Consider the following 57,353-nt stretch of genomic DNA (forward strand, 5'->3'; position numbering starts at 1 on the left):
TGCCCGCCGCGAAATCAATGTAGCGGTTGCCGTCGGTATCCCAGATTTCGGCATTTTGCGCCCGCTCTGCGTAGAAGCTGCAAGTAATGCCAATGCCATTCGGAATAGCGTTGCGCTGGCGTTGCGGCCAGTTGTGCTGAGTCATGTCTCACTCCTAAGAGGATTTGTATCTTTTTATGTATGGCCAAACTATAGAGTTTCTGTGGTCTACAATAAAGGTCCATTTATTAAAATTTAATAGGGCCAATTTTTGAATCCGCGTGCATTGAGCGAGTGGTTGCAGCAATGGTTCCGCAGGAAATCAGGCGAACCTGCTTACCGGCAGCTTTATCGTCTGTTGCGTCAAGGTATTCTGGAAGGTCATGTGCGGGCAGGAACCCGTTTGCCTGCGAGTCGGGAATTAGCGGGGGATCTCGCCATTTCCCGTAATACGGTTCTGCAAGCCTACGAACAATTAGCAGAAGAAGGCTATGTCTCGGCCGCCGTTGGCCGCGGAACTTTCGTCGAAGATATCAGCCACGACTTACCCGTTGAGGCGGCGCCTGTGGGTGCGGGCTCCGAGGTCGATCCCACCGTGGGCGAGAGCCGCAACCTATCCAAGCGCGGAGAACGGTTGATGGCGTCTCTGGGCTATTCCGAGCGCCAGCATGGCGCCTTTATGGCGGGCGTACCCGATGTGACAGAATTCCCGGTGCAGCAGTGGTTGCGTATTCATAACCGGCATTGGCGTAAGCTGCGGCCCGAACTTCTTAGCTATGCGCCTTCAGGGGGTTATCCGCCCCTACGGCAAGCACTCAGCGATTACTTGCGTGCGTCCCGGTCAGTCAATGGGGATGCCGGTCAGGTTCTGGTGACCTCCGGTATTCATCAGGCTTTGGATATCGTGACACGGCTGCTGTGCGACCCCGGCGACAGGGTCTGGGTGGAAGATCCGGCCTACTGGGGGATACGCAATATTCTGCTTTCCCATGGCCTGGATGTGGTCGGCATTCCAGTGGATTCTGAAGGAATGAATCCGACCAATGAGCAGATGCGCCAGCCCCCGCGCCTGATTGTGGTGACACCGTCGCACCAGTACCCGCTGGGCGTGGTAATGAGCTTGGCGCGGCGGCGGCGAATTCTCGAATATGCCCGTCAACACAATTGTTGGGTTCTTGAGGACGATTACGACAGCGATTTCCGGTACGGGGCGCGGCCTTTGCCATCCTTGCAAGGCTTGGATGAAGCGGCTCTCGTCATTTACGCGGGCAGCTTCAGCAAAACGCTCTATCCAGGTTTGCGCCTGGGCTATGCGGTTGCGCCGACGTCAGTGGCCCAAGCCCTGGCTTCCGGCTTGGCTGACCTATTTCGGGAAGGGCAGTTGATGACGCAGGCCGTGATGGCTGAATTCCTGCGAGAAGGGTTTGTCAGCTCGCATATGCGGCGTATGCGTTCGCTCTATGCGGCCCGGCGCGACCGTTTAATTGTCGCCGTGCAGGCGCACTACGGGTCACGATTCAAAGTTGTGGGCGATAAAGCCGGGCTGCACCTGGTTTTGGCGCTTCCCGACCACGTGGACGATGTCCGTATTTGCCGCGAAGCTTATTTGCGCGGCCTGATGGCTCGCCCGCTTAGCATGTACTACTTGCAGCCAGAGCGGGCGAAGAAGGGGCTGGTTCTAGGCTATGCCTGTGTACGTGAAGAGGAAATCGGCCCCGCCTTTGCTTTGCTGGCGGGGGTCATCGACACCGAACTTAACGCTTGAGTTTGGCAAAGGCCGCAGCCATGGCGCCGGAGGGTTCCGGACGGGCCTCGCGCCCGCCGTTGCGCCCCGCGCCCCGGCGCTCGCCCGCCTGGGACCGGCCGCCTCGTGACGGCCGCGCAGTGTCGCTATCTCCGCCTCGCCTTACCGGTGCAGAATCATCGTTCAAACGCATGGTCAGGCCAATGCGCTTACGCGCCACATCCACTTCCTGCACTTTCACCTTTACGGTTTGCCCCACGCGCACAACGTCGCGCGGATCTTTCACAAAGGAGTCAGACAAGGCTGAAATATGCACCAACCCGTCCTGATGCACGCCTACATCAACAAACGCGCCGAAGTTGGCGACGTTAGTCACCACGCCTTCCAGAATCATGCCGGGCGTAAGGTCTTGAATGGTGTTGACGCCTTCCATGAATTGCGCTGTCTTGAACTCGGGCCGCGGGTCGCGCCCGGGTTTCTCAAGTTCAGAGAATATGTCCTTGACGGTGGGCAGGCCAAAGCGTTCGTCTGTGAAATCTGATGGTGACAAACCCTTCAGTGCGCCGGCCTTGCCCATGATGCTGCGTGCGTCGGCCTGGATGCGTGACAGAATACGTTCCACCACGGGATAGGCTTCCGGGTGAACGGCAGAAGCATCCAGAGGGTTGTCGCCATCGGGAATACGCAGAAAACCGGCAGCTTGTTCAAAGGCTTTTTCGCCAAAACGCGGCACCTTCATCAAGGCCTTACGGTTGGGGAAGGCGCCGCTTTCATTTCGGTAAGCCACGATGTTGCGGGCCAGCCCGGCGTTTAAGCCCGACACCTGAGCCAGCAGCGGGGCAGATGCCGTATTGACGTTGACTCCGACCGCGTTCACGCAATCTTCAATAACAGCGTCCAATGAGCGGGCCAGTTCACGTTGATTGACATCGTGTTGATATTGGCCCACGCCAATCGCTTTGGGTTCGATCTTGACCAGTTCCGCCAGGGGGTCTTGCAGGCGGCGGGCAATCGACACCGCGCCACGCAGGCTGACATCCAGGTCAGGAAATTCCAGGGCGGCCAGCTCGGACGCCGAATACACCGATGCACCGGACTCAGACACCACAATGCGGGTCAGCCCCAGTTCGGGGTGAGCCTGCTGCAAGTCGGCGACCAGTTTTTCTGTTTCGCGCGACGCAGTGCCGTTGCCGATGGCAACCAGCTCAATATTGTGTCGTTTAGCCAGGGTGGCTAGTGTGCGCAGGCTCCCCTCGCGGTCGCGACGCGGTTCAAAGGGAAAGATGGTGGCGGTATCCAGCAGTTTTCCTGTTGGGTCGATGGCGCAGACTTTCACGCCGGTGCGAATGCCTGGGTCCAGCCCTAACACCGCTTTGGGGCCGGCCGGCGCAGCCAGCAGCAGGTCTTTTAGGTTGGCCGCAAACACGCGAATGGCTTCTTCTTCTGCTGATTCGCGCAGGCGGGTAATGAATTCCGTTTCGAAAGAGGTCAATAGCTTGACTCGCCATGTCCAGCGACACACTTCGCCCAGCCAGCGCTCGCGTGCGGGCGCCTGGAGGTCGAAACGGGCGTCCAGCTTGAGGTGTTCGGCAATCCGGCTAATGCAAGGATGCGGCGCCTGCTCTTCAAGCTCGGCTTCCAAGCCGATGCGCAGGTCAAGCACGCCTTGCTGGCGGCCACGCAGCAGGGCCAGTACACGATGAGAGGGCAGGCTGCGCAAACGCTCGCTGAACTCAAACCAGTCGCGGAAATTCGCGCCTTCTTCTTCCTTGCCTTCCACAACCTTGGAATATAGCAAGCCGGTGTTCCAAAGGTAGTCGCGCAGGTTGGCCAGCAGGTCTGCGTCTTCTGCGTAACGTTCAGCCAGAATGTCGCGAGCGCCATCCAATGCCGCCTTGGCATCGGTGATCTTGGCTTCGGGGTTCAGATAGCCTTCGGCCAGTTCGGCTGGGTCGCAGCCTGGTTGCGCCAGGATGGCGTCGGCCAAGGGTTCCAGCCCGGCTTCACGGGCGATCTGGGCGCGCGTGCGACGCTTGGGCTTGTAAGGGGCGTAAAGGTCTTCCAGCCGCTGCTTGGCGTCGGCTGCTTCGATTTCCACCTGCAACTGAGGCGTCAGCTTGCCCTGGCTATGAATGGACTCAAGAATGGCGGTGCGGCGAGCCTCAAGTTCTCGCACATAAATCAACCGTACTTCCAGATTCCGCAACACCGTGTCATCCAGCCCGCCGGTCACTTCTTTACGGTAGCGGGCGATAAATGGAACGGTGGCCCCTTCGTCAAGCAATTGCACCGTGGCGGCAATCTGTGCCGGACGCACGGCCAGTTCATCAGCAAGCTGCTCAATGATGCGGGCGGGGTCAGAGGAGAAATCCGGTGTCGCTTCAGGCGTTTCAGGGTGATTCATGTTTCTTTTATTCAAAGCAGAGAACGGAGCATTTTGCCATAAGGCGGATTTATGCATCTCGCATTTCGCGCCGGATTTTCTTGGCGGCGTTATCATTCCGCCATGTTCGCTCTAGATCTCGACCACATATTTTCTCCACAAGGCCCCTTGGCGGCGGCCGACCCTGGTTATCGCCCGCGCGAAGCGCAGCTGGAAATGGCGCGTGCCATAGAAGAAGCCATTCGTGACCGGGCGACGCTGGTGGCCGAGGCAGGCACGGGTACGGGTAAAACTTGGGCTTATCTGGTGCCCGCCTTCCTGAGCGGCGTAAAAGTCTTGGTATCGACGGGCACGCGTACCTTGCAGGACCAATTGTTCCGACGCGACCTGCCACGCTTGCGTAAGGCGCTGGAGTTGCCCATCACGGTTGCTCTGCTGAAAGGTCGGGGCAATTATGTGTGCCACTACCACTTGGAACGCCTGCAGCAGGACGATCGCGCTTTGCGTTCCCGCAGCGAGATCTCGCAGCTGCGCGCCATTACGGTGTTTGCCGGGCGTAGCCGCACGGGTGACCGTAGTGATTTGGCCGAGGTTCCGGAAGATGCAGACATCTGGAGCCGCGTCACTTCCACTCGCGAAAACTGCCTGGGGCAGGACTGCCCCCATGTCAAAGACTGCTTTGTTCTGAAAGCGCGGCGTCAGGCGCAAGAAGCCGACCTGGTGGTAGTGAATCATGCGCTATTCATGGCTGACCTGGCTTTACGGGAAGAAGGGATCACTGATCTCCTGCCCAGTGTGGATGTCGTCGTGTTTGATGAAGCCCATCAATTGCCGGATGTTGCAACGCGCTTTCTTGGTACGAGTGTGTCAGCGCATCAGTTATTGGATCTTTGCCGCGCCATACAGGCTGCCGGGCTGGCCTATGCTCGAGAGTCCACCAACTGGGCGCAGGCAGCCGGTACGGTAGAAACGGCAGTGCGTGAATTACGGCTGGCTTCGGCAGCCGTGGCGAGCATGCCGGGACAGAAGGCCACTTTTTACGCCATACCTGATCCAGAGCCGTTTGATCAGGCACTGGACGATTTGTTGCAGGCTCTGGATCGCGTCATCGCCCTACTGGGGGTGGTGGCGGAAAAGCATCCCGACCTGATGGCAGCTTCGCGCACGGCGCTCGAATTGCGAGCGCGTTTGTTCCAATGGAGCCAGCCAGATCGCGACGGTAACGATGCTTTGGCTGACAGCCGCAGCGAAGCAGGCGAAGCCGTGCGCTGGCTCGAACAGGGCACACACCACATGCGCATGCATAGTGCGCCGCTTTCCGTAGCCAAAATTTTCTCGCGCTACCGCTCTAAAGGGCAGGCGTGGGTGATGACGTCCGCCACACTTTCAGTTCATGGCGATTTCGGCCATTTCACGCGCCAATTAGGGTTGTGGGAAGCACGTACCGCACGATGGGAGTCGCCTTTCGACTATCAGACTCAAGGGCTGTTGTGCGTGCCTGCCGGTTTGCCGGAAGCGCATTCGCGTGAGTTCAATCCGCGTTTTGCCGATTTGTTATTGCCGCTGATTCAGGCCTGCCCAGGCGGTGTGTTGGTTTTATGCACGACACTGCGTTCGGTAGACCATCTTGCTGATCTGCTGCAAGAACATTTTGAAGACCATGATATCGACCGGCCATTGTTGCGTCAGGGTCAGATGTCGCGTCGCATGTTGCTGGAACGCTTCGCTCAGGCGCGTAATGCGGTCTTGGTGGGCAGCGCCAGTTTCTGGGAAGGTATTGATGTGCCGGGTGATGCCCTGACGCTGGTGGCCATCGACAAACTGCCGTTTGCGCCGCCCGACGATCCAGTACTGGAAGCCCGCTTACGGGCCTGCCGGGAGCGCGGCGGCAACCCCTTTATGGAATATCAGCTTCCCGAGGCCGCAATTGCATTGAAGCAAGGGGCAGGGCGTTTGATTCGTACCGAGCGTGATTGGGGTGTGTTGCTAGTTGCCGACGCCCGCATGGTGGAAAAGCGCTACGGGCGGTTGCTATGGCGTGGCTTGCCGCCGTTTGCCCGGACCCGTGACACGGCCCAGGCGCAAGCTTTTTTGGAGCGTGGAGCCAAGCAGGCCCAACCGGGCCCAACCGGGCCTGAATGACGAAGCTGCTTCAAAAGGTGCGGCCGCCCTAGCGGGGGCTAAGGCCTAGGCCGACCAGACACTAGAACCAGTTGACTGGGTTCCAGTAGTTAGTGGGTTCGTCCAGCCCCTGGGTGTAATAGATGCTGTCGGGGAAGTTCAGGTCGAGCACGCGCTTGGCGTCGTCGCGCAGTTCTGCAAGGCCGAGAGCATCGTACGATAAGTACATGATGTACAGCGCTTTTTCGGCAATCGGCACGCCTTCGAAGTCGGTGATGACGGTTTGGGCACGGTTGGCGGCAGCCACATAGGCGCCGCGTCGGTAATAGTATTCCGCCACATACACTTCGTTGCGAGCAATGGTATCCACCAACCAGGTGAGCCGTTTGCGAGCGTCGGCTGCATAGCGGCTGTCAGGGTAGCGTGCTATCAGCTGGTTAAAAGAATCATACGATTCTCGCAGGCCCTTGGGGTCGCGCTCTGCCGGATCTTGTTTGGTGAGATGACTGAAGGCGGCGCTGGGGGGGGTGAAAGTGATCAGCCCCTTCAGGTACAGCATGTAGTCACTGCCCGGATGGTTAGGATATTGCTGCTCAAAACGGTCGATGGCAGCCAGAGCCTGTTCCGGCTCGTCGTCTTTCCAGTTGATATACGCTTGGTCGATCAGGGCCTGCTGGGCATAGGTGCCAAAGGGGTAGCGTGCCTCAATGGCTTCCAGTCGCGTACGCGCAGTTTTCCAACTGCCTGAGCTCATGGCTTCGCGCGCATCGCGATACAAGCGCTCAGCGGTCCAGCCTGCAGTGGGATCCAGTTCGGGTTTGGTTGTGCCGCAGCCAGCGATGAGCGCCGCCATGAAAAACATGAGGGTTGCATGGCGCAACCGGCGTAGGATGGCGGAAAGAGTCGATGTCACGTGAGGATCCTCGGTGTTAGCATAGCGGGCTAATTATATGATCGAACATCATGCGTGACCACGAATCTGAAAGCGACTCCTATATGCCGTCAAATCTTTCTCCTGTCGCTGGGGAAACAACAGGCGAACACCAGCTGGCTGAGCCCCTGGTTTTCCGGCTTGGCGTCACGGCAGCGACTGAGCGGCTGGACAAAACGCTTGCCCAGTTGTTGCCCCAGCACAGTCGTAGTCGCCTGCAGGGCTGGATAGAAAGCGGCCACGTTTTAATGAATGGTCAGCCTGCGAAAATCAGACAGCTTGTGGGGCCCGGCGATATCATCCATGTTCAGCCGCAACAAGCGCCTGAAGAGCTTGCTTTTACGGCTGAGCCGCTGGAATTCGGCGTGCTGGAAGAAAGCGAGCATTGGGTCATTGTTGATAAACCAGCAGGCATGGTGACCCATCCTGGGGCGGGGAACTGGAGCGGCACCTTGCTTAATGGCTTGTTGTACCGTTACCCCGAACTAGCGCGCGTACCGCGTGCCGGTATTGTGCATCGCCTCGATAAAGACACCTCCGGCATTTTGGTCGTAGCGCGTACCGAACTGGCCCAGACCAGTCTCGTAAGGCAGTTGCAGGCTCGCAGCATGCATCGCGAATATCTGGCGCTGGTGCATGGCCGCTTGCAGCAAGCCGGGCGGGTTGATCTTCCGATTGGCCGGGACCCTTCCGTGCCGGTGCGCATGTCTGCAGAACGGCCGATTGCCCCCAAGCCTGCCGTGACTCACTATATGCCTGTACTGACCGGGGCGGATGCCGAAGGGCATGTCGTGACCAAATTGGTTTGTCGGTTGGAAACGGGGCGCACCCATCAAATACGTGTGCACATGGCCAGCTTGCGTCATCCCTTATTGGGCGACACGTTGTACGGTGGAACGATGATTAGCGGCGCGGCGCGGCAGATGCTGCATGCGCGCGCCCTGGCCTTTGAAGACCCTGCAGATGGCCGTCTGGTATCCTTTGAGGCAGAGCTTCCTGAAGATTTCTGCAAGGTCGAGGAATATATCGAATGGGAGGAATGACCTCCGAAACCCCCATGTTGCCGGTTAGTGGCGCACCCTGGAAAGGGGTGAGCTACGGTTGCACCACCCGTTCAGGGGGGGTGAGCGTCGGGCCGTGGGAATCATTGAACCTCGCCTTGCATGTCGGTGATGACCCGCAGGCGGTTGAAGAAAACCGACGCCGTCTGGCCGCGCATTTGCCGGCAGAACCCTTCTGGCTGGACCAAGTTCATGGCAAGGGAGTGGTCGAAGTGGTCGCTCCGTTTACCGCTCGGCCTGTTACCGGCGGGGTGGCGTCCCCGTACGGGGCTTACGAAAGTGCGCCACCGCAAGCGGATGCAGCCATCACCACCCGGCCCGGTGTGGTACTGGCCGTCCTGACAGCGGATTGCATTCCTGTCGTGATTGCCGATGCGGACGGTCGTGCGCTGGGGGTGGCCCACGCCGGCTGGCGAGGGTTGGCGGCGGGTGTACTGGAAGCCACGTTGGAGGCGTTGCGGGCACGTTTGCCTGACGCTTCTGTGTGGCGAGCCTGGATTGGGCCTTGCATCGGCCAAGCCCGCTTCGAGGTAGGCGACGAAGTGCGGCTGGCGTTCACCGAACAAGATCCCGTCACGCAGCAGTATTTTTCGGCGGGGGGGCGGGCCGGAAAGTGGCAGGCAGACATCGCCGCTCTGGCTCGTCATCGTTTACTAACATTAGGGTTGTATGATGTAGAAGTTTCTGGTTTGTGTACGTATCAGCAAGCCGGTCTTTTTTACTCTTATCGACGCTCATCGGTCAGCGGAAGAATGGCAACGTTGGCTTGGCTGCATGGTCCCGAATTACCCTGATTGACACACCTAAAATTGCATTCCACCATAGAGACGCTATAACAGGCTGCACATCATATGTATCGAAACGTGAATAATCTTTTCCCTTCGTCATGGCCTTCGCCGATCCGTGTGGCCCCCGAGGCACTCGCAGAAATACAGGCCGAGTTTTCTAACGCCTATGCCGAGGTCCTTGAACAGGCTCGCACGGGCCGGCTTGGTTTGCCTTCGGATAGGCGATTTCGTGCCGAGGCCTGGAAAGCAAATCCCCTCGCATTGTTGAATGCGCATCTGTGGGAACTCTCCGCGAACGCGATGAGTCGTATGGTTGATGCCGCCCAGGTGGATGAGTCCCTGCGCAACCGCCTGCGTTTCTCCGTGATGCAATGGCTTGAAGCGACAGCGCCAACGAACTTCGTTTTCACTAACCCAGAAGTGCAGCAGCTCATGCTGGAAACTGGCGGGCAGTCCTTGGCGCGTGGCATCCAGAACTTGCTGGAGGATATCGGCAAGGGGCGTATGAGCCAGACGGATGAATCAAAATTTCAGTTAGGTGAGAATATTGCCGTTACGCCGGGCTCGGTGGTTTATCAAAACCCCCTGATGCAGGTGATCCAATACGCGCCACTCACGGAAACCGTACACGAGCGCCCATTGGTGATTGTGCCGCCGTGCATTAATAAGTACTACATCCTCGATCTTCAGCCCGAGAATTCCTTTGTGCGCCACGCGGTTGAGCAAGGTCACACGGTATTTTTGGTGTCCTGGCGCAACCCTCTGCCCGAAGATACGGACGGCACCGATAAAGCGAGTTGGGCTGATTACCTCGAGGATGGTGTGCTGCGAGCCCTGAAAGTCGCGTCTGATATTACACGTCAGCCCAAAGTCAACGCGCTGGGGTTTTGTGTCGGCGGCACCATGCTGGCGAGCGCAGTGGCGCTTGCACATGCTAAGGGCGAAGAGCCGCTGCAATCGCTCACGCTGCTCACCACTTTCCTCGACTTCTCTGATACTGGCGTTATTGATGTCTTTATCGACGAAACCCATGTTGGCATGCGCGAGCAACAAATGGGGCAGGGCGGGCTATTGAGCGCCCGTGAATTGGCCACGACTTTTTCCTTCCTGCGCCCCAGCGAGCTGGTTTGGAACTATGTCGTTAACAATTACTTGAAAGGCATCTCACCGCCTGCGTTTGATTTGCTGTTCTGGAATGCCGATGGCACCAACTTGCCAGGTCCGTTCTTTACTTGGTATTTGCGTAACACCTATCTTGAAAATCGCTTGTGTAAGCCGGGCGGTGTCACGATTAACGGCCATGCCATTGATCTCAGCGCACTCGACATGCCTGCGTATATTTACGCATCACGTGACGATCACATCGTTCCATGGCAATCTGCTTACGCCTCTTGCAATCTGCTTTCTGGTCCGCGGCGTTTCGTCATGGGCGCATCGGGCCATATCGCTGGGGTTATCAACCCACCGGCCAAGAATCGGCGCAGTTATTGGGCGGTACCCGAAGATTTGGCTCCAGGTGAAAGCCCAGTGCCTGCCGAAGACTGGATTCAAGCCGCGCCCGAAACACCGGGCAGCTGGTGGCCTGATTGGTCTGCCTGGCTGGTGCAGCATGCAGGCTCGAAAAAGAAGGCGCCTGCCAAGCAGGGCAATGCGCAGTACAAAATTCTTGACTCAGCGCCGGGCGCTTATGTGAAAGCAAGGGCGGTGTAGCTGCTGAGGTGATTTATGCCAGGTTGCTGGCTCAATATGTAATACGGGAGATCGTGAAAATGACTGGAAAAATAGCTTATGTGACGGGCGGGATGGGTGGCATAGGCACTTCGATCTGCCAAGGCCTGGCTTCGAAGGGCTTTACCGTGGTGGCAGGGTGTGGCCCCAGCCGAGATTACCAGCGCTGGCTCGACGAGCAAGCTGCCAAGGGTTACACCTTTCACGCTTCGGTGGGTAATGTGTCCGATTGGCAGTCCACCGAAGATGCTTTCCGCAAGGTGGTCGAAGAAGTCGGCCCCATCGACGTATTGGTCAATAACGCGGGTATTACCCGCGACGGCCTGTTCCGAAAAATGACCCTCGACGACTGGCGTGCGGTAATCGACACCAACCTGAATAGCCTGTTTAACGTGACTAAACAGGTCATAGACGGCATGGTGGAAAGGCAATGGGGTCGCATTATCAACATCAGTTCGGTAAATGGCCAGAAAGGTCAGTTCGGCCAAACTAACTACTCTACTGCTAAGGCCGGCATCCATGGCTTCACCATGGCTCTTGCCCAGGAAGTAGCCAGCAAGGGTGTTACGGTGAATACAGTATCTCCAGGCTATATCGGCACCGACATGGTGCGCGCCATCCGGCCCGATGTTCTGGAAAAAATTGTCGCCACCATTCCGGTCAAACGCCTGGGTACACCCGAAGAAATCGCTTCCATCGTTTGCTGGTTGGCTTCCGATGAGGCCGGCTTCTCAACTGGAGCCGACTTCTCCCTTAACGGCGGTTTGCATATGGGCTGAGCGCGTATCGCGCCGACACGAGGCTCCGCGATACTGCGGAGCCGTTTTCCGCTAATGTTTCGGTTCCATTCATGACGCAAACCCAATCTACCTCCGCAACACGTCTCATAAAAAAGTATCCGAATCGCAGGTTGTACGACACGCAAACCAGCGCTTACATCACTTTGGTTGATGTAAAACAACTGGTGCTGGAGAACGAGGTCTTCCAGGTCGTTGATGCAAAGTCGGGTGAAGATCTCACTCGCAGTATTCTGCTGCAGATCATTCTTGAAGAAGAAACAGGCGGTATGCCGATGTTCTCGGCGACGGCTTTGTCGCAAATCATTCGATTCTATGGTCATGCCATGCAAGGCGTGATGGGCACCTTCCTCGAAAAGAACATCGTGGCTTTCATGGAAATCCAGGATCGCATGGCCGAACAGTCCAAGGGGATGTATGGGCAGAAACTTGGCCCTGAGGCCTGGGCTCAATTCATGAGTGGGCAGACGCCGATGCTGCAGAACATGATGAGCAACTATATTGATCAGAGCAAAAATCTGTTTGTGCAGATGCAAGATCAAATGCAGGGTCAGACCAAGAACATGTTCAATGTGTTCCCGTTCGGGAACCCTGCATCCGACCCCGATAAAAATCGCAAATAAAAGAAGCTTTATCGGCGTAGGTCAGTACAGAAAAGCAGACACACAGGATGCATTGCCCGGCTGCCCTTTGTTGGGAGCCGGGCGTTTTTCATGGTGTCCGGTATGGGCTGTGCTCCATCAGCTCGTCGAGGTACTGCTGCACGAATGGCGTTTCCTTTTCCAGGAAGTCTGCAATAGCGGGGCCGAAAACAGGGTCTTCTATCCAGTGGGCGGAAAGGGTTTGAACCGGTAGCATGCCACGCGCCAGCTTGTGTTCCCCTTGGGCGCCGCCTTCAAAAACACGTATGCCATGGGCAATGCAGTACTCCATGCCTTGCATATAGCAGGTTTCAAAATGCAGGCCGGGAAAATGCTCTGTGCAGCCCCAATAGCGGCCATATAGACGGCTACCATGGCGAATGTTGAGCGCAGCGGCAATGGGCACGCCGGCTCTTTCAGCCAGAATCACCACCATGGCGTCAGCAAGGCGGTCGTGAAGACGTTCGAAGAAGTCCAGGTTCAAGTAGGGGGCATTGCCATGCTGTAGATACGTCTGCATGTAGCACAGGTATAGAAAACGCAGGGTTGCGCCTGTGATTTGACGCCCAGTCAGCCACTTGAATTCAACACCCGCTTCCTTGAGACGGCGCCGTTCCTGACGCAGTTTTTTGCGTTTGGGTTGTTTCAAGGCCGCCAGAAAGGCATTCATATCGTGGTAGCCGGGGTTCTGCCAGTGGAACTGAATATTGCTGCGTAGCAGCAGGCCCGCTTGCTGCAGTATGGGAATCTCATCTTCCAGAGGGAACAAAACGTGTAGCGACGAATACCCTTGTTCTCGTGACAGTTGCTTGGCCGCTTCCAGTAGCAGGCGTTGGTCGTGGCGGTCGTGCGCCAGAAGTCGAGGGCCGGGTACTGGGGTAAAAGGAATGGCGCTGATTAGCTTCGGGTAGTAGCTCATGCCATAACGTGCGTACGCATTGGCCCAAGCGTGATCAAAAACGTACTCACCGCGTGAATGGCTTTTGGCGTATAGCGGCATGGCCGCCCTGAGAGTGCCGCCGCGCAGCAAAGCCAGGTGACGGGCCGCCCACCCTGTGCGGGGCACGGCGCAATGGGTGGCCTCCAGCGCCTCCAGGTAGCTGTGCGATAGCAAGGGGTTGCCCTGAGAAAGATCATCCCATTGGTGTGAGGGCACAGCCGAGATGCTTTCCAGGCAGACAATTTCACAGGTCACACGCAGTCAGAGCCTCCTGCGACTATTTGACCACGAGCCCACGCACAAGTCTCGCTATCCGCCATAAACAGGCCTGATGAAACTTGTCGCTCATGGGCAACTATCGAGCGGGAAGGGGCGTGTTGGATGGTGGAATCGCTTGCATTGCGACAGTGTGGATGATGTAATGCTGCAAAGGTCGCCGTACAAAATAAGTAAACGGCCAATCATTCAGTTTGTTCCCTGGCGTGCGGGCGCTGTATCTGGCGCAACTGCCTATAGCCGGGAACCTATATATCAATCCCACACGTCCGTTCACCTTACGCCATCATGGCTGGGCTGCGCCCAGATCCAGGTCTGCAGGCCGGCCTTGTGTGGGTGCCGCACATATCATTCGCAAAAAACATGGCGCACAAGCAACACAGGCAGAAAAAACAAAACGGGCCGTTCCTGTTAAGAACGGCCCGCTGGAATTCTGGTTGCGGGGGCAGGATTTGAACCTACGACCTTCGGGTTATGAGCCCGACGAGCTGCCAGACTGCTCCACCCCGCGTCTGAATGAAAAATCTTAACCCATGTGGGTGCTAAAAGCAAGCCACAAAGAAAAAAACGTAAATGACAGAAGGCGAGACGTTACGTATTCTTGAAACCGCGCTATTATGTGCGGATCAACCTATGTCCTTGTCCGAACTGCGTAAGCTTTTCGCAACAGAAGAAGTCGGGGCGGACGATCTGCGGCGCTTACTGGCGCTGCTTCAATTGGACTGGCAGGACAGAGGGCTGGAGCTCGTCAGCGTCGCGACAGGGTGGCGCTTCCAGAGTCGGCCCGAAATGCAGCGGTACCTGAGTCGTCTCGATCCCGCACGGCCCCCCAAGTATTCGCGAGCCGTTCTTGAAACCCTGGCCATCATTGCCTGGCGTCAGCCTGTCACGCGCGGCGATATCGAAGATATTCGCGGCGTGACGGTATCCACGCAGATTGTGCGCACCCTTGAGGAGCGTGGCTGGATCGAGGTCTTGGGGCATCGCGATGCCCCGGGCAGGCCCGCTTTGCTGGGCACGACCCATCAGTTTCTGGACGATCTTGGGCTGAAGTCCCTGGACGAACTTCCGGCCTTGGCTGAGGTCGATGCGGCGGAAGCGCTGGCCGCGCTCGCTTTTGACGCTGAGCCCGAAGGTGCCGCGCCGGAGGAATCCGCCGCACCCAAACAGAATTATCAAAATAGTAGTGGTGAAGAAGCTCCAGAGCACGCATCGGAGCCTTTCACTGAAAACCCTACGGAGTATCAGAAAGAAAATGACTAATGTGAAAGAGAAGGCAGCCGAAGCTGCCGACGCTTCCCATACGCAGAACGTTGCCGCCCCTATCGCGGGCGAGGGTGACGCGACGGCCAGGCCGAAAGGCTCGGGCCGCAAGTTGCGCACCCCGTTCCGCCGTCGCCGGGGCGATGCCGCTCAGCCACAGGCTGGCCAGGAAGCGTCCGAGGGAACGCCTGCCGCTACGGAAGGAGGTGCGGCAGAACAGGCCGGCCCTGCGAGCAAGCGATCCTCTGCGCCACGAGCGCGCAAGACGTCAGCGCGGGGCCGAAAAACTGCTGCTGTCACAAATTCTGGGCCGGCTGCCGCTGCTGAAGGGGCGCCTGCACAGGCGGGTGCTGATGCAGCTGCCAATCCGGCCAAGGGGCGCCGCCGTGGCCGCAAGACAGCTGCCGGGCCGGAAGCCGACCGCGAGGCCGATATGGCGCTAGCCTATCTGGAGCGTAGCGAACAGTTGCCGCAGCGTCTGGGCAAATACCTCAGCAGTGAGGTGCTAATGCCTAAGCTGCACAAGGTGCTGGCCGAAGCCGGGGTGGGTTCGCGCCGCGAAATGGAAGAGCTCATCATAGCGGGGCGCGTATCCGTGAATGGCGCGCCTGCGCATATTGGTCAGAGAGTCGGCGAAAATGATCAGGTCAGGGTGAATGGCAGGCTCATTGCCCGGCCTAATAAAAAGAAGCCGCCGCGCGTCATTCTGTATCACAAACCAGCGGGCGAAATCGTCAGCCATGACGACCCGGCCGGCCGTGCGAATGTTTTCTCCCGCCTTCCCAAGCTTAAAGTGGGCAAGTGGTTGTCGGTGGGGCGTCTCGACCTCAATACCGAGGGCTTGCTCATCCTTACCACTTCCGGCGAAATTGCTAACCGTCTTATGCACCCTCGTTATGGCGCTGAACGCGAATATGCGGTGCGCGTGTTGGGTGAGCTTGACGTCGAGCAGCAAAAGCGTCTGGTCGAAGGCATTCAGCTCGATGACGGAGAGGCCCGTTTCGGTGTGTTGGAATATCTGGGCGGCGAGGGCAGCAATCGCTGGTATCGCGTTACGCTCCATGAGGGTCGCAACCGTGAAGTTCGCCGCATGTTTGAAGCAGCGGGTGTGACGGTCAGTCGTTTGATCCGCACGCGGTTTGGCGAAATTGTGTTGCCGCGCAACCTGCGCCGAGGCCGCTGGGAAGAGATCGAGCCCACCATGGTTCAGGCCATCATGGTCCAGTTGGGCCTGATCAGGGAAGATGATGGCGATGCCCGGGGGTATGGCGAAAGGCAGCCCTTGTCGCACGACAGTGCTTTGCCGCCGGGTTTTGGCACGCTGGAGCGCAACGGCATGAACGGGGCGAAGGTCAGTCGTCGGGGCCGGGTCACTGGCGGGCGCGCGGCTACAGAATCTTATCCCTCCGACCCATTTGGCAGCGGTTTGCTGATTACCGGTGGCTATGCGAATGGTCACCCCACTAAAGGAGAGGCGGCTGCCGGGTCAGGCAGGCGTAAAGGGCCGGCGAAAGGCAAGAAGACTGCTGCTCAACAGCCTGCTGAAGCGCGTCGGCGTACTGCAGGCGGGCGTCCAGGCGCTCCCAAAGGGGCTCCCGCCAAGGGCGGCGGCAAGCCGTCGCGTGGCCGTTCCGCGGGCGGGCGTGGTGATGATTGGCAGCCGCGCAGCGCCACCGCCCATGAGTCACAACTGGGCAAGTTGGGTAAGTCACGGTGATTTCAGGAAATTTTCTATTTTCTATGTTAGAATTTAGAGCTTTCCGGCTATATTGTTAATAAGCTTGGCTATGGCTTTGCCTTTCTAGGCAACAATTTAGCGGCACATTTCTAAGGCGGACCGAATCGGCCTACTTGAGCACGACGTGCTTGGGTTCCACGGTTACGCGATAACAATGGGCTGGTTTGACAGCCCATTTTTTTTGGATTTTATGGCAGCAGAATTAATCGCTCTGACCCAGGAAGCCCTGGTTGGCATGGACGTCGAACTCGTCGATGTTGAGCGTGCGCCTGGCGGGTTGTTGCGAGTCACCATCGACCGCCCTGAGGGTGTACGCATTGAAGATTGCGAACGCGTCTCCAAGCATTTGTCCCGGGTGTTCGAGGTGGAAGACATCGATTATCTCCGGCTTGAGGTCGGGTCTCCGGGTGTAGACCGCCCGTTGAAGCGCCCGGAAGACTTTCTGCGTTTCGCAGGCGAGCGGGTGGAAATCCGCTTGCGTCAGGCCGTCGATAACCGCAAGGTCTTCACCGGGGTGCTGCAGGCTTCACAAGACGAGTCGGGTTCCGCTGCTTATAGTCTCAAGTACGAAACTCAATCCGGAGAGCTCCAGGTTCTCGGTTTCACGTTCGACGACGTTGAACGCGCAAAACTGGATCCCATTTTAGATTTCAAGGGAAAAAAGCGATGAGTCGCGAAATTCTTCTTCTGGTTGACGCCCTGGCGCGTGAAAAGAATGTCGAACGTGAAGTGGTGTTCGGCGCGCTAGAAGGTGCGCTGGCGTCGGCAATGAAAAAGCGCTTCAAGGAAGACGCTGATATCCGCGTCTCGATCGACCGCCAAACTGGCGAGCATGAAGGTTTTCGCCGCTGGTTGGTTGTGCCTGACGAAGCTGGGTTGCAAGAGCCGGATCGCCAGGAAATGTACAGCGATGCGCAAGATATCGTGCCCGGCATCGAGGTGGGCGAATATATCGAAGAGCCGCTTGAGCCCGAAGAATTTGGTCGCATTGGCGCTCAGGCTGCCAAGCAGGCCATTCTGCAGCGCATCCGCGATGCCGAGCGCGAGCAGGTTCTGAACGATTTCCTTGAGCGTGGTGAAACCATTATCTCTGGCAGCGTCAAGCGCATGGATAAAGGTGATGCCATTATCGACACAGGCAAAATTGAAGCCCGTTTGCCGCGCTCCGAAATGATTCCGCGCGAGAACATCCGCGTGGGCGACCGCATCCGTGCCTGGGTGTCCCGAATTGACCACGCCGCGCGTGGCCAGCAGGTCATTCTTTCGCGCACGGCCCCCGAATTTATCCGCGAACTCTTCGAGAACGAAGTGCCGGAAATCGAACAAGGCCTGCTCGAAATTAAGGCGGCCGCCCGCGACCCGGGCGTCCGGGCTAAAATCGCGGTTGTGGCTTACGACAAGCGCATTGATCCTATCGGCACATGCGTCGGCATGCGTGGTTCGCGTGTTACCGCAGTGCGCAACGAGCTGGGCGGTGAACAGGTCGATATCGTCCTGTGGGCCGACGATCCGGCTGAATTTGTTATCGGCGCATTGGCGCCCGCACACGTCGAATCCATCCTGGTTGACGAAGACAAGCGGGCAATGGATGTCGTGGTCGATGCCGAAAATCTGCCTAAGGCGATTGGCGCGCGTGGGCAGAACGTAAGACTGGCTTCTGAACTCACCGGCTGGCAAATCAACATCATGACGCCGGAAGAAAACCAGAATCGCCAGGAAGAAGAACGCGCAGAGTTGCGCCAGACCTTCATTGAGCGGTTGGATGTCGATGACGAAGTGGCCGACATCCTGATAGACGAAGGCTTTACCGGGTTGGAAGAAGTGGCCTATGTGCCAATGCAGGAACTGCTTGATATCGAAGCGTTTGACGAAGAAACCGTCAACGAACTTCGTACTCGCGCCCGTAATGCGCTCCTGACCGAAGCCATCGCCCAGGAAGAACGCATGACCGCAGCACAGGATCTCCTGGAAATCGAAGGGTTGACCCCAGAACTGGTAGCTAAGCTGGCCGAGAATGACATTCTCGACATCGATGCCCTGGCTGAACTGGCGACAGATGAACTGTCCGAGATCACCGGGTTGAGCGAAGAAGAAGCTAGCGATTTCATCATGAAGGCCAGGGCGCACTGGTTTGATGATGAAGCCTGACATTGCTCAGAAGAAAGCCGGGTCCATCCATATTGAAAAATAGTAGTAGCTAGCAAGAGAGAGTCGAATGCCGAGTAACACCGTCGCCCAGTTCGCCGTTGAACTGAAAATGCCTGCTAACGCGCTGCTGGAGCAGTTGCGTTCCGCTGGCGTTGACATCAAATCGGTCGACGACCCAGTCACCGACGCGGATAAGGCGAAGCTCCTCGAGTCGCTGCGTCGGGCGCATGGTGCGTCGGAGAACCAGAAAATCACGCTGACGCGTCGCGAAACTTCCGAAATCCGTCAAGCCGACGGTTCGGGCCGTTCGCGCACTATTCCAGTCGAGGTGCGGAAAAAGCGGGTGTTCGTAAAACGCGACCCACGCGAGCTGGCGGCGGAAGCTGCACGCGCTGCCGAGCAAGCCCAGGCTGAAGCTAAGGCTGAAGCCGCTAAGAAACAACAGACAGCTGAAGCGGCACAGCCCCAAGAGGCGCCTGCTACCGAAAAGCCGGCAGCCGCACCTCAGCAGCCAGCCGCTCAGCCGCCGAAGCCGGCTCAGGCAGAGGCGCCTGCAGTGGCCGAACAGCCTGCTGCGCCCGTAGCCAAGCCTGAAGAGCCCGTGGCTGCTACTTCAGAAGACAAAGCCGCTGCGGCGCCTGCCCAAGCAGATGCTGCAGCTAAGCCGGCTGACAAACAAGCGGCGCCAGAGGCCCGTCCGGCTGCTGAACAAGACAAGGCGCAAGCCAAGCCCGCGGCCCCTGAGCCAAAGCAGGCTGAGCCTGCCGCCGCAGCCGATGCGCCAACTAGCAAGGCTGTGCAAGATAAAGAGGCGCCTGCTGCGGCCTCAGCCCCAGCTAAAAAAGCGACGGCTGCTTCGGCGACTCGCAAGGGTGCGGAAGGCAAGCCTGCCGCTGCCCGTCCAGGCGCTGCTAAGGCTGCTCCCGCACGCACGGCTGCACCGGCATCTTCTACGGCTGCCGCAGCAAGCGGCGTGGATGAAGAGCGCGAGAAAGCGCGCAAGGCCGCAGAGGCCGAAGCCGCTGCGCTGCGTGCCATGCTTAGCCGTCCCCGTAAGGTATTGAAGGCGCCCGAACCCGAAGCAGGTTCCGGTACATTGCACAAGACTTTAGGCAAAGGCAAGAAAGACGCCAAGGCTGGCGCTACCGATGCCAAGGGCGCAGGGCGTACACAAGAAGCCGGTTGGAAAGACGACGGCGGTCGCAAGAAGCCGGCCGTTCGCGAAGCTGCAGCACCGGCAGCACCAGGCCGTGAAGGTTGGCGTGCAGGTGGCGGCAAAGGCAAGGGTGGTCGTGGTGGCCGCAACCGCAATGCCCAGCCAGAGCGTCGCGAACCACAAGTACAGGAATTTATCGCACGTGAAGTGCATGTGCCTGAAACCATCACTGTGGCCGATCTCGCCCACAAGATGGCTGTCAAGGCCGCAGAGGTCATTAAGCACCTCATGAAACTGGGTCAGATGGTCACGATCAACCAGGTGCTGGACCAAGAAACCGCCATGATTGTGGTGGAAGAAATGGGCCATACCGCCATTGCGGCAAAGCTCGACGATCCGGAAGCGTTCCTGGTCGAAGCCGAGGCTGTCGATGCCGAAGAGTTGCCCCGCGCACCGGTGGTCACCGTCATGGGTCACGTCGACCACGGCAAGACCTCGTTGCTCGACTACATTCGCCGCACCAAAATTGCATCCGGCGAAGCGGGTGGCATTACGCAGCATATCGGCGCTTACAGTGTGAAGACTGATCGTGGCATGGTCACCTTCCTCGACACCCCAGGTCACGAGGCCTTTACAGCCATGCGTGCCCGTGGCGCCAAGGCGACTGACATCGTTATTCTGGTTGTGGCTTCCGACGACGGCGTCATGCCTCAGACACGTGAAGCCATTCATCACGCGCTGGCTGCCGAAGTGCCGCTGGTGGTGGCGATTACCAAAATCGACAAGCCCGAAGGCAACCCCGAGCGAGTCAAGCAGGAGCTCGTGGCCGAACAGGTTGTGCCTGAAGAATACGGCGGCGACGTACCGTTTATCGGTGTGTCCGCTAAAACTGGCGAAGGTATCGACGATCTGCTCGAAAACGTTCTGCTGCAAGCTGAAATCCTGGAACTCACCGCTCCGGTGGAAGCACCGGCCAAGGGTCTGGTCATCGAAGCCCGCCTGGATAAGGGCCGGGGTTCAGTGGCAACCATTCTGGTGCAAAGCGGTACCCTCAAGCGCGGTGATTCCGTCTTGGTGGGTGCCAGCTTCGGCCGAGTGCGTGCCATGTTGAGCGACCAGGGCAAGAGCGTCAACGAAGCCGGGCCTTCCATCCCGGTTGAAATTCAAGGCCTTACCGAAGTGCCGCAGGCGGGCGATGAGCTCATCGCCATGGCTGATGAACGCAAGGCGCGCGAAATCGCGCTGTTCCGTCAAGGCAAATTCCGCGATGTGAAACTGGCGCGTCAGCAGGCAGCCAAGCTCGAGTCCATGTTCGAGAATCTGGGTGAAGGCCTGCAAACTCTGTCGCTCATTATCAAGACGGACGTACAAGGTACCCAGGAAGCATTGGTGCAGTCGCTGGTCAAATTGTCGACCGACGAAGTACGCGTTCAAGTGGTGCATGCGGCCGTGGGTGGCATTTCCGAAAGCGACGTCAACCTGGCCATCGCCTCGAATGCCGTCATCATCGGCTTTAACGTACGCGCCGAACAGAGTGCCAAGAAGCTGGCCGAAAACAACGGTATCGACCTTCGCTACTACAACATCATCTACGACGCCGTAGACGACGTTCGAAACGCCATGTCCGGCATGCTGGCGCCCGAAAAGCGCGAGGAAATCATCGGTATGGTCGAGATTCGCGAGGTCTACAGCATTTCGCGTATCGGCAAGGTGGCAGGGTGTATGGTCACCGACGGCTTGGTCAAGCGCGATTCGCAGATCCGTCTGCTGCGCGACAACGTTGTCATCTGGACGGGTGCGCTGGAATCCCTGCGCCGCTTCAAGGATGATGTCCGCGAAGTGCGTTCCGGCTTCGATTGCGGTATTACCCTGCGTGGCAATAACGATATCGAAGTGGGCGACCAGCTCGAAGTCTTTGAAATCCGCGAGATCGCCCGCACCCTTTAATCAAGCATTATGGCTCGACACAAGACTCGACAGAACGCAGGCCGGAACATCCGGCTGGCCGACCAGATCCAAAAGGATCTGGCCGGCATTATCCAGCGCGAGATCGACGTGTCGCGGGCGGGGCTGATCACGCTGTCCAGCGTTGATTTATCTCCCGACTACGCGCATGCGAAGGTCTATTTCACGGTTCTTGGTGCCGAGCCCGCTGTGGCGTCGGCGGCCCTGAACGAAAAGGCCGGCTGGTTCCATTCCCTGCTGTTCAAGCTTCTCCATATCCACACAGTGCCCACTTTGCGCTTCATCCACGATGAAGGCATTGAGCGTGGGCTGCATTTGTCCCGGCTCATTGATGAAGCCAATCGCCCCGGCAGCGAAGACGCGCTTCCTCCCCCGGACGACCCAGACGACCGCAACTGAATAACCTGGCGCCACTGCTCGTCGTGCGCCGTTGTGGCATTGGCCGCAGAATCGCCGACAGCCTTCGTGGTGCCCGTTCCGGCACATCTCTAACACCTTTGAAGACATTAAATAATCATGCGGGCCTCTAAACGACGCGGGCAACTGCTCGATGGCGTTCTACTCCTGGATAAGCCGGTTGGCCTTTCCAGCAACCACGCGCTGCAACGCGCCAAGCGCGCTGTGGACGCCCGCAAGGCCGGCCATACCGGTACGCTCGATCCGTTTGCGACGGGGTTGCTCGTTTGCTGCATGGGGCGTGCAACGAAAATTTGCGGGCCTATGCTGGAAGCCGACAAAACTTACGAGGCAACGCTGCAGTTTGGTGAAGAAACCGACAGTGGTGATCTCACTGGCAACGTGACCATGCAGGCGCCGGAAGGCTTTGCAGGCGTAGCGCGAGAGGACTTGCTTGCGGTGTTGCCGGAGTTCAGAGGTGAAATCCAGCAAATCCCGCCGATGTATTCCGCCTTGAAGCGCGACGGCAAACCGTTGTATGAATATGCGCGCCAGGGTATTGAGCTGGAGCGCCCGCCCCGGCAGGTTACGATCTACAAGTTGGAGGTGCTGGAATTTGACGGCATGACGGCGCGCTTGCTGATTGATTGCAGTAAAGGCACTTATATCCGCACTTTGGCACAGGATATCGGCCGCAAACTCGGTTGCGGCGCTCATCTGAGCGAACTGCGGCGTACTCGCGTCGGCCCCTTCGATATAAAAAATTCTGTTGGCCTGGAGGCGCTTCAGGCCATGGAGCAGCCCCAACAGGCGCTGCTTCCCATGCATGCTTTACCCGCGGGCTTGATGCCTGTGGTCTCCACACAAAAGGATGAAATATGAAACGCGCATTGCGTAATGTGGCTATCATCGCCCACGTTGACCACGGCAAGACCACGCTGGTAGACCAGCTGCTTCGCCAAGCGGGCACCTTCCGCGACAATCAGCAGATTGAGTCGCGGGTCATGGATTCCGGCGATATCGAAAAAGAACGCGGCATCACGATTCTCGCCAAGAATTGCGCGGTCGAGTACGAAGGCGTTCACATCAATATTATCGATACGCCCGGACACGCCGACTTCGGAGGCGAAGTCGAACGCGTGCTGTCCATGGTGGACGGCGTACTGCTACTGGTGGATGCAGTCGAAGGGCCCATGCCGCAGACCCGCTTTGTGACCCGCAAGGCGCTGGCACTGGGGCTGAAGCCCATTGTGGTCGTCAACAAAATCGACCGTCCCGGTGCGCGGCCCGACCATGCCATCAACGCTACGTTCGACCTGTTCGATAAACTGGGCGCTACGGATGAGCAGCTTGATTTCCCCATCATCTATGCTTCCGGTCTGTCAGGCTATGCAGGGCTGACCGAGGACGTGCGCGACGGTGATATGCGTCCGTTGTTTGACACGATTTTGCAGCATGTGCCTCAGCGCGACGATGACGCAGACGGCCCATTGCAGATGCAGATTATTTCCTTGGACTACAGCAGCTATGTCGGAAAAATTGGTGTGGGTCGCATCAATCGTGGCCGCCTGCGTGCCGCTCAGGATGTTGTGGTTCAGTTCGGCCCTGAAGGCAAACCCATCAAGGGCCGGGTCAATCAGGTAATGAAGTTCAAGGGCCTGGAGCGTGAACAGGTGCAGGAAGCCGAAGCGGGCGACATTGTGCTGATTAACGGTATCGACGAAATCGGTATCGGCTGCACTGTGATGGACACTGCCAAGCCCGAGCCCTTGCCTATGCTGCGCATCGACGAGCCCACACTGACCATGAACTTCATGGTGAATACCTCGCCGTTGGCGGGGCGTGAAGGTAAATTCGTGACCAGTCGTCAGATTCGCGAACGCTTGGATCTCGAACTGAAATCAAACGTCGCCCTGCGTGTTAACGACACGCCGGACGAAACCGTGTTTGAAGTGTGCGGGCGCGGCGAACTGCACCTGACCATTCTGATTGAAAACATGCGCCGCGAAGGCTATGAGCTCGCAGTATCGCGCCCCCGCGTCATGTTTAAAGAGATCGACGGCGTTCGTATGGAACCCTATGAGCTGCTGACGGTGGACGTTGAAGACGGTCACCAGGGTGGGGTGATGGAAGAATTGGGGCGCCGCAAAGGCGAGCTGCTCGACATGGTGGCCGATGGTCGTGGCCGCACCCGCCTGGAATATCGTATTCCCGCGCGTGGCCTCATCGGTTTCCAGGCAGATTTCCTCAACCTGACCCGCGGCACCGGTTTGATGAGCCATATCTTTGACGATTATGGCCCCATCAAGGAAGGCACTCTGGGCGAGCGTCGCAACGGCGTGCTCATCAGCCAAGACGACGGCGAAGCCGTGGCTTATGCATTGTGGAAGTTGCAGGAGCGCGGCCGCATGTTTGTTTCGCCACAGGAACCCCTGTACGAAGGCATGATTATCGGCATCCACAGCCGCGACAACGACCTGGTGGTCAACCCCATCCGGGAAAAGAAACTCACCAACGTGCGCGCCTCAGGTAAGGACGAACACATCGACCTCGTGCCCCCCATTGAGCTGACCCTGGAATACGCCGTTCAGTTCATCGACGACGACGAACTGGTGGAAGTCACGCCCAAGTCCATCCGCCTGCGCAAACGCTACCTGCAAGAACACGAACGCCGCCGCATGGCACGCGAAGGCAGCTCCGCCGCCTAAACCTTACAGCCCCCTAAACGGGGACAGACCCCATTTCAGGGTCTGTCCCCTTTTTATCGCTGTCAGGCTTCCGAGGGCCTTACAACTAGCTTAAACCGGGACAGACCCCATTTAAGCTAGATTGCTTTCTCTTTCGATGGGCAGGGAGGGTTCTTCGTGGCGGGTGAAACAGTCGGTGCAGTGGTGGTGGATGTGGTGCATGACGGCGTCGATATCGTCTGTTACGAAAAACAGGTCGATATCGTTGGGGCTGATCAGGCCGTTGCTTAATAGTTGCTCGCGCACCCAGTCGAGCAGGCCGGCCCAGAACTGGCTGCCTATCAGTATGATGGGTGCTTGTGGTATCTTGCCCGTTTGAACTAGGGTCGTGACTTCAAAAAGCTCATCGAGTGTGCCGAAGCCGCCGGGCAGTGCAATATAGGCTGCGCTGTGCATCACAAAAGTGGCCTTGCGGGAATAAAAATAATCAAACTGCAGGCTGTGTGTCTGGTAATGGTTATTATGGGGCTCGCGTGGCAGGGTGATGTTCAGCCCCACGCTGTGCCCACCTGCTTCGTAAGCACCTTTGTTGGCGGCTTCCATGATGCCGGGCCCGCCGCCGGCAATGACGGCCAGGCCTGCTTTGGCAAGCCGGGCGCCGAGTTGTTCGGCCATTTGATAGTAGGGCGAATCTGGGCGCAGACGTGCGCTACCGAATACGCTTACGCCCCAACCCATTTCTTGAAGCGTCTCCGCAGCAGCTTCCATCTCTGACATAATCCGTGGGATCTGCTGGGTGGCCGGTAATCGGACAATTCTATTGGACATGAAAAAAACCTTGTTACTTGTTGATGGGTCCAGCTACCTGTACAGGGCGTATCACGCCATGCCGGATCTGCGTAATGCAAAGGGCGAGCCCACCGGCGCTTTGTACGGGGTCATCTCCATGTTAAGGAGAGTGATTTCGGATTACAAGGCAGACTATGCCGCCTGTGTCTTCGACGCCAAGGGCAAAACCTTCCGTGAAGAACTGTACCCCGATTACAAAGGCCATCGGCCTTCAATGCCCGAAGATCTTGCAGCACAAATCGAGCCTATTCATCAGGCGGTAGCGGCCCTGGGGTGGAAAGTCATTTCGGTTCCTGGTGTAGAAGCCGACGACATCATCGGCACCTTGGCCTGCCAAGCAGCTGAAAAAGGAGTGCACACCATTATCTCCACCAGCGATAAAGATATCGCCCAGCTCGTTAACGAGCATGTAGAACTGGTGAACACCATGAATGGTGAACGCCTGGATATCGAAGGGGTGCAGGAAAAATTCGGCGTTGCCCCTTCTCAGATTGTTGATTATCTCATGCTAGTGGGCGATACCGTCGATAACGTGCCCGGCGTTCCCAAGGTAGGGCCCAAAACAGCGGCTAAATGGCTGAATGAATACGGCTCCCTAGAACAGCTGGTGGCACGTGCTGACGAAATCAAGGGTGTGGCAGGCGAGAATTTGCGCAACACCCTTCAGCATTTTCCTCTGACCCGTCAGTTGATCACCATTAAGGTGGATTGCGAGATGGATATCAATGGCGGCCTGGAATCCCTGGTTCCTGGCGAAGTGAATCGCGCCGCCTTGATTGAGCTTTTCGAACGTTACGGTTTTCGCAGTTGGCTGCGTGAACTCACGGGTGATCCAGAGCGGGTGCCCGAACAGGATTCCCGCATGGCGACAGATGCCCCGGAAGCGCCGCCTGCCGCTTATGAAACCGTGCTGGACATGCCGGCTCTGGAGCGCTGGGTCGAGGCGGTCAGCGCGGCCGATCTTGTGGCCATGGACACCGAAACCACATCGCTTGATCCCATGGCAGCACGGCTGGTGGGCATTTCCCTGGCAACCGCCGGCGGAGTGGCATGCTATATCCCGGTGGCGCATCGCGGGCCCGACAACATCGAGCAACTTAGCAAAACAGCTGTTTTAGAGCGGCTGCGGCCTTGGCTGGAAGACCCCAAGGCTGCCAAATTGCTGCATAACGCTAAGTACGACGCCCATGTGTTTGCCAATGAAGGGGTGCACTTGGCTGGGGTGACCGAAGATACCATGTTGCAGTCCTATGTGCTGGAATCGCACCGTCGCGTCAACCTGCAGGAGCTTGGCGAGCGCTGGCTGGGTCGAGGCGGCGTAGCCTATGAGGATATCTGCGGTAAAGGCGCCAAACAAATTGGTTTTGATGAGGTGGAAGTCGAAAAGGCGGCACATTACGCATGTGAAGACGCCGACTTCACTTGGCAGTTGCACCAGATCCTGCGCCCGCGCATCGCCGCTGAACCGGGGCTGGAAAGAATCTACCAGCTGGAAATCCGCTGTTCCGATGTGCTCACCACAATTGAGCGCAATGGTGTAAAGCTGGATGCTCACGCGCTGGCGATGCAGAGTCATGAGCTGGGTCAACAAATGCTTGAAATCGAAGCCAAGGTCTACGAGCTGGCCGGCCAGCCCTTCAACCTGAATTCGCCCAAACAGTTGGGCGAAATCCTGTTCCAGCGCATGGGGCTGCCGATCGTGCGCAAGACAGCCAGCGGAGCGCCTTCCACCGATGAAGAAGTGCTGACCAAGCTGGCGCAGGATTACCCGTTGCCGGCCCTCATTCTTGAGTATCGGGGGCTGTCCAAGCTGAAATCGACCTACACTGATAAATTGCCCAAAATGATCAACCCGGGCACAGGCCGGGTGCATACACGCTATGCGCAGGCTGCCGTTATTACCGGGCGTTTAGCTTCCTCAGACCCCAATCTGCAGAATATTCCAGTGCGTACGGCCGAGGGTCGGCGCGTGCGCACGGCTTTTGTGGCCAGTGGCGGGAAAATCGTATCAGCCGACTACTCTCAGATTGAACTGCGAGTCATGGCGCATATGTCGGACGACGAAAATCTGCGGGGCGCCTTTATTGAAAATCTTGATATTCACCGGGCCACGGCGTCGGAAGTCTTTGGCGTTGCACTTGAAAATGTAAGCTCGGAACAGCGGCGGGCCGCCAAGGCCATTAATTTTGGCCTGATCTACGGCATGGGGGAATTTGGTCTGGCTTCGAATTTGGGCATTACCCGTGATGCCGCCAAAGCCTATATCGACCGCTATTTCACCCGCTATCCGGGCGTGGCGCGTTATATGGACACTATTCGCGCCCAGGCGGCTGACCAAGGGTTTGTGGAAACCGTTTTCGGGCGGCGTATCTGGCTGCCGGATTTACGTGGCGCCAAGGGGCCGCGCCGTGCTGCGGCGGAGCGCGCCGCCATCAACGCCCCGGTGCAGGGGACGGCGGCCGACCTCATCAAAATGGCCATGGTGGCCGTTGATGACTGGTTGCGTGCTGAGAACATGCAGGCGCGACTGGTGATGCAGGTGCATGACGAATTGGTACTTGATGTGCCTGCCGATGAAGTCGAGGCGGTGGCAGGCAACTTGCCCGGCCTGATGTCCAAAGTCGCCGAACTCAGTGTGCCGCTGGTCGCTGAAGTCGGCTTGGGCACGAACTGGGAACAGGCACACTGAGTCATCATGCGCTCCGGCGCAAGCCTCGCTGTCCAAGGTGAGGCTTTTTCAACAAACAGGAGAAACCATGAGCTATTCCAAGATCACCGGTAGTACGGACAGCACAATTCGTACGGGCACCGAGGGCTTGCGTCAGGGCCAGGTGGATATCCCGGTGCAAGATGGAGTGATGTCGGCTTACTATGCAGCGCCGGCGACGCTCCAGAACCCGCCGCTGATTCTTGTCATACAGGAAATCTTTGGCTTGCATGAGCACATTCAGGATATCTGCCGCCGCTTTGCCCACGAAGGCTATATGGCAGTGGCGCTGGAACTCTACCAGCGCCAAGGCGACGCCAGCCAGTACACCGACATTGCCGAACTCATTCGTGACATCGTCGCCAACGTCTCTGATGAGCAGGTGTTGAGCGATCTCGACGCAAGCGTGCAATGGGCCCGTGAACAGGGTGCCGATACCTCACGCTTAGGTGTCACCGGTTTTTGCTGGGGTGGGCGTCTGACCTGGATGTATGCGGCTCACAACCCTGAGTGCAAGGCGGCGGTCGCTTGGTATGGAAAATTGGCGACAGGCCACAGCCCTTTGCAGAAAGAGCATCCGGTCGATATTGCAGGGCGGCTACATGCGCCCGTGTTGGGCTTATATGGCGAGCAGGACGCCAGTATTCCTATGGAAGACGTGCGCCGCATGGAAGCAGCGCTTCAGCAGGGCAGCGAGGCCGCCAAGGCGTCGCGTATAGAGGTCTACCCCGAATCAGGGCACGCTTTTTACGCCGACTATCGTCCTAGTTTTAATGCCGCAGATGCGCAAGACGCTTGGCAAAAAGCAACGGCCTGGTTTGGCCGTCTATTGGGGTAAAAGTGAATGACTTGCGGGTGCGGCTGTATTTAGCGTATGGCCGCACCCGTATTTTTTTGCTCGCTTTACACGCGTTGCAGTGCTTGCAGCGCGTAGATGCGAGACTCAATAGGCGGGTGAGACGCGAACAAAGCGCTGATCGCCTTGCCGCCGGAAATGCCTGAGGACTCAAAGTTCTTGGGCAATTCACCTGCTTCCACACCGCCCAGTCGGGCCAGCGCGTTGATCATCGGCTCGCGTGAACCCAGCAATACGGCGGAGCCCGCGTCGGCACGGTATTCTCGCTGGCGGGAGAACCAAGCCACCAATATGGAAGCCAGCACTCCGAAAATAATCTCGAAAATAAATGCGGTTACGTAGAAACCGATGCCGCCTTCGCGTTCATTTTTGAGAATGACGCGGTCGACCACATAGCCCACAACGCGCGACAGGAAAATGACAAATGTGTTGACCACGCCCTGAATCAGGGTGAGCGTGACCATGTCGCCGTTGGCAATATGCGCGACTTCATGGCCCAGTACGGCAGCCACCTCTTCTTCCGTCATGCTTTGCAGCAGCCCGGTTGAAACCGCCACCAAGGCATCGTTCTTGAAGGCGCCTGTGGCAAAAGCATTAGGCGCACCTTCGTAGATCGCGACTTCGGGGCGGCCGATGCCGGCGCGATCAGCCAATTGGTGCACGGTGTCTACCAGCCATGCCTCCCGCGCATTGGCAGGGGCCTGCGGGTCGATCACCCGCGCTCCGGTGCTTGCTTTGGCCATGGGCTTGCTGATTAACAGCGAAATAATGGAACCTGTAAAGCCGACGAGGGCAGCGAAGATGAGTAACTGGGTGAGGTCCAGACCTTGGGAGGTCAGATAACGGCCAACGCCTAGCACGTTCATCGTGGCGCTCAGCACAAGCAGCACGGCGAAGTTGGTCATTAGAAAAAGGACGATGCGCTTCATGTTGGGGAGAATCTCCGAATGACAAGCAAGGGGGTATTTTAGGGAAGCAGTGACCCGTTTCGCAGATAGCCAAACTGTGAATCAGCCGTTTTCCCTGAATGATGAATATATGGGGACGCTTTTCCCACTAAAAAGAGTCTGACAGTTGCGCAATCCGTTGGTTTCACGCAAGCGTGACAAAAATACTTCAGGCACGGGAGTATAGTATTGATCTTTTAAGTATTCAGTATCAGTACTTGCTAAAGGTGCTTTCCGGCACCATAGCAACCCAGTAGCGCCGGGCTTATGGAGCGCTTGTTTCATCGTTTCAGGTTCAAGCAATGCAGTCACTATGGATGCTTTTGGCCAGCCTCATGTTTGCCGCCATGGGGGCTTGTGTAAAGATAGCATCCGATCTGCAAGCCAGTCTGCCGCAAATCATATTATTTCGTGGTTTGCCCTCTGTCGTACTGATTTTTTTCTGGGCGGTATTCACAAAGCGATCATTGCGCCCTATAAGCTGGCGCCTACACATCCTGCGTAATATCAGCGGTGTGAGCTCTATGTGGATGGGCTTCATCGCCATATCCCTGCTGCCTTTGGCTACGGCTGTCAGTCTGAACTACACATCACCGCTTTTTATCGCGGGTTGGATGCTGGCGCGCGATTGGAAGCAGCGTGACGCTGTGCGCACGTTAGCCGTGCTTTGCGGGTTCGTCGGCGTGCTGGCCATTATGCGGCCCAGTATCGGCATGGAACAATTATTGGGGGCGGCTGTGGGGCTGTGCGCCGGAGCCAGTGCGGCGGTTGCGTTAATGCAAGTGCGGTCGCTTGGCCGCATTGGCGAGCCTGAATGGCGCACTGTCTTGATTTTCTCTTGCTTTGTGTGTCTCACCGGCACGACGGGTATTGTGCTGGACGGCTGGGTAATCGTGGGGCGCGAAGGCTGGCTGGCGCTCGTGGGAATCGGCTTGTTCGGCCTGATCGGGCAATTGGCCATGACACGTGCTTTCGGGCTGGGTTCGGCGTTGCTGACGGCGGCCCTGCAATACACCACTATTGTCTTTGCTGCGCTGTTCTCGGCCCTGATCTGGGGGCAGATCCCCGACTGGGTGGCCTGGAGCGGCATGGCGCTCATTGTTGTTTCGGGGCTGCTGTCCACATGGCGAACCTACAGCGAAAACCGTGTTATGCAGGGTAAGGGCGGCACCGCAGCGGGTGCCGATGCCCCGTCGCCGGAGCAGGTCTCGCGCAGGGTCTAGCGGCGCGCCGTCAGGCAGGCGTTGTGGACTTCTGGAACCAATTTTCCGTGGGCGACGTATACTGGCGGATGTTTGAAAAATAGCACAGCACCATGTCAGCAGATCAATCAATTCCGCCCGTCACACACGATACGAGCGAGGCGGAGCTCCCCCGCGATTTTGAATCGGCATTGGCCGAACTCGAAGCCCTTGTCATGAAAATGGAGGATGGCGGGCTCGCCTTGGACGACTCCTTGCTGGCTTACCAGCGCGGGGTGGAGCTTGCACGTATCTGTCAGCAGCGCCTCGATCTGGCCGAAGAACAGGTGAAGGTGTTACAGGGGAGCTTGCTCAAGCCGCTGGATGACAGCTCAACCGAGGGCGACGCATGAATCAGTCAGTCGCTGCTTCCAAAAGCTTCGATTTTCAAGCCTGGCTAAGTAACCGGGTTCAGCAGGTTGAGGCCATGCTTGACCAGACCCTGCCCGCCGCCGACGTGGTGCCGGGGCGGCTGCACGAAGCCATGCGTTATGGTGTGCTGGGCGGCGGCAAGCGGGTTCGCGCAGCTTTGGTTTACGCAGCGGGCGAAGTGTCGTTGCAGTCGGCAGCCCCTGCCGCAGCTCAACAGATCGCTCTCGATCACGCAGCCGCAGCGGTTGAGCTGGTGCACGCCTATTCGCTGGTGCACGACGATCTGCCGTGCATGGATGACGACACGCTTCGCCGTGGCCGCCCCACAGTGCATGTGCAATTCGACGAGGCCACCGCCATGTTGGCAGGCGACGCGCTCCAGCCGCTGGCCTTTGAGGCGTTGGGCGCTATGCCGATCGCGCCGGCGCTAGTGGTTCAGGCCATTCAATTGCTGGCTGCCGCTATTGGCAGCCAGGGCATGGTTGGCGGGCAGGCTATTGACTGCGGCAGTGTCGGTCAAGCGCTAGAGCAAGCCGAACTGCAGCAGATGCATCGTATGAAAACCGGCGCTTTGCTTGAGGCTTCCGTGTTGCTGGGGGGCGTGGTGGCCGGAGCAAGTTCTAGTACTCGCGAAGGCCTGCGTAAATACGCCTCCGCCATCGGGCTGGCGTTTCAGGTGGCAGATGACATTCTCGATGTCACGGCCGATACCGCCACATTGGGCAAAACAGCCGGTAAAGACGCGCTGGAAAATAAGCCCACTTATGTATCGACACTCGGGCTGGATGGCTCGCGCCAACTGTTGCAGGAACTGCGCGATGACGCTCGGGCCGCCTTGTTGCCTTTAGGGCCTTCCGCCGCGTCGCTAGCGCATTTGGCCGATTACATCGTCGGTCGCGACCACTAAGTTAAATTTGTTACGGTTCCGTCGGCGGCATTTGTGGCGAGCGAATACAATGCCCTTTGAACCTCAATCAAGAACGCAATGAGCAACGTCAGTCTCGAACAGATTCAATCGCCGGCCGATTTGCGTCGGCTAGACCGCCGCGATCTCAAAGAGCTCGCCGATCAGTTGCGCCAGTTCGTGCTGCAGTCTGTATCGCGCACAGGCGGTCATCTGTCATCTAATCTGGGCACGGTCGAACTCACCATCGCCTTGCATCATGTATTCAATACGCCCGACGACAGGCTGGTGTGGGATGTCGGCCACCAGTCGTATCCGCATAAGATCCTTACCGGGCGGCGTGAGGCAATGGCGAAACTGCGCCAAGCAGGGGGCATATCGGGTTTTCCCAAACGCAGTGAATCCGAATACGACGCATTTGGCACCGCGCATTCCTCCACCTCCATTTCAGCGGTGCTGGGCATGGCGGTCGCCTCGCGTAACACCGGGTGCAGTCACCGCCAGCATATTGCCGTAATCGGCGATGGCGCTATGACGGCCGGCATGGCTTTCGAAGCCCTGAACAACGCTGGCGTCACCCCCGATATCAACATGTTGGTGGTTCTGAATGACAACGACATGTCGATCTCTCCACCCGTGGGGGCGCTGAACCGCTACCTGGCCAGGCTGATGTCCGGCGGTTTCTATGCGACTGCCAAGAATGTGGGCAAGGCCGTGTTGCAGAGGGTGCCGCCGGTGTTGGAAATTGCCCGCCGTATGGAAGGCCATGCCAAGGGCCTGATGTCGCCCGCCACCTTGTTCGAAGAGCTGGGTTTCAACTATGTCGGGCCCATCGACGGCCACGACCTTGACTCCCTTGTTCCTACCTTGGAAAACCTGCGCGAACTGGGGGGCTTGCAGTTTTTGCATGTGGTCACCAAGAAAGGGCAGGGCTATAAGCTGGCGGAAGCTGATCCGGTGGCCTATCACGGCCCGGGCAAGTTCGACCCGCGCGTGGGGATACAGAAACCTGCCACGCCGCCGCGTCCCACTTTCACCCAGGTATTTGGGCAGTGGCTCTGCGATATGGCTCAGAGCGATTCGCGCTTGTTCGGCATCACCCCGGCCATGCGCGAAGGCAGCGGCATGATTGAGTTCGAGCGCCGTTTTCCCAATCGCTATTTTGACGTCGGCATTGCCGAGCAGCATGCGCTCACCTTTGCCGCAGGCCTGGCCTGTGAAGGCCAGAAGCCGGTCGTTGCCATTTACTCAACGTTTCTGCAGCGTGCTTACGATCAGCTCATCCACGACGTAGCCTTGCAGGATCTCGACGTCACGCTGGCTTTAGATCGTGCAGGCATTGTGGGTGCGGACGGGGCCACTCATGCAGGCAATTACGACATAGCCTTCCTGCGTTGCGTGCCTAATATGGTGCTGGCTACGCCGTCAGACGAAAACGAAGCGCGATTATTACTATCCACTTGTTTTCAGCATGTGGGCCCGGCTGCCGTGCGTTATCCGCGCGGAGCAGGGCGGGGCGCAGCCATTGAAGCCAACCTTGAAACCGTGCCGCTGGGCAAGGCCGTAGTGCGGCGCGAAGGCGAAGGGCTGGCCATACTTGCGTTCGGCACTTTGCTCACTGCGGCCATGGTGGCAGGCGAGCAGCTCAACGCCACCGTCGTAGATATGCGTTTCGTGAAGCCGATTGATGAAGCTCTTCTGGCTCAATTGGCCACCACTCACGAGGCTTTTGTCACCATTGAAGAGGGGGCCATCATGGGCGGTGCGGGCAGCGCGGTACAAGAATACTTCAATGCCCAGGGGGTGGTGGCGCCCATGCTGCAGTTGGGTCTGCCCGACATCTTTATCGACCATGGTGATCAGGCTGCCCTTCTGAGCAGTCTCGGTCTGGATGCCGATGGCATTGTGGCGTCCGTCACAGCACGCTGGGGAAGCCGTTTCGGCGGCTGCGCCGCGGGTACGGTGGTCCGTCTGGCTCAGCAGAGTCGCTAAGCAATGCGCTTGAGGAATAGAGAATCAAAATGAACACAGTTATCGATCCTGTCGTTGCTATGCCCGATGTGCAAAGCAGCGTGGATACGCGCCATATCCCCATCCAGCGTGTAGGTGTGAAGGGCGTTAAACATCCAATGATGATTGCTGCGGGCGATGAGGTTCTGCCCACGGTGGCCGATTGGGAGCTCACTGTTGCTTTGCCCGCGCACGAGAAAGGCACCCATATGTCGCGTTTTGTGGCCTTGCTGGATGCCTACCGTCGCAAGCCTATGACGCCCGTCTTGTTTGGTGAAATGGGCCAGGAAATGCTGACTCTGCTGGATGCCGAGCAAGGCGACATGCAAGCCCGTTTCGCCTATTTTCTGGAAAAAGTGGCGCCAGTGTCCGAGGTGAGCAGCCTGATGGATTACGAAGTGTCATGGAAATGCATGGCAAAGCGTAACCCAGTGGCGGGTGAGCCGGGCGCAGAATTCGAGCTTCAGGTATTGGTGCCGGTGACCAGCTTGTGCCCATGCTCCAAAGCCATTTCAGAATACGGCGCGCATAACCAGCGTTCCCATGTTACCGTCACTGCGCGATTCAGCGACGCCGCCCTGGTCGATGTAAACGCCATCATCCGCAGTGTCGAGGCCCAGGCCTCTTGTGAACTGTGGGGCCTGCTCAAGCGTGCTGACGAGAAATTCGTGACAGAACGGGCTTACGAAAACCCCAAGTTTGTTGAAGATCTGGTGCGCGACGTGGCCGTGGCTGTGCGCGACATGCCTGGAGTGCTCACTTATCGCATTGAAGCCGAGAATTTCGAATCCATTCACAATCATTCCGCTTACGCGGAAGTGACGGGTTAGCCACGCTTCAGCGGTAGGTTTACGCCTGTGGCTTAACATTGCCCAGGCTGTCATGCTAGAATGCTACGTTTCTTTGCTCGACTTGGCCGGTTTTTGGCTGGGCGGGCTGAGTTTCCGACGAGAGGGCTTAACACCAAGCCTTCTTTGGAATCATCCACAAGGAGTTATTACCTATGCGCCACTACGAAGTAGTGTTTATCGTGCATCCCGATCAAAGCGAGCAAGTGCCTGCCATGATCGAGCGCTATTCCGCCCAGATCACCGGCGGCGAAGGCGTTATTCACCGTGTTGAAGACTGGGGTCGCCGTCAACTGGCTTACCCTATTCAGAAGCTGGTTAAGGCCCACTACGTGTGCATGAATATCGAATGCGGTCAGACCGTTCTCGATGAGCTCGAGCACGCATTCCGCTACAACGACGCCATTCTTCGCCACATGACCCTCAAGACCAAGAAGGCCCCCGCTGGTCCTTCCGTCATGATGAAGACTGTGGAACGCGAAGAAGCACGCAAGGCGAACGCCGAAGCGGCGAGCGCACAGTCGGAATAAACGGCTGACTGGGCTGCCTGGCGTGAACCGGGTTTTACTGACGGCCTCGGTCGTCGAACTCCAGCCACTCAGGTATACCCCCGCTGGCGTAGCTGCTCTGGAACTCACCCTCGAACACGAGTCGGAAGTCCAGGAAGCAGGGCAGGCCCGCCGTGTTAATTTTCAGGCACGGGCCATCGCTCTCGGAGACACCGCCCATCTACTGGTCGATACCCCGTTGGGGGCTAGGCTGGAATTGGAAGGTTTTCTCGCCGCAACGCGCAAGGGTTCAGGCAGGCTTGTCCTGCATATCCAGAAGGCAAAGCGTTCATTCTCCGGCAGTGGCAACACAGTCGTGTAGCAGTAACAAATTAGATGCTCGAGCCTGTCGCTCGATGTACGTAGAAACATACCGGGCCCGGCCCGGAAATCCAAGAGGCACATACCATGGCTTTCTCCAGAAAAGGTAAGGACAGAAAACGTAGGTTTTCCCAACAGAATCCGCTGTTCAAGCGCCGCAAATTCTGCCGTTTCACGGCAGCTGGCGTTGAAGAAATCGACTACAAGGATCTCGACACCCTGCGCGATTTCATCCAGGAAAACGGAAAGATCATTCCTGCGCGCCTGACAGGCACCAAGGCTCACTATCAGCGTCAGCTGGACACCGCTGTCAAGCGTGCCCGTTTCCTGGCTCTGCTGCCTTACACCGACAACCACAACTAATTCGGGGCCTATAGTCATGCAAGTCATTCTGCTTGAAAAAGTCGCCAATCTGGGCAACCTTGGCGATGTCGTGCGTGTGCGCGACGGTTTTGCCCGCAATTATCTGATCCCTCAAAAGATCGCCCGCCGTGCAACTGAATCTGCTTTGCAGGAATTCGAAGCGCGCCGTGCTGAACTCGAAAAGGCTCAGGTTGAGAAGCTGGCCGCTGCAGAAGCTGTGGCCGCCAAACTGGGCGATTACACCCTGACCCTGACTGAAAAGGCGGGTGTAGATGGCCGTCTGTTCGGTTCAGTCGGCAATATCGATATCGCTGCTGGCTTGGTTAAGGCGGGTTTCGATACCATCGTCAAGACGCAAGTTCGTCTGCCCGAAGGCGCACTGAAGGCAGTGGGCGAATACCCCGTCAGCATCGTTCTGCATCCTGACGTCGCCGTCGAAATCAACGTGGTGATTCAGGGCGAAATGGCCTAATTAGGCATACGCTCCGCGTGGTACATTCTGTTTAACCGGGTGTACCACGTACTTCCACGCGAAAGCCGGTGCAAACCGGCTTTTCTTTTTTGCCGTTCGTCCGGCGCTGCGCCGCCGGCCCCTTGCGGGCGGCGCACGCTTTTCCAACCAAACAGGACACTAAAGCGACCTTCAGGAGTCTTAGTTGGACAATGCTCTCATGCAAAGCGATCCGCAACTGGATTATCTGCGGATTCCCCCCCATTCGATCGAGGCCGAACAATCGGTGCTGGGCGGGCTGTTGTTGGATAATGCCGCATTCGACCGAGTCAGCGATGTGTTGGCCGAAGACGACTTCTATCGTTATGACCACCGCCTGATCTGGCAGCACATTTCTCGCCTTATCAACCTGTCGCGTCCTGCCGACGTTGTGACGGTGCACGAATCGCTGGCCACCAGCGGCAAGGGTGAAGAAATCGGCGGGCTGGCTTACCTGAACGCCCTGGCGCACAACACACCGTCGGCGGCTAATATCCGTCGCTATGCTGAAATCGTGCGCGAGCGTTCAATGCTGCGCAAGCTGGTTACCATTGCCGATGAAATCTCGGCTGCCGCATTCAACCCGCAAGGTAAAGAAGCGCGGCAATTACTAGATGAAGCAGAGTCCAAAGTCTTCCAAATCGCCCAGGAGGGCGCTAAGGGCAGTAAGGGTTTTCAGGAAATCCAGCCGCTGTTGGCGCAGGTGGTGGAACGGATCGACGAACTCTATCATCGTGAAGGCGACTCTGACGTTACCGGTGTGCCCACGGGGTTTTCTGACCTCGACCGCATGACATCCGGGCTGCAGCCGGGTGACTTGGTGATTGTTGCTGGCCGCCCCTCTATGGGGAAAACCTCTTTCTCCATGAATATCGGTGAATACGTCGCTATTGAGCAAGGGCTGCCTGTTGCGGTGTTTTCCATGGAAATGGGGGCGGTGCAGCTTGCGCAGCGAATTATTGGTTCGGTGGGCTTGTTGGATCAGCACCGCATGCGTACCGGTAAATTGACAGCCGAAGATTGGCCGCGCCTGACACATGCCGTGCAGCGCGTTCAAGAAGCCCAGTTGTACATTGATGAGACCCCAGCCTTGTCGCCCAACGAGGTGCGCGCCCGTGCGCGACGCTTGGCACGGCAATGCGGCCAACTCGGGCTCATTATCATCGACTACTTGCAGTTGATGTCGGGCAGTGGCGGGGGCGAAAACCGTGCGACCGAAATTTCTGAAATTAGCCGCTCGCTGAAAGCGTTGGCTAAGGAACTGAACTGCCCATTAGTGGCGCTATCGCAGCTTAACCGCAGCTTGGAACAGCGCCCCAATAAGCGCCCGGTGATGAGCGATTTGCGGGAATCCGGCGCGATTGAGCAGGACGCCGACGTGATTCTGTTCATTTACCGGGACGAAGTCTATAACCCGGATTCCCCAGATAAAGGCACGGCGGAAATCATTATCGGCAAGCAGCGTAACGGCCCCATTGGCACCGTGCGCCTGACCTTCCAAGGTTCGAGCACCCGCTTCCTGAACTTCACCTCGACAATGAGCTGATCGGTCTGTTATGGGGCGGTGCGCCTATGCGCAAGCCCGGCACTTCAGGGCTGCGTCATGGCCAGGGCGGTTTCGTAAGCCGTACGTAGGGAAGCCGGGTCAGCAATACCTTGCCCGGCGATGGAATAGGCGGTGCCGTGGTCCACACTGGTACGGATGAAGGGTAGGCCGACCGTGACGTTGACGCCTTGTTCTACACCAAGATATTTGACGGGAATCAGCCCCTGGTCGTGATATTGCGCCACAACGATGTCGAATTCGCCCATGCGGGCGCGCATGAACACGGTGTCGCCGGGCCAGGGCCCACTGACATCCAGCCCTTCGGCACGAGCCGCCTCAATGGCCGGGCTGATGATTTCGATTTCTTCGCGCCCGAAGCGGCCGTCTTCTCCAGCATGTGGGTTCAGGCCTGCAACTGCAATGCGTGGCCGTTGCAGCCCCGCCTGGCGGCAGGCGATATCGGCCAGCCGTATGGTGTCGAGTTCAGACTCAAACGTGATAAGGCCGGGCACATCGGCTAGCGCTACATGAATGGTGACCAGCAGCACGCGTAGTTCGGGGTTGGCCAACATCATGGCGAAGCGGCTGGTGCCGCTGCGCTCAGCCAGGATTTCCGTATGGCCGGGGTAGTCTACCCCACCCATCTGCATGGCTTTTTTATTCAAAGGCGCCGTAACAATAGCGCGGATGCGCTGCGCCATGGCGTTGTCAATGGCGTGGCACAGGTACTCATACGCGCCGCGACCCGCTTCGGCCTGAGCCTGACCCATGGGCAGGTTGTCGGGCAGAGGCTGCCAGCGGTTCAGTACAGGAATGATGCTGGGGTCGCTGGGGCAGGCTTCCGGTTCGCTGATGATTTCCACCCGCAACAGAGCGTCCAGCCCCAGCTTGCTGACCGTATTCTGCATGACACCGACATCGCCATACACAATGGAGGGTTCGGGCAGGCCGGCGGCAAAGGCTTTGACGATGATTTCCGGCCCGATGCCCGCCGCATCTCCCATCGTGAAACCCACAGGCAGCTGGTGTTTCTTGCGAACCATGGCAACCTCTCCTATAGGGCTTCGCTGGCGTAGTCGGCCAGACGGGAACGTTCGCCGCGCTGCAAGGTAATGTGCCCAGCGTGCGGCCAGCCTTTAAAGCGATCGACGACATAGGTGAGCCCGGAACTGCCCTCGGTGAGATAGGGGGTGTCAATCTGGGCGATATTGCCCAGACAGACGATTTTGGTACCGGGGCCGGCACGCGTGACCAGGGTTTTCATCTGCTTGGGCGTGAGGTTCTGGGCCTCGTCGATGATTAGGTATTTATTCAGGAAAGTCCGGCCCCGCATGAAGTTCAGCGATTTCACCTTGATGCGCGAGCGTATGAGTTCCAGGGTGGATTGCTTGTTCCAGTCGGCTGTGCCGGAGTCGCTGGCCAGGTCGTGGCGGCCAGCACCCAGATGCAAGACTTCCAGATTGTCTTCCAGGGCGCCCATCCAAGGGGCCATTTTTTCTTCTTCAGTGCCGGGTAGAAAGCCGATGTCGTCGCCCACCGGCACGGTCGCGCGTGTGATGATGATTTCGCTGTAGCGGTTGCTTTCCAGGGTTTGCGCCAGACCGGCGGCCAGCGCCAACAGTGTTTTGCCCGTGCCTGCCTGACCCAGCAGCGAAACAAAATCGCAGTCCGGATTCATTAACAGGTTGAGAGCAAAATTCTGCTCACGATTACGGGCGGTAATGCCCCATACGCTGTTGCGACCGTGGCTGTGATCACGCAGGGTGGACAGCACGGCAGACTTGCCGCTGACTTCACGTACCTGGGCTTGCAGAGGCATGTCGCCTTCCAGGTAGACGAACTGGTTGACCAGGAACTCGCTGCACAGCGGCCCCCTGATGCGGTAGTAGGTCACACCGCTTTGCTGCCAGGACTCAACATCCTTGCCGTGCTTGAGCCAGAAGTTTTCCGGCAAAGGCATCACGCCGTCGTAAAGCAGATCGGAGTCGTCTAACACCCGGTCATTGCGGTAGTCTTCGGCTTCCATGCCCAGGGCGCGGGCTTTGAGACGGATGTTAATGTCTTTGGAAACCAGCACAACCGTGCGTTTGGGGTATTGAGCCTTCAAGGCATTGACCACCCCGAGAATGACGTGGTCGGCCTTGCCCACCGGCAGCTCTATGGGCAAAGAGATATCCAGGGCGGACGTTTGTAGGAGCAACTGGCCGAGCGCTTCCTGGTTGCCCAGGATATCGAGGTTGGCGCCTTTTTCTAGATCGGCGGTCTCGGTGACCAGGGCGTCGAGGAAACGGCTGACCTGGCGCGCATTGCGGGCGACTTCCGACATCCCCTTTTTATGATGATCGAGCTCTTCAAGCACGATCATTGGCAGGTAGATGTCGTGTTCCTCGAACTTGAACAAAGAATTGGAATCGTGCAGCAAGACGTTGGTGTCAAGCACGAAAAGCTTGCGCTGCGAGGCGGGCAGGCGAGCGCGTTTAGAGACGCGAGGGCTGCGTGCAGGTGGCTGGGTGGCGGCCGCCTGAGTTGTGGCGCTGGAGCTGACTACATCGGCCTGAGAGGCGTTCTCGACCGCCGATTCGATGGAAGTGGCAGGCGGTGTCGAACTGACGGGCGTGGCGGTTTTGGCCGCTGCGGTTTTTGGAGCGCTTGCTACAGCCTTTTTGGCGGCTGCTGTGGCTTTCACTGCGGTTTTAGCCGCTTGCTTCGCTGCGGTTTTCTTCACAGCCGTTTTCTTCACAGCCGTTTTTTTTGCGACGGTTTTGGTCGCCGCCTGTGCGGCGGGTGTGGCGTCTGCTGACGTTAACACCTCAACGGTACTGCTTTCTTCTTTGGTGACCCGGTCACCCATGCGACTGGGAAGTTTTGGTAAAGGCATGGCCTTGAGCTCCAATGAGTACGGCTTGGGGGCGGATCAGCTTTCGCGTACAGCCTGCAATACGGCATCAACGTGGCCGGGAACGCGCAAGCCGCGCCATTCGCGCAACAGCGTGCCATCGGCATTAATGAGAAAAGTGCTGCGCTCAATGCCGCGCACCTGCTTGCCATACATATTCTTCATTTTCATGACGCCAAACAGTTCGCACAAGGTTTCGTCGGGGTCGGAAATCAGCGCAAAAGGCAGCGCTTGCTTGGCACTGAAGTTTTCGTGCGATTTAAGCGAGTCGCGGGAGACCCCGATGATGCGCGCGCCAGCGGCGGTGAACTCTTCGTGGTGATCGCGAAAGCCCTGGGCTTGCGTGGTGCAACCCGGCGTGTTGTCTTTGGGGTAGAAGTACAGCACGGTCTTCTGACCCTTGAGCGACTCCAAAGAGATCTCGCCCTGCGTGGAGGCGGCGGTAAAAGAAGGAATCGGCTGTCCGACGGCAATCTGCATTATTCAGCGTCCTGTGGAGGTATAAGGGCGACGACAACGCGTCGGCCTTCTGACATGAGAATGTTGTAAGTACGCGCGGCGGCCGGGGTGGACATGGCTTCTACACCGATGCCCAGGCGCAGCAGCGGCGCAGTGATGGACTGGGGCAACAAGCAATGACGGCTGCCGGTGCCTATCAGTACGACTTCGGTGTCGGTGTTGGCAGTAGGCGGCGTGTCATCGAGAAACGCCATGGGGTCGGCGGCAGCCTCTTGGATGCCCGCAATTTCCCGCAACGCAGCAAGCGTGAGCTGTTTGATGTCGTCGATAGGCCAGGGATGTATCGGCCCTTCGGGGCCGAAGTGCAGTGGGTTCTGATAGGGTTGGCCGTTGATTTCGACGTAACCCGCACCGTAAGCGGTAATTGTGTTCAGTCCGGGGTTGGATTCTTTCTGTAATAGCAAGAGTGGCTCCCTGTGAGACGGTTCTGGAGGTATCCGCAGCACCTGCTGGCGGCTCAATCGGCCCAGAGCGTCCCGTGTGGTTCATCATAGCGCATGAGGGCGCACAGGGTACTGCGAAGCAGAGTGGCATCGTTTAAACTGGCACTATTTGCCGTCAACCTAGTCTTTACGCTAGATTAACGGGTTTGCTGCAGCGCAACCTGCGTGATTGGCATACGACTTTCCAATTTATATTTCCAACGCCCGTTTTCCCAATAAGGATCATCATGAGTACGTTTCCGCGCATCGAGCGCCTGCCTCCGTATGTTTTCAATATTACGGGCGAACTCAAGATGGCGGCGCGGCGGCGCGGAGAAGACATCATCGATATGTCGATGGGCAATCCCGACGGCGCCACGCCGCCGCATATCGTTGAAAAACTAATCGAAGCCGTCAACCGGCCTGACACGCACGGTTATTCGGTCTCCAAAGGCATTCCGCGCCTGCGTAAAGCAATTTCCGATTGGTACGCACGCCGCTATGACGTCCAGATCGACCCCGATTCCGAGGCCATTGTCACCATTGGTTCCAAAGAGGGGCTGGCGCACCTGATGCTGGCCACCCTCGATCGCGGTGACACCGTGCTGGTGCCCAACCCCAGCTATCCCATCCACATCTATGGGGCGGTGATTGCCGGAGCCAACATCCGTTCAGTGCCTATTGTTCCGGGGCTTGATTTTTTCGAAGAGATCGAGCGTGCGGTACGCGAAACCATTCCACCTCCCAAGATGATGATTCTGGGTTTCCCCAGCAATCCTACGGCCCAGTGTGTGGATCTGAACTTCTTCGAACGTTTGGTCGCGTTGGCTCGTGAACACAATATCTTGGTGGTTCATGACCTCGCCTATGCGGATATCACGTTCGACGGCTATGTTGCACCCTCCATCATGCAGGTTGAAGGCGCACGCGATGTTGCGGTGGAATTCTTCACCATGAGCAAGAGCTACAACATGGCGGGTTGGCGCGTAGGCTTTATGGTGGGCAACCAGAACTTGGTGAACGCGCTGGCGCGCATCAAGAGCTACCATGACTACGGAACGTTCACGCCGATCCAGGTGGCATCCATTGCTGCGCTGGAAGGCCCGCAAGACTGCGTGGCGGAAGTCGTTGCGCAGTACAAGAACCGCCGCGATGTGCTGGCCAAAGGGTTGTCAGAAGCCGGCTGGCCGGTCGATATTCCCAAGGCCTCCATGTATATCTGGGCGCGTATTCCCGAAGCTTACCGGGCGCTGGGTTCGCTGGAGTTTTCCAAACGCCTTCTGGCAGACGCCAAAGTCGCCGTGTCACCGGGTGTGGGTTTTGGCGAATATGGCGATGAATATGTGCGTTTTGCACTGATAGAAAACGAACAGCGCACACGGCAGGCAGTGCGTGGCATCAAGGATATGTTCCGCAAGGACGGTGTAGGTAAATGATCGCAGACAAGAAAAAACCCGGCAAAAAAGCGCGCAAGGCGACAGCACCCATCAGGGTTGGCTTGCTGGGCTTGGGTGTCGTCGGGGGCGGCACCTGGAAGGTGTTGCGCAACAACGCAGCGGAAATCGCCCGACGCGCCGGGCGCAGCATTGAGATCCGGGCGGTGGCAGTGCGCGACATTGAAAAAGCTCGCAAGCTGCTGGGTGACGAGAAAGTGAAAGTCACCACCGACGGTATGGAAATCGCCCGCGACCCCAAGATTGATGTGGTGGTGGAACTGATTGGCGGTGAAACCGCGGCGCGTGAATGGGTGATGGAAGCCATCCACCAAGGCAAGCATGTGGTAACCGCCAACAAGGCGCTGCTGGCTCTGCACGGCAATGAAATATTCGATGCCGCCGACGAGAATAACGTCATGGTGGCATTCGAAGCCGCCGTAGCGGGGGGTATCCCTATCATCAAGGCGATGCGTGAAGGCCTGAGCGCTAACCGCATCGATTGGATCGCCGGCATTATCAACGGTACAACCAACTTCATACTTTCCGAGATGCAGTCGCGCGGCGAGCCGTTCAACACCGTGCTGGCTGAAGCACAGCGTTTGGGTTATGCCGAAGCCGACCCCACCTTCGATATTGAAGGGGTGGATGCCGCTCACAAGCTGACGCTGCTGGCATCCATGGCCTTTGGTATTCCCGTGCAGTTTGATAAAGCCTGCATTGAAGGCATTTCCAAGCTGGAAGCGGAAGATATCCAACATGCCGCTCGTCTGGGCTACCGCATCAAGCTGCTGGGTATTGCCCGCCGTCGTGACGATGGCATCGAGCTGCGAGTTCACCCAACGTTAATCCGCATGAGCAGCCCCCTGGCGTCTGTGGACGGCGCCATGAATGCGGTGCTGGTGCATGGTGACATTGTCGGCCCGACGCTGTATTACGGCCAAGGTGCGGGCGAAATGCCGACGGCCTCCGCCGTGGTAGCTGATCTCGTCGATGTCGCCCGGCTTGAGTCGGCCGACCCCGAACACCGCGTACCATATCTGGCGTTTCAGCCCGATGCGGTCGAGGATATCCCCATTCTTGCAGCAGAAGATATCGAATCCGCCTACTACCTGCGCCTGCGGGTGGCGGACCGTCCCGGCGTGCTGGCTGATATTTCGCGCATTCTGGCTGAAGCCGGTATTTCTATCGGTTCCATGATTCAAGAACCCTATCAGGCCGACGAAGCCACCATTATCTTTCTGCTGCATCGGGCCCGTGAAGGCTCGGTCATGCAGGCTATTGAAAATATCCAGAAACTGCCCTTCGTGCGTTCGGAAGTCACCCGGCTGCGCGTCGAGGAACAGATATGAAATACATCTCTACGCGCGGGGGCATGTTGCCACAGCCCTTTTCCGACATCTTGCTGGAAGGTCTCGCACCGGACGGCGGGCTGGCCGTTCCGCAAACCATTCCCCAGGTCGACTCAGCAACACTGGAACAGTGGCGCAGCCTGAGCTATGCCGAATTGGCAGCGGAAATCCTTGGCTTGTTCATTAGCGACATTCCTCAGGAAGACTTGCGTCAGCTCACAGCCGCTGCATATAACCAGGATGTCTTTCCCGGCCCTCACATGGTGCCCATTAAGCCCTTGAAGGGCGGCATGAGTCTGCTGGGGCTGTCGGAAGGCCCGACACTGGCCTTCAAAGATATGGCCATGCAGTTCCTGGGCCAGGTATTCGAGTATGTGTTGGAACGCCGTGGCGCGACGCTCAATATTCTGGGTGCGACTTCGGGCGACACGGGCTCGGCGGCGGAGTATGCCATGCGCGGCAAACGTGGTGTGACGGTGTTCATGTTGTCGCCACAAGGGCGTATGAGCGCCTTCCAACGCGCGCAGATGTATTCGCTGCAAGACGCCAACATCCACAACATCGCCGTAGAGGGCGTGTTCGACGATTGCCAGGACATCGTCAAGGCGCTGGCCGGAGACCTGCAGTTCAAGAGCGATTATCGGCTGGGCGCCGTGAACTCCATCAATTGGGCGCGTATTGCGGCCCAGGTGGTGTACTACTTCTGGGGCTGGCTACGTGCCACAGAGCAAGGGCAAGCCAAAGAGGTGTCCTTCTGTGTGCCGTCAGGCAACTTCGGCAATATTCTGGCGGGCCACATCGCTCGCGAAATGGGCTTGCCCATCCGTCGCCTGGTGCTGGCAACCAACGAGAACAACGTTCTGGAAGAATTCTTCCGTACCGGCATCTATCGCCCGCGTTCTGCAGCACAGACGCACGCGACATCCAGTCCGTCCATGGACATTTCCAAGGCATCAAACTTTGAGCGCTTTGTGTTTGACCTGCTGGGCCGCGACCCTGAGCGCCTGCGCGAGCTTTGGCAGAACCTGGAAGCCCAAGGCCAGTTCGATCTCAGCCACCTGAAGCCGCAGTTCGAAGCGCGCTATGGCTTTGTATCGGGCACCAGCTCCCATGCGGATCGCCTGGCGACGATTAAGAAAGTGCAGCAAGAAACCGGCGTGCTGATCGACCCGCATACAGCCGATGGGGTCAAGGTGGCAGCCGATTACATCGAAGAGGGCGTACCCATGCTCGTGCTGGAAACCGCTCTGCCGGCGAAGTTTGCCGAAACGATATTGGAGGCGGTCGGTACCGAACCACCCGTGCCGGAACATCTTACCGGCCTGGCATCGTTGCCGCAGCGGGTGGTGAACATGGCGTGCGATGAACAAGAAGTACGGGATTACATTCGCCGGCACGCGCCTGTGGTGGGTTCAGAGACTTGCTGATTTTTAGCCGTGCTGACCTGGCCTAATGCGCTGGCGGTGTGTTTTGGCGCTTCTTTGGGAGCGCTGTGCCGCTGGCTGCTTGGGCTATGGCTGAACAGCCCGGGTGCGGCTTGGCCTTGGGGCACTTTGGTTGTGAATGTCGGCGGCGGCTATTTGATTGGTTTGTTGTTGGGGGGGGTGTCGGGCCAGCCGGATCTGCCTCTTTGGCTGAGGTTATTTCTGATAACCGGGTTTTTGGGTGGGATGACGACCTTTTCGGCTTTTTCTGGTGAAACGGTTGCTATGCTGATGCGCGGGGCGTATTTGTCTGCGGGTTCTTATGCTGCGGCCAGTTTGCTGGGGAGCCTGTTGGCAACCGGGTTGGGTTTTTTTACTGCGGCACGGCTGGCTGGCGGTTGAGTTCTCCTGCGGCTAATGCTGCATCCCGCCCACTGCGCACCGCGCCTTCCAGTACTCCCGGATAACCTGTATCCGTCCAATCGCCCGCCACCCACACTCCCGGCCACGGAGTGCGATGGCCCGGCCGTTTTAAACCGGGCACGGCAAGAAATGTTGCTCGCTTCTCCGCAATCAATGAATGGCGCACAATCGTCGGCAAAGCGGGGCCAGCCAACTGTTCTCGCAATTGCTCAACCATGCTCTTGATCGCCAACGGGCGCTCTTGCTGCAATAAATCGCCGGCGTCGCTTACTACCACATGCAGCATGCGTGAGGAGGCGTCCTGGCCCTGGAACAACCACTGGCCGTAATGACCACGCCGCCGGTCTTCGTGCAGCAGCAACATGGGGGCAGGTAATTTGAAGGTGTGTTCCAGTTCCAGCGTCAGCGTGGCAATGGGTGCGTGCTTAAACGCCAGCAGGTCGTCTAAAAATTCCTTGCCCCCATTGATGGGCGGCAAAGTACTCAGTAGCCGCGCCACTGACGGGGTATTACCGCAAAGCACAATGGCATCATAGATCTCCGGCCTGTCGTCCAGCGTCAATTGCGGCGGGTTGTCGACAGCCTTGGCGGCGTTGGCATAGCGCAGCCAGCGCACTGTGGTGGAACGCAGAATGTCCAGGCTGGCACCCGGTCTATCGGTCAGGCCGCCAGTTTGGGCAAGCTCTTCCACCCGCGCCGGCCATAGCTCGGATAAAGTGGTGCGGGGAATAAGCATGTCACTGAAACTGCGCCTGGATGCCCCCAGGCTGTCGCGCAACACATGAGCGAACAGCTGGGCGCAGGCGTGCTCCACAGGCGTGTTCAATGTGGCAATACATAATGGCGCCCACAGCAGGCGCTGCAATCGCGAGGGCTGCAGAGTCAGGGCCAGCCATTCTTGTACGGTGGCGTTGCGGGGCGTCTGCCAATTGTGGCTGCGCAGGTGGAGCATGGCGCGTAGCGCGGCTCGTTTTTCGCTCCAACTCAGTCCTTTGGCAGCCATCAGGCCGGCCATAATGTGTAACGGGGCAGGCAAACGGCCAGGCGCGCAAAACTCCAATGTGTTGTCGGCACTTGCTACGGATAACGGCAGCCGGATGAACTGCCGTTCTGGGGCCAGACCCAGGCTGCGCATCAACTCCAGGGTGGCTGTATAAGCACCCAGCAAAATATGCTGGCCGTTGTCGATATCGGCTTGCAAGGCCGGTGCATGTACGCTGCGAGCCCGCCCGCCCAACACGGCCGCCGACTCAAATAAACGTACTTGATGACCCTGTCGGACGGCAGTTACGGCGGCGCTTAAGCCGGCCCAGCCACCGCCCACAATGCCGATCTTCATCGTGAAAGTCGGCGCATCACCCATTGACCGCCGCCTACCCAGGTGCGCCAGGCCAACCACAGTTTGCGAATTGGCGTCAGAGAAATGCGCTGATCCAGAACGTGCCAGCCGTCGCGCTCGATTTCATCCAGCAAAGTCGCGTAAATGGCGGCCATCATGAGACCGGGCCGCTGCGGGCGGCGCTGTTCGGCCGGCAGAGCCTGCATGGCCGCCCGGTAATAGTCGCGGGCGCGCGTTGTCTGAAACCGCATGAGCTCAACAAAGCGGTCTGAATGCATGCCGTTCATGATTTCGGTGGGCTTGACGCCGAAACGATCCAAATCTTCCTGAGGAAGATAAATGCGGCCTCGCCGGGCGTCATCGCCCACATCGCGGATGATGTTGGTCAATTGGAAGGCCGTGCCCAGCTTGCGGGCGTAATCCAGCGTTTCAGGCGTAACTTGCCCGAAGATGCCTGCCGACATTTCCCCTACCACCCCGGCAGCATGCCAGCAGTATTTATCCAGCGCCTTCCAATCCGGGTAGCGGAGTTGATCAAGGTCCATTTCCATGCCCTCGATCACGGCATACAACTGCCTGTCCTGAATGTTGAACATCTCAACATGGGGCGCCAGCGCCTTCATGACGGGGTGTTCAGCCTGGCCACGGAACAGGGCGTCAACCTGGGTGCGCCACCAGGCCAGTTTCATGCGGGCGACGGAAGACTCCGTGCATTCATCTACGACGTCATCGACTTCGCGGCAGAAGGCATAGAGTGCGGTGATAGCGCGCCGCCGTTCCGGTGGCAGGAACAGAAAGGCGTAGTAAAAGCTGGAACCGCTGCGTGCGGCTTTGTCTTGGCAGTATTGGTCAGGAGTCATTTATTTGAAAAGGGCTCTCAACGCCATGCGCGGCCAATCAATGGTGCGCAAAACGGGACGTCGCTGGAATACGTCATAGTGTAATTGCTCCAAACGCTCTAGGATAAGCAGCCCGCCTTGTACGACGAGGCGCAGCTCCAAGCCGGCGCGCAGGGGCAGGCGGCGGGCCAGTGGCTTGCCTTCAAGCAAAAGCGCGCGCGCCTGTGAAACCTGTTCTTGCATCAAGGCTTGCCAAGCTTGGGCGTTAATGGCATTGTCGCCGTCATTCAGCAAGCGGCCGGCCTCTGCACATTGCCCCAACCAGTCTTCCGATACGCCATGGCGTTCGCGTTTGTCGCGTGGCAGATAGACCCTGCCTTTGTGCCAGTCCAGCGCTACATCTTGCCAGAAATTGGTCAGTTGCAGGCCGGTGCAGATGGCGTCAGAAAGCTTCAGGTTTTCTGGGTCGTGGCGTTCGTACAAGCGTAATAGCAGGCGGCCTACCGGATCGGCGGAGCGACGGCAGTAATCGAAAAGTTCTTTGTCGTTTTCATAGCGTTGCTTGACGACATCTTGCTCAAACGCTGAAAGCAGATCGCGCAACAACGAGGAGGGCAGGGCGTGACGGGCCATGGTCGCGCCTAACGGCACAAAAATCCGCGGGCGTGGCAGGGGCAGGTCGTTGGGTGAGCAGCCTTCCAGCACATCCAACCCGCGGCGAAACTCCGCCAGTTCGGCCAGCCGCTCTTCAGGCGTGGCATCGCCTTCGTCTGCAATATCGTCAGCGGTGCGGGCAAAGTAATAGATATCCCGCACGGCGGCGCGCAGCGCGCGGGGCAGCAACAGGGAAGCAACGGGGAAGTTTTCGTAGTGATCAACGGCCATGGCGAGCCAAGTATAAGCTGTCCGACATCAGGCTTTGTGTGCGACCGGCGTAGACGCGCCTTAGCGCAGACGTCACAAGTGGTTTAGACTTCGCAATGGTAACTTTGAGCGAAGTTCGAGGAGACGCATGCCACGCCCCATAATGGCCACGATTTCCGTACCGGCCATGCAACACAATCTCAATCAGGTGGTAGCCGGTCTGAATGCCGATGCCCGTCAGGCAGGTCGCACTGCTCCCAAAGTGTGGGCCGTGATCAAGGCGGGCGCCTACGGTCATGGCCTGGCACAAGGCCTTGCGGGCTTCACCGCTGCCGACGGTCTGGCTATGCTGGATCTTGACGAAGCGCTGGCCTGCAGGGAAGCGGGCTGGCAGGGCCCGCTCATGCTGCTGGAAGGTTTTTTTGAGTTTGAGGATATATCTTTTGTAGATACTCATCGGCTCACGGTCAGTGTTCATGACGAAGCGCAACTGCGCATGCTTGAGCAGTCATCGCCTTCCCAGCCGATTCGCGTCAACCTAAAGGTCAATGGCGGCATGCATCGCCTCGGGTTTGCACCGCAGGCGGCTGTCCAAGCGTGGCAACGCTTGCTGGCGTTACAAAAAAAAGGGGTGGTGGGCGAACTGGGCACGATGATGCATTTTTCTCGTGCCGACGACGATCCTATCGTTACCCAGGAACAGCTAAGCGCTTTTCTGGCCTTGACGTCAGACATGCAGGGGCCGGTCAGCGTTTGTAATTCTGCCGCGACTCTGACTCCAGCGCTCTGGACTCAGCTTCCCGAAGCACGCGCTCAGTGGGTGAGGCCGGGCATTTGTCTGTATGGCTCTTCGCCTTATGCACATCGCAGCGCGAGTGAGCTTGGTCTGCGTCCAGCCATGACACTGGAAGCTCGGATCATCGGCGTGCAAGATTGCCAGCCTGGAAGCAGCGTCGGTTATGGTCATCTGTTTACGGCGAGTCAGCCTACACGGGTGGGTATCGTGGCGTGCGGCTACGCCGATGGGTATCCGCGCCATGCGGGTACCGGTACGCCTGTCACGGTTGCCGGGCAGCCCAGCCGTTTGTTGGGGCGCGTGTCCATGGATATGTTGGCTGTTGATCTCACCCACATCGCTTCGGCGGGCGTGGGCTCGCGTGTGGTGTTGTGGGGCGAAGGGGGGCCGTCTGTTGACGAGGTGGCCGAGGCAGCAGGCACAGTAGGCTACGAGCTGCTGTGTGCGCTGGCGCCACGCGTTCCGCGCCGCATTGAGCCGGTCTTGCGCGTTGAACCGAACTCAGGAGAGCATGAATGAAGAACAAGTGTGTGTTGGTAACGGGCGCCACGAAAGGTATTGGCTGGTCCATCAGTCGGCGGCTGGCCGACCTAGGTTGCCACGTGGTGGGGCTGGCGCGCCACACGCAGGACATTGACTTTCCGGGGTATCTGTACGCCTGCGACCTGACTAATGCAGGTGAAACCGAAGAGGTGTTGCGTGTCATCCGGGAAAAATACCCGGTGGATGGCATCGTCAATAATGTCGGCGCACTCGACCATGCGCCGCTGGGCGAAATTGAGTTGGCCCAGTTATATGAGTCTTTCGACATCAACGTTCGAGTGGCCGTACAGGTGACCCAGGCTTTTGTGGCAGCCATGAAGGCGCGTCGTGCCGGCAGGGTGGTGAACGTCTGTGGCCACCTGAGCCAGGGTGCGTACGGCCACACAAGCTATGCAGCCGCCAAGCAAGGCCTGATCGCCTGTACTCGCACTTGGGCGTTGGAGCTGGCGCCGTACGATATCACCGTGAACGCAGTATCGCCCGGCCCGGTTGAAACCGAACCCTTTCGCGCCGCACATCCCGCAGGCAGCGAGCAGGAGCAGAATGTGCTGGCTAAAGTGCCAATGGGGCGTTTTGCCCGACCCGACGAAATCGCCTCAGCAGTAATCTTCTTGCTGGGCGAACAGGCTGGGTTTATCACAGGCCAAGTGCTGGGTGTGGACGGCGGCAGCAGCGTGCCCGGCCGTTACTGAGGCAAGCATGGCCAAAGCACGTAGTACCTTTGTCTGTTCAGAATGCGGCGGAACATCCGCCAAATGGCTTGGAAAGTGCCCGCATTGCGGCTCTTGGAATACCTTGACCGAAAGCCTGGCTGCCGCCACCCCCGCTCACCGTTATGCGCCGCTAGCGGGCAGCACGCCCGTTCAAGAGCTGTCGGCGATTGAAGCACGCGAGCTACCGCGTCAGCCTAGCGGCATTGGCGAGTTCGACAGGGTGTTGGGCGGTGGCTTGGTGCCGGGCTCTGTGGTGCTTATCGGCGGCGATCCGGGCATTGGAAAGTCCACGCTTTTGCTACAGGCCTTAGTTTCACTGGCCAGAGTGGTACCCGTGCTTTATGTCACGGGAGAAGAGTCCGCCGAACAGGTTGCGCTTAGAGCGCGTCGTCTCGACCTGCCCACTGAAGGGACCAAGCTGCTGGCGGAAATTCGTCTTGAAGCCATTATGGATGCCATCACCACGCAGAAACCCTCCGTGGCCGTGATTGATTCCATCCAGACCTTGTATTCCAGCGAACTGAGTGCAGCGCCCGGGTCGGTGTCGCAAGTGCGCGAATGTGCGGCTCAACTCACCCGTCTTGCCAAGCAAAGCGGTGTGACTCTCGTTTTCATCGGCCACGTCACAAAAGACGGCACTCTGGCCGGGCCACGGGTACTGGAACATATTGTTGATACTGTTCTGTACTTTGAAGGCGATACGCACTCATCGTACCGGCTGATCCGTGCCTTCAAGAATCGTTTTGGCGCCGTGAACGAGCTGGGCGTGTTTGCCATGACAGACCGCGGCCTGCGAGGCGTCAACAACCCTTCGGCCCTGTTCCTTTCCCAGCATGGTCAGAACGTGGCCGGCTCATGCATTATGGCCACCCAGGAAGGCACGCGTCCTTTGTTGGTAGAAATCCAGGCCTTGGTGGATGCGGCGCATGTGCCTAACCCGCGTCGTCTGACGGTGGGTTTGGAAGGCACTCGCTTGGCGATGTTGCTGGCGGTCTTGCACCGTCATGCGGGTGTAGCCACATTTGATCAAGATGTCTTTGTCAATGCAGTGGGAGGGGTGAAGATCACCGAACCGGCTGCCGACCTCCCCGTGCTGTTGGCCATCATGTCATCATTGCGCGACCGGCCGCTGCCGCCGGGAATGGTGGCTTTTGGCGAAGTCGGCTTGGCGGGGGAGATTCGTCCCGCCGCACGCGGTCAGGAGCGCCTGAAGGAAGCTGCCAAGCTGGGCTTCAGCATGGCCTTGATTCCCAAGGCGAATGCCCCGCGTCAGCCCATTGAGGGCTTGGAAATCATCCCGGTAGATCGCATCGAGGCAGCCATGGAGCGCTTGCGTTGAAGGCCGTGCCGTAAAAATATTCACGAACAAAAGGTTGCGCAAGTGGACTGGTATGTGTTGGTAATGGGCTGCCTGCTGGCGGGTGCGGCAATCGGGTTTATGGGCGGCGTGCTGGGCATTGGGGGCGGGCTGCTGGCCATCCCCCTGCTGGGACTCATCTTCAACATGGATCAGCAGATGGCTCAGGGAACATCGCTGATTATGGTGTTGCCAGCCATCATGCTCACTGTGCGCAAATACAACCAGCACGATCGCATCAACCTTAAAGCCGTGACGGTGGCTGCGCTATCGTCCATCGTTTTCACCTGGCTTGGCGCCCGACTTGCGCTGGGTGTGGACTCCACTTTGCTGCGGCGCATCTACGCATTTTTTGTCTTAGGGATCGCGGTTTTCTATTTGGTACAGGTTTGGTGCCATGAGCGCGGTGTTACGGCCAGCAAACGCCGCAATGTGACTGAACCCGTCAAAACCGCCCCTGCCTTGCACCCGCTCTGGTATGTGCCGATTGGCTGTCTGGCGGGGCTGACGGGAGGGGTGTTTGGGGTGGGAGGCTCCGTCGTTGCCGTACCCTTGCTGACTACGTTGTACGGTTTGACGCAGACGCGGGCGCAAGCCATCGGGCTGGCCATGATTATTCCCGGGACGATTGTGGCATTGGGCACTTACGCCGCACATGGGCAAGCCGATTGGTTAATGGGTATTCCCATGGCCTTAGGCAGCATGCTGCTTGTGCCGCATGGCGTACGGCTGGCCTATAAGCTGCCGGAGTCACGATTAAAGCTGACGTTTGCCTGTATGCTGTTGGTCATCATGGTTCTGTTGTTGCTTAGCGCCCGATGAGCTCCACGTTCCCACCCCCTTTTTTTCGCATGGGTATCCAGGCTTTTCTGCGTGATTGGCGCGCGGGCGAGCTGCGGCTTTTACTACTCGCGCTGATGATTGCCGTGGCCGCTATCAGCAGTGTTGGTTTTTTGGCCGATCGGGCGGGTCAGGTGCTGGAACGTGATGCAGCGCAAATGTTGGGGGGCGATCTCGTGCTTCGCTCTGCTCAGCCTTTTCCAGAAGAATTTATCGCGGCAGCTCGCCAACACGGCCTCGACGTTGGCCACGCTGTACAGTTTCCTTCCATGGCCATGTACGGCGATGCCGGTACGCTTGTTTCGCTTAAGGCGGTTGACGATGCTTACCCGCTGCGCGGAACCTTGCAGGTCGCCGCTAATGCTGATGATTTTGAAGGCGTGCCCCAGCGGGGGCCGCGCCCAGGCATGCTGTGGGTGGATCAGCAACTACTGAGCATGTTGGGCGCCCATACTGGCGACACCCTGGAAATCGGTGATTTGCGGCTGGAGGTGGCAGGAATCATTCGTCACGAACCGGACCGTGGCACACAATTTGTGAATCTCGCGCCCCGGCTCATGATGCATTTTTCTGATCTGCCGGCCACTAAGCTTGTGGGGCCGGGCAGCCGTGTTCAACATTATTTGCTCATGGTGGGCGAGACCTCACAAGTGGGGGATTACCGGCAATGGCTGGAACCGCGCCTGGAAAAAGGGCAGCGCCTGAGCACGCTGGAAGATAGTCGGCCTGAAGTCACTGGGGTGATAGAGCGCGCAGAGCGTTTCCTGGTGTTGGTCGCACTATTGTCAGTGCTGGTGGCCGCCATTGCAGTCGGTTTGGCTGCGCGTCAGTACACGCGTCGCAACACAGACGCCGTGGCAGTCATGCGCTGCCTGGGCGCGAGCCGTGGCGTGGTGCTTGGCATGCTGTGGGTGGAATTTACGCTCGTGGCGTTGGCCGGTGCGACAGCCGGTATTGCGCTGGGCTATCTGGCTCATTATGGCCTGGTGGATATGTTGGCGGGCTGGCTGGATGTTCCCTTGCCGGCACCGACCTGGAAGCCCGCGCTGCAAGGGTGGGCCAGCGGTTGCCTGCTGTTGCTTGGGTTTGCTTTGCCCCCCCTGGCAAGCCTGCGACACGTGCCTCCAGCGCGGGTGCTGCGTCGCGATGCTCGGGCAGGCGGGCGTCGCAGGTGGCTGGCCTATGCGGTGGGAATCGTCTCTTTTTTGCTGCTTATTGCCTGGACATCCGGTGATTTGTCCACCAGTCTGATAGTGGTGCTGGGCTTTGCCGCGGCATTTATTGTCTTCGCACTGGTGGCTTTGGGGCTGGTCTGGGTATTGAACCGCTATCGTGGTCGTTTTCGCGGCGGCCTGGCATGGCGTTTTGCGTTGTCGGGCATGGCACGGCGCCGCGGCCTCACTACCGCCCAGTTATGTGCCCTGGCCCTGGGGTTGATGCTGCTGCTTCTGCTGGGTGTCTTGCGAGGTGACTTGCTGCGTAGTTGGCAGCAGAGTCTGCCGCCCGATGCCCCTAACGTTTTTCTAATCAACATACAGCCCGATCAAACGGGGGGTGTTGCACGGTTGATTCTGGAGGCAGGGCTCCCGCAACCCTGGGTCCATCCTCTGGTACGGGGCCGCCTTGTTGCCATCAATGACCAACCGGTGCATCCCGACAACTACACTGATGAGCGGGCTCAGCGGCTGGCTGATCGTGAGTTCAACCTCGGAGTGGCTGAGCACATGCCGGAAACCAATGCCATGGTGGCTGGCCGCTGGCTCGACCCAAAGGCGCCCGAAGTGGCCCTGGAGGTCGGCATGGCAGAGTCGCTAGGCGTCGATGTCGGCGACGTGATGCGCTTTGACGTGGCGGGCAACCGTGTTGATGTCGTGGTGAGCGGCTTGCGCGAAGTGCGCTGGGATTCCTTCGAGGTTAACTTCTTCGCCTTGTTAAGCCCGGTGGCGCTGGAGAACGCGTCGGCCACTTACATTACGTCTTTGCATGTGCCGCCATCTGCCGATGCACTAAAAAGTCGCATCGTTCAGGCATATCCTAATATTACGGTGTTTGATGTGGGCGTCATCGTGACACAAGTCAGGCAGATGCTGGGCCGTGCGGTCAGCGCTGTACAGTTGCTATTTGTTTTCACGCTGGCGGCCGGGGTTCTGGTATTGGCGGCGGCCCTGCATGCGACACGGGATGAACGCATGCGCGAAGTGGCCGTCATGCGTGCCTTGGGTGCGCAGGCTAACGTGTTGCGGGCGGCCTTGCTCAGGGAGTTATTGCTATGCGGCGCGCTTGCAGGTGCATTGGCGGCGGGCGCAGCAGTAGCCTTATCTTGGGTGATTGCCGAGAGGGCCCTCCAAGTTGAGCTGGTTGCCGTATGGTGGCCTTGGCCGGTAGGAATAATCGCTGGTGTGGCGGCCGCGCTGCTGGCTGGGCGCTTCGCACTATCCGGCGTATTGAGTGCTTCACCCCTGTCTACCCTAAGAGAAGTCGCATGAGAGAATTGCTTGCAGTCAAGGAACGTGAATCGGGCTCTGCGGTCATACGCTACGATGCCAAAATCGTTACCGAGCCCGAGTCATGGTTGTTCGACCCCGCCTCGGTGTCCCTGCAGGCTCAGGCCGTCACTGAAGGGGGGCGTGCCGCCGCCTGGTATGTGAGGTGCGGCGCGCACGATGCGGTGTTGCGCCATTACCGGCGCGGCGGATGGGCTGCCCGGGTGTCAGATAACCGATATTTTTGGGCGGGAACGCACCGGGTGCGTAGTCTGAATGAATTCGATGTACTGCGTTCTCTGTATGAGGCCGGGATGCCCGTACCTCGCCCCTACGCGGCAGCCTACTGGAAGAGCGGCGTCACGT

49 protein-coding genes, 1 tRNA gene and 1 pseudogene (2 of these 51 cut by a window edge) are annotated in these 57,353 nt (G+C 58.3%); 37 read left to right on the forward strand and 14 right to left on the reverse strand.

From position 1 onward, the window contains the following. Positions 1 to 145: the 5' end (the start) of a 4-aminobutyrate--2-oxoglutarate transaminase gene (gene gabT / locus VRY85_RS08640; RefSeq protein WP_414598183.1), read on the reverse strand. 1,121 nt of this gene lie to the left of the window's left edge; 145 of the gene's 1,266 nt are visible here — the first part of the coding sequence; its start codon is at positions 143 to 145; its stop codon lies off the left edge, out of view. A 105-nt stretch (positions 146 to 250) separates the two neighbouring features. Between gabT and VRY85_RS08645 the strand changes: the two genes are divergently transcribed. Beyond that, entirely contained in the window at positions 251 to 1,744 is a 1,494-nt protein-coding gene (locus VRY85_RS08645) for a PLP-dependent aminotransferase family protein (protein ID WP_414598184.1), read from the forward strand. On the opposite strand, the gene VRY85_RS08650 is transcribed toward VRY85_RS08645, so the two are convergent. Beyond that, positions 1,734 to 4,127, reverse strand: coding sequence for a Tex family protein (locus VRY85_RS08650; RefSeq protein ID WP_414598185.1), 2,394 nt, complete (start codon positions 4,125 to 4,127; stop codon positions 1,734 to 1,736). The two genes, VRY85_RS08645 and VRY85_RS08650, sit on opposite strands and share 11 nt — an antisense overlap. Before the next feature lie 102 nt (positions 4,128 to 4,229). On the opposite strand from VRY85_RS08650, the gene VRY85_RS08655 reads away from it, so the two are divergent. Further along, entirely contained in the window at positions 4,230 to 6,248 is a 2,019-nt protein-coding gene (locus VRY85_RS08655; protein WP_414598253.1) for an ATP-dependent DNA helicase, read from the forward strand. Between the two features lie 61 nt (positions 6,249 to 6,309). On the opposite strand, the gene VRY85_RS08660 is transcribed toward VRY85_RS08655, so the two are convergent. Next, entirely contained in the window at positions 6,310 to 7,089 is a 780-nt protein-coding gene (locus tag VRY85_RS08660) for an outer membrane protein assembly factor BamD (protein ID WP_414598254.1), read from the reverse strand. A gap of 134 nt (positions 7,090 to 7,223) precedes the next feature. On the opposite strand from VRY85_RS08660, the gene VRY85_RS08665 reads away from it, so the two are divergent. The 5 genes from VRY85_RS08665 (at position 7,224) to phaR (ending at position 12,155) form a co-directional block, all read left to right on the forward strand. Then, on the forward strand, positions 7,224 to 8,201 hold the full coding sequence (locus VRY85_RS08665) for an RluA family pseudouridine synthase (protein WP_414598255.1): 978 nt from the start codon (positions 7,224 to 7,226) through the stop codon (positions 8,199 to 8,201). Continuing rightward, positions 8,189 to 9,013 carry a peptidoglycan editing factor PgeF gene (pgeF, locus tag VRY85_RS08670; RefSeq protein ID WP_414598186.1) on the forward strand — a complete coding sequence of 275 codons (825 nt, stop codon included), beginning with the start codon at positions 8,189 to 8,191 and terminating at the stop codon, positions 9,011 to 9,013. Before VRY85_RS08665 ends, pgeF begins: the two co-directional genes overlap by 13 nt. A gap of 69 nt (positions 9,014 to 9,082) precedes the next feature. Beyond that, a complete protein-coding gene (locus VRY85_RS08675) occupies positions 9,083 to 10,717 on the forward strand; it encodes a PHA/PHB synthase family protein (protein ID WP_414598187.1) in 1,635 nt (544 codons plus the stop codon). A 59-nt stretch (positions 10,718 to 10,776) separates the two neighbouring features. After that, entirely contained in the window at positions 10,777 to 11,514 is a 738-nt protein-coding gene (gene phbB / locus VRY85_RS08680; RefSeq protein WP_414598188.1) for an acetoacetyl-CoA reductase, read from the forward strand. A 71-nt stretch (positions 11,515 to 11,585) separates the two neighbouring features. After that, positions 11,586 to 12,155 (forward strand): polyhydroxyalkanoate synthesis repressor PhaR, encoded by a 570-nt coding sequence (gene phaR / locus VRY85_RS08685; RefSeq protein WP_414598189.1) that lies wholly within the window; start codon positions 11,586 to 11,588, stop codon positions 12,153 to 12,155. A gap of 88 nt (positions 12,156 to 12,243) precedes the next feature. Here the strand turns inward: phaR and VRY85_RS08690 are convergent, their stop codons facing one another. Next, on the reverse strand, positions 12,244 to 13,368 hold the full coding sequence (locus tag VRY85_RS08690; protein ID WP_414598190.1) for a GNAT family N-acetyltransferase: 1,125 nt from the start codon (positions 13,366 to 13,368) through the stop codon (positions 12,244 to 12,246). Between the two features lie 455 nt (positions 13,369 to 13,823). Then, positions 13,824 to 13,900 (reverse strand) — tRNA-Met (locus VRY85_RS08695). A gap of 62 nt (positions 13,901 to 13,962) precedes the next feature. On the opposite strand from VRY85_RS08695, the pseudogene scpB reads away from it, so the two are divergent. The 8 genes and pseudogenes from scpB to typA all read left to right on the forward strand — a co-directional run. After that, positions 13,963 to 14,601, forward strand: a pseudogene (scpB, locus tag VRY85_RS08700) (SMC-Scp complex subunit ScpB); the annotation flags it as partial. 43 nt (positions 14,602 to 14,644) lie between these two features. Beyond that, positions 14,645 to 16,369: a pseudouridine synthase gene (locus VRY85_RS08705; protein WP_414598191.1), complete on the forward strand. Its 1,725-nt coding sequence runs from the start codon at positions 14,645 to 14,647 to the stop codon at positions 16,367 to 16,369. A gap of 211 nt (positions 16,370 to 16,580) precedes the next feature. Then, positions 16,581 to 17,060 (forward strand): ribosome maturation factor RimP, encoded by a 480-nt coding sequence (gene rimP, locus VRY85_RS08710; RefSeq protein ID WP_414598192.1) that lies wholly within the window; start codon positions 16,581 to 16,583, stop codon positions 17,058 to 17,060. Beyond that, positions 17,057 to 18,538, forward strand: a complete 1,482-nt coding sequence (gene nusA, locus VRY85_RS08715) for a transcription termination factor NusA (RefSeq protein ID WP_414598193.1) — start codon at positions 17,057 to 17,059, stop codon at positions 18,536 to 18,538. Before rimP ends, nusA begins: the two co-directional genes overlap by 4 nt. 67 nt (positions 18,539 to 18,605) lie before the next feature. Beyond that, positions 18,606 to 21,641, forward strand: a complete 3,036-nt coding sequence (gene infB, locus VRY85_RS08720) for a translation initiation factor IF-2 (RefSeq protein ID WP_414598194.1) — start codon at positions 18,606 to 18,608, stop codon at positions 21,639 to 21,641. Positions 21,642 to 21,650: 9 nt separating this feature from the next. After that, positions 21,651 to 22,058 (forward strand): 30S ribosome-binding factor RbfA, encoded by a 408-nt coding sequence (gene rbfA / locus VRY85_RS08725; protein WP_414598195.1) that lies wholly within the window; start codon positions 21,651 to 21,653, stop codon positions 22,056 to 22,058. A gap of 117 nt (positions 22,059 to 22,175) precedes the next feature. Next, a complete protein-coding gene (truB, locus tag VRY85_RS08730; protein ID WP_414598196.1) occupies positions 22,176 to 22,937 on the forward strand; it encodes a tRNA pseudouridine(55) synthase TruB in 762 nt (253 codons plus the stop codon). Then, complete coding sequence (typA, locus tag VRY85_RS08735) at positions 22,934 to 24,763, forward strand: translational GTPase TypA (RefSeq protein WP_414598197.1); 1,830 nt, start codon at positions 22,934 to 22,936, stop codon at positions 24,761 to 24,763. The genes truB and typA overlap by 4 nt, the downstream gene beginning before the upstream one ends. A 111-nt stretch (positions 24,764 to 24,874) precedes the next feature. Here the strand turns inward: typA and VRY85_RS08740 are convergent, their stop codons facing one another. Then, on the reverse strand, positions 24,875 to 25,519 hold the full coding sequence (locus VRY85_RS08740) for a TIGR00730 family Rossman fold protein (RefSeq protein WP_414598256.1): 645 nt from the start codon (positions 25,517 to 25,519) through the stop codon (positions 24,875 to 24,877). 49 nt (positions 25,520 to 25,568) lie between these two features. Here VRY85_RS08740 and polA point away from each other — a divergent pair, with 49 nt between their 5' ends. After that, the gene (polA, locus tag VRY85_RS08745) at positions 25,569 to 28,280 is read left to right on the forward strand and encodes a DNA polymerase I (protein ID WP_414598198.1); all 2,712 of its coding nucleotides are present in this window, start codon (positions 25,569 to 25,571) and stop codon (positions 28,278 to 28,280) included. Between the two features lie 67 nt (positions 28,281 to 28,347). After that, complete coding sequence (locus tag VRY85_RS08750; RefSeq protein ID WP_414598199.1) at positions 28,348 to 29,136, forward strand: dienelactone hydrolase family protein; 789 nt, start codon at positions 28,348 to 28,350, stop codon at positions 29,134 to 29,136. A gap of 65 nt (positions 29,137 to 29,201) precedes the next feature. Here the strand turns inward: VRY85_RS08750 and htpX are convergent, their stop codons facing one another. Continuing rightward, complete coding sequence (htpX, locus tag VRY85_RS08755) at positions 29,202 to 30,083, reverse strand: protease HtpX (protein ID WP_414598200.1); 882 nt, start codon at positions 30,081 to 30,083, stop codon at positions 29,202 to 29,204. Positions 30,084 to 30,403: 320 nt separating this feature from the next. Here htpX and VRY85_RS08760 point away from each other — a divergent pair, with 320 nt between their 5' ends. The 10 genes from VRY85_RS08760 (at position 30,404) to VRY85_RS08805 (ending at position 38,744) form a co-directional block, all read left to right on the forward strand. Beyond that, positions 30,404 to 31,324 carry a DMT family transporter gene (locus tag VRY85_RS08760; protein WP_414598201.1) on the forward strand — a complete coding sequence of 307 codons (921 nt, stop codon included), beginning with the start codon at positions 30,404 to 30,406 and terminating at the stop codon, positions 31,322 to 31,324. A 92-nt stretch (positions 31,325 to 31,416) separates the two neighbouring features. Then, the gene (locus VRY85_RS08765) at positions 31,417 to 31,695 is read left to right on the forward strand and encodes an exodeoxyribonuclease VII small subunit (protein ID WP_414598202.1); all 279 of its coding nucleotides are present in this window, start codon (positions 31,417 to 31,419) and stop codon (positions 31,693 to 31,695) included. Further along, on the forward strand, positions 31,692 to 32,621 hold the full coding sequence (locus tag VRY85_RS08770) for a polyprenyl synthetase family protein (protein WP_414598203.1): 930 nt from the start codon (positions 31,692 to 31,694) through the stop codon (positions 32,619 to 32,621). Before VRY85_RS08765 ends, VRY85_RS08770 begins: the two co-directional genes overlap by 4 nt. A 78-nt stretch (positions 32,622 to 32,699) precedes the next feature. Beyond that, a complete protein-coding gene (dxs, locus tag VRY85_RS08775) occupies positions 32,700 to 34,610 on the forward strand; it encodes a 1-deoxy-D-xylulose-5-phosphate synthase (RefSeq protein ID WP_414598204.1) in 1,911 nt (636 codons plus the stop codon). A gap of 29 nt (positions 34,611 to 34,639) precedes the next feature. After that, a complete protein-coding gene (gene folE2 / locus VRY85_RS08780) occupies positions 34,640 to 35,458 on the forward strand; it encodes a GTP cyclohydrolase FolE2 (protein ID WP_414598205.1) in 819 nt (272 codons plus the stop codon). Between the two features lie 173 nt (positions 35,459 to 35,631). Then, a complete protein-coding gene (rpsF, locus tag VRY85_RS08785) occupies positions 35,632 to 36,006 on the forward strand; it encodes a 30S ribosomal protein S6 (RefSeq protein WP_414598206.1) in 375 nt (124 codons plus the stop codon). A 22-nt stretch (positions 36,007 to 36,028) separates the two neighbouring features. Further along, positions 36,029 to 36,346 (forward strand): primosomal replication protein N, encoded by a 318-nt coding sequence (gene priB / locus VRY85_RS08790; RefSeq protein WP_414598207.1) that lies wholly within the window; start codon positions 36,029 to 36,031, stop codon positions 36,344 to 36,346. A gap of 86 nt (positions 36,347 to 36,432) precedes the next feature. Continuing rightward, positions 36,433 to 36,708: a 30S ribosomal protein S18 gene (gene rpsR, locus VRY85_RS08795; protein WP_414598208.1), complete on the forward strand. Its 276-nt coding sequence runs from the start codon at positions 36,433 to 36,435 to the stop codon at positions 36,706 to 36,708. Positions 36,709 to 36,724: 16 nt separating this feature from the next. Beyond that, positions 36,725 to 37,180, forward strand: coding sequence for a 50S ribosomal protein L9 (gene rplI / locus VRY85_RS08800; protein WP_414598209.1), 456 nt, complete (start codon positions 36,725 to 36,727; stop codon positions 37,178 to 37,180). Between the two features lie 199 nt (positions 37,181 to 37,379). After that, positions 37,380 to 38,744 (forward strand): replicative DNA helicase, encoded by a 1,365-nt coding sequence (locus VRY85_RS08805; protein ID WP_414598210.1) that lies wholly within the window; start codon positions 37,380 to 37,382, stop codon positions 38,742 to 38,744. 44 nt (positions 38,745 to 38,788) lie between these two features. Here the strand turns inward: VRY85_RS08805 and pdxA are convergent, their stop codons facing one another. The 4 genes from pdxA to VRY85_RS08825 are packed head-to-tail and all read right to left on the reverse strand — an operon-like array spanning position 38,789 to position 42,563. Then, positions 38,789 to 39,787, reverse strand: coding sequence for a 4-hydroxythreonine-4-phosphate dehydrogenase PdxA (gene pdxA / locus VRY85_RS08810; RefSeq protein ID WP_414598211.1), 999 nt, complete (start codon positions 39,785 to 39,787; stop codon positions 38,789 to 38,791). Positions 39,788 to 39,798: 11 nt separating this feature from the next. After that, on the reverse strand, positions 39,799 to 41,622 hold the full coding sequence (locus tag VRY85_RS08815; RefSeq protein ID WP_414598212.1) for a PhoH family protein: 1,824 nt from the start codon (positions 41,620 to 41,622) through the stop codon (positions 39,799 to 39,801). A 36-nt stretch (positions 41,623 to 41,658) separates the two neighbouring features. Continuing rightward, entirely contained in the window at positions 41,659 to 42,120 is a 462-nt protein-coding gene (locus VRY85_RS08820; protein WP_414598213.1) for a peroxiredoxin, read from the reverse strand. After that, positions 42,120 to 42,563 (reverse strand): Mth938-like domain-containing protein, encoded by a 444-nt coding sequence (locus tag VRY85_RS08825; RefSeq protein ID WP_414598214.1) that lies wholly within the window; start codon positions 42,561 to 42,563, stop codon positions 42,120 to 42,122. Before VRY85_RS08825 ends, VRY85_RS08820 begins: the two co-directional genes overlap by 1 nt. A 266-nt stretch (positions 42,564 to 42,829) precedes the next feature. On the opposite strand from VRY85_RS08825, the gene alaC reads away from it, so the two are divergent. The 4 genes from alaC to VRY85_RS08845 are packed head-to-tail and all read left to right on the forward strand — an operon-like array spanning position 42,830 to position 47,192. Next, positions 42,830 to 44,017: an alanine transaminase gene (gene alaC, locus VRY85_RS08830; protein WP_414598215.1), complete on the forward strand. Its 1,188-nt coding sequence runs from the start codon at positions 42,830 to 42,832 to the stop codon at positions 44,015 to 44,017. Beyond that, entirely contained in the window at positions 44,014 to 45,366 is a 1,353-nt protein-coding gene (locus VRY85_RS08835; protein ID WP_414598216.1) for a homoserine dehydrogenase, read from the forward strand. Before alaC ends, VRY85_RS08835 begins: the two co-directional genes overlap by 4 nt. After that, positions 45,363 to 46,793 (forward strand): threonine synthase, encoded by a 1,431-nt coding sequence (thrC, locus tag VRY85_RS08840; RefSeq protein ID WP_414598217.1) that lies wholly within the window; start codon positions 45,363 to 45,365, stop codon positions 46,791 to 46,793. The genes VRY85_RS08835 and thrC overlap by 4 nt, the downstream gene beginning before the upstream one ends. A 9-nt stretch (positions 46,794 to 46,802) precedes the next feature. Beyond that, positions 46,803 to 47,192: a CrcB family protein gene (locus tag VRY85_RS08845; protein ID WP_414598218.1), complete on the forward strand. Its 390-nt coding sequence runs from the start codon at positions 46,803 to 46,805 to the stop codon at positions 47,190 to 47,192. Here VRY85_RS08845 and hpnE read toward each other — a convergent pair. From hpnE to hpnC, 3 genes are read right to left on the reverse strand one after another with little or no spacing between them, the layout of a single operon-like run. Beyond that, complete coding sequence (gene hpnE / locus VRY85_RS08850; protein ID WP_414598219.1) at positions 47,164 to 48,576, reverse strand: hydroxysqualene dehydroxylase HpnE; 1,413 nt, start codon at positions 48,574 to 48,576, stop codon at positions 47,164 to 47,166. The genes VRY85_RS08845 and hpnE overlap by 29 nt on opposite strands. Beyond that, positions 48,549 to 49,412 carry a presqualene diphosphate synthase HpnD gene (hpnD, locus tag VRY85_RS08855; protein ID WP_414598220.1) on the reverse strand — a complete coding sequence of 288 codons (864 nt, stop codon included), beginning with the start codon at positions 49,410 to 49,412 and terminating at the stop codon, positions 48,549 to 48,551. Before hpnD ends, hpnE begins: the two co-directional genes overlap by 28 nt. Further along, positions 49,413 to 50,276 (reverse strand): squalene synthase HpnC, encoded by an 864-nt coding sequence (hpnC, locus tag VRY85_RS08860; RefSeq protein ID WP_414598221.1) that lies wholly within the window; start codon positions 50,274 to 50,276, stop codon positions 49,413 to 49,415. 127 nt (positions 50,277 to 50,403) lie between these two features. Between hpnC and alr the strand changes: the two genes are divergently transcribed. The 6 genes from alr to VRY85_RS08890 form a co-directional block, all read left to right on the forward strand. Then, on the forward strand, positions 50,404 to 51,570 hold the full coding sequence (alr, locus tag VRY85_RS08865) for an alanine racemase (RefSeq protein ID WP_414598222.1): 1,167 nt from the start codon (positions 50,404 to 50,406) through the stop codon (positions 51,568 to 51,570). Further along, positions 51,567 to 52,286 (forward strand): SDR family oxidoreductase, encoded by a 720-nt coding sequence (locus VRY85_RS08870; RefSeq protein WP_414598223.1) that lies wholly within the window; start codon positions 51,567 to 51,569, stop codon positions 52,284 to 52,286. Before alr ends, VRY85_RS08870 begins: the two co-directional genes overlap by 4 nt. A gap of 7 nt (positions 52,287 to 52,293) precedes the next feature. Then, complete coding sequence (radA, locus tag VRY85_RS08875; protein ID WP_414598224.1) at positions 52,294 to 53,646, forward strand: DNA repair protein RadA; 1,353 nt, start codon at positions 52,294 to 52,296, stop codon at positions 53,644 to 53,646. 63 nt (positions 53,647 to 53,709) lie between these two features. Continuing rightward, positions 53,710 to 54,486, forward strand: a complete 777-nt coding sequence (locus VRY85_RS08880) for a sulfite exporter TauE/SafE family protein (protein WP_414598257.1) — start codon at positions 53,710 to 53,712, stop codon at positions 54,484 to 54,486. Further along, complete coding sequence (locus VRY85_RS08885; RefSeq protein ID WP_414598225.1) at positions 54,483 to 56,990, forward strand: ABC transporter permease; 2,508 nt, start codon at positions 54,483 to 54,485, stop codon at positions 56,988 to 56,990. Before VRY85_RS08880 ends, VRY85_RS08885 begins: the two co-directional genes overlap by 4 nt. Further along, a protein-coding gene (locus VRY85_RS08890) for a 3-deoxy-D-manno-octulosonic acid kinase (RefSeq protein WP_414598226.1) crosses the window boundary here: on the forward strand, positions 56,987 to 57,353 show its 5' portion. 347 nt of this gene lie beyond the right edge of the window; the window shows 367 of its 714 coding nt (coding positions 1-367); it begins with the start codon at positions 56,987 to 56,989; its stop codon lies beyond the right edge, outside the window. The genes VRY85_RS08885 and VRY85_RS08890 overlap by 4 nt, the downstream gene beginning before the upstream one ends.

The sequence above is a fragment of the Achromobacter sp. F4_2707 genome (assembly GCF_047501535.1).
In the GTDB taxonomy this organism is placed as follows: domain Bacteria; phylum Pseudomonadota; class Gammaproteobacteria; order Burkholderiales; family Burkholderiaceae_B; genus Yanghanlia.

What these genes read in the sequence shown, in the direction of transcription:
- VRY85_RS08650 (WP_414598185.1), bottom strand. Translation starts at nt 4,127, where the DNA reads ATGAATCACCCTGAAACGCCTGAAGCGACACCGGATTTCTCCTCTGAC.
- VRY85_RS08655 (WP_414598253.1), top strand. Translation starts at nt 4,230, where the DNA reads ATGTTCGCTCTAGATCTCGACCACATATTTTCTCCACAAGGCCCCTTG.
- VRY85_RS08660 (WP_414598254.1), bottom strand. Translation starts at nt 7,089, where the DNA reads ATGTTTTTCATGGCGGCGCTCATCGCTGGCTGCGGCACAACCAAACCC.
- VRY85_RS08665 (WP_414598255.1), top strand. Translation starts at nt 7,224, where the DNA reads ATGCCGTCAAATCTTTCTCCTGTCGCTGGGGAAACAACAGGCGAACAC.
- pgeF (WP_414598186.1), top strand. Translation starts at nt 8,189, where the DNA reads ATGGGAGGAATGACCTCCGAAACCCCCATGTTGCCGGTTAGTGGCGCA.
- phbB (WP_414598188.1), top strand. Translation starts at nt 10,777, where the DNA reads ATGACTGGAAAAATAGCTTATGTGACGGGCGGGATGGGTGGCATAGGC.
- phaR (WP_414598189.1), top strand. Translation starts at nt 11,586, where the DNA reads ATGACGCAAACCCAATCTACCTCCGCAACACGTCTCATAAAAAAGTAT.
- VRY85_RS08705 (WP_414598191.1), top strand. Translation starts at nt 14,645, where the DNA reads ATGACTAATGTGAAAGAGAAGGCAGCCGAAGCTGCCGACGCTTCCCAT.
- rimP (WP_414598192.1), top strand. Translation starts at nt 16,581, where the DNA reads ATGGCAGCAGAATTAATCGCTCTGACCCAGGAAGCCCTGGTTGGCATG.
- nusA (WP_414598193.1), top strand. Translation starts at nt 17,057, where the DNA reads ATGAGTCGCGAAATTCTTCTTCTGGTTGACGCCCTGGCGCGTGAAAAG.
- infB (WP_414598194.1), top strand. Translation starts at nt 18,606, where the DNA reads ATGCCGAGTAACACCGTCGCCCAGTTCGCCGTTGAACTGAAAATGCCT.
- rbfA (WP_414598195.1), top strand. Translation starts at nt 21,651, where the DNA reads ATGGCTCGACACAAGACTCGACAGAACGCAGGCCGGAACATCCGGCTG.
- truB (WP_414598196.1), top strand. Translation starts at nt 22,176, where the DNA reads ATGCGGGCCTCTAAACGACGCGGGCAACTGCTCGATGGCGTTCTACTC.
- typA (WP_414598197.1), top strand. Translation starts at nt 22,934, where the DNA reads ATGAAACGCGCATTGCGTAATGTGGCTATCATCGCCCACGTTGACCAC.
- VRY85_RS08740 (WP_414598256.1), bottom strand. Translation starts at nt 25,519, where the DNA reads ATGTCAGAGATGGAAGCTGCTGCGGAGACGCTTCAAGAAATGGGTTGG.
- polA (WP_414598198.1), top strand. Translation starts at nt 25,569, where the DNA reads ATGAAAAAAACCTTGTTACTTGTTGATGGGTCCAGCTACCTGTACAGG.
- VRY85_RS08750 (WP_414598199.1), top strand. Translation starts at nt 28,348, where the DNA reads ATGAGCTATTCCAAGATCACCGGTAGTACGGACAGCACAATTCGTACG.
- htpX (WP_414598200.1), bottom strand. Translation starts at nt 30,083, where the DNA reads ATGAAGCGCATCGTCCTTTTTCTAATGACCAACTTCGCCGTGCTGCTT.
- VRY85_RS08760 (WP_414598201.1), top strand. Translation starts at nt 30,404, where the DNA reads ATGCAGTCACTATGGATGCTTTTGGCCAGCCTCATGTTTGCCGCCATG.
- VRY85_RS08765 (WP_414598202.1), top strand. Translation starts at nt 31,417, where the DNA reads ATGTCAGCAGATCAATCAATTCCGCCCGTCACACACGATACGAGCGAG.
- VRY85_RS08770 (WP_414598203.1), top strand. Translation starts at nt 31,692, where the DNA reads ATGAATCAGTCAGTCGCTGCTTCCAAAAGCTTCGATTTTCAAGCCTGG.
- dxs (WP_414598204.1), top strand. Translation starts at nt 32,700, where the DNA reads ATGAGCAACGTCAGTCTCGAACAGATTCAATCGCCGGCCGATTTGCGT.
- folE2 (WP_414598205.1), top strand. Translation starts at nt 34,640, where the DNA reads ATGAACACAGTTATCGATCCTGTCGTTGCTATGCCCGATGTGCAAAGC.
- rpsF (WP_414598206.1), top strand. Translation starts at nt 35,632, where the DNA reads ATGCGCCACTACGAAGTAGTGTTTATCGTGCATCCCGATCAAAGCGAG.
- rpsR (WP_414598208.1), top strand. Translation starts at nt 36,433, where the DNA reads ATGGCTTTCTCCAGAAAAGGTAAGGACAGAAAACGTAGGTTTTCCCAA.
- rplI (WP_414598209.1), top strand. Translation starts at nt 36,725, where the DNA reads ATGCAAGTCATTCTGCTTGAAAAAGTCGCCAATCTGGGCAACCTTGGC.
- VRY85_RS08805 (WP_414598210.1), top strand. Translation starts at nt 37,380, where the DNA reads ATGCAAAGCGATCCGCAACTGGATTATCTGCGGATTCCCCCCCATTCG.
- pdxA (WP_414598211.1), bottom strand. Translation starts at nt 39,787, where the DNA reads ATGGTTCGCAAGAAACACCAGCTGCCTGTGGGTTTCACGATGGGAGAT.
- VRY85_RS08815 (WP_414598212.1), bottom strand. Translation starts at nt 41,622, where the DNA reads ATGCCTTTACCAAAACTTCCCAGTCGCATGGGTGACCGGGTCACCAAA.
- VRY85_RS08820 (WP_414598213.1), bottom strand. Translation starts at nt 42,120, where the DNA reads ATGCAGATTGCCGTCGGACAGCCGATTCCTTCTTTTACCGCCGCCTCC.
- alaC (WP_414598215.1), top strand. Translation starts at nt 42,830, where the DNA reads ATGAGTACGTTTCCGCGCATCGAGCGCCTGCCTCCGTATGTTTTCAAT.
- VRY85_RS08835 (WP_414598216.1), top strand. Translation starts at nt 44,014, where the DNA reads ATGATCGCAGACAAGAAAAAACCCGGCAAAAAAGCGCGCAAGGCGACA.
- thrC (WP_414598217.1), top strand. Translation starts at nt 45,363, where the DNA reads ATGAAATACATCTCTACGCGCGGGGGCATGTTGCCACAGCCCTTTTCC.
- hpnE (WP_414598219.1), bottom strand. Translation starts at nt 48,576, where the DNA reads ATGGGTGATGCGCCGACTTTCACGATGAAGATCGGCATTGTGGGCGGT.
- hpnD (WP_414598220.1), bottom strand. Translation starts at nt 49,412, where the DNA reads ATGACTCCTGACCAATACTGCCAAGACAAAGCCGCACGCAGCGGTTCC.
- hpnC (WP_414598221.1), bottom strand. Translation starts at nt 50,276, where the DNA reads ATGGCCGTTGATCACTACGAAAACTTCCCCGTTGCTTCCCTGTTGCTG.
- alr (WP_414598222.1), top strand. Translation starts at nt 50,404, where the DNA reads ATGCCACGCCCCATAATGGCCACGATTTCCGTACCGGCCATGCAACAC.
- VRY85_RS08870 (WP_414598223.1), top strand. Translation starts at nt 51,567, where the DNA reads ATGAAGAACAAGTGTGTGTTGGTAACGGGCGCCACGAAAGGTATTGGC.
- radA (WP_414598224.1), top strand. Translation starts at nt 52,294, where the DNA reads ATGGCCAAAGCACGTAGTACCTTTGTCTGTTCAGAATGCGGCGGAACA.
- VRY85_RS08880 (WP_414598257.1), top strand. Translation starts at nt 53,710, where the DNA reads ATGGGCTGCCTGCTGGCGGGTGCGGCAATCGGGTTTATGGGCGGCGTG.
- VRY85_RS08885 (WP_414598225.1), top strand. Translation starts at nt 54,483, where the DNA reads ATGAGCTCCACGTTCCCACCCCCTTTTTTTCGCATGGGTATCCAGGCT.